39 protein-coding genes and 1 pseudogene are annotated in these 47168 nt (G+C 48.2%); 37 read left to right on the top strand and 3 right to left on the bottom strand.

Translation table 11 applies throughout. The features are described from left to right. Positions 1-305: 305 nt before the first annotated feature. The 9 genes from AC6ESO_RS29640 to AC6ESO_RS29680 all read left to right on the top strand — a co-directional run bounded on the left by AC6ESO_RS29640 (position 306) and on the right by AC6ESO_RS29680 (position 11337). Complete coding sequence (locus tag AC6ESO_RS29640) at positions 306-632, top strand: Mpo1-like protein (RefSeq protein ID WP_494818625.1); 327 nt, start codon at positions 306-308, stop codon at positions 630-632. Between the two features lie 17 nt (positions 633-649). Further along, positions 650-1897: an MFS transporter gene (locus AC6ESO_RS29645; protein WP_497094479.1), complete on the top strand. Its 1248-nt coding sequence runs from the start codon at positions 650-652 to the stop codon at positions 1895-1897. Between the two features lie 187 nt (positions 1898-2084). After that, positions 2085-3893, top strand: coding sequence for an extracellular solute-binding protein (locus tag AC6ESO_RS29650; protein WP_497094480.1), 1809 nt, complete (start codon positions 2085-2087; stop codon positions 3891-3893). Between the two features lie 91 nt (positions 3894-3984). Next, the gene (locus AC6ESO_RS29655) at positions 3985-4881 is read left to right on the top strand and encodes an ABC transporter permease (protein ID WP_497094481.1); all 897 of its coding nucleotides are present in this window, start codon (positions 3985-3987) and stop codon (positions 4879-4881) included. 12 nt (positions 4882-4893) lie between these two features. After that, the gene (locus AC6ESO_RS29660; RefSeq protein WP_494818629.1) at positions 4894-5772 is read left to right on the top strand and encodes an ABC transporter permease subunit; all 879 of its coding nucleotides are present in this window, start codon (positions 4894-4896) and stop codon (positions 5770-5772) included. Positions 5773-5821: 49 nt separating this feature from the next. Next, a complete protein-coding gene (locus AC6ESO_RS29665; RefSeq protein ID WP_497094482.1) occupies positions 5822-7585 on the top strand; it encodes a sensor histidine kinase family protein in 1764 nt (587 codons plus the stop codon). A gap of 1 nt (position 7586) precedes the next feature. After that, entirely contained in the window at positions 7587-9209 is a 1623-nt protein-coding gene (locus AC6ESO_RS29670; protein WP_497094483.1) for a response regulator transcription factor, read from the top strand. A 108-nt stretch (positions 9210-9317) separates the two neighbouring features. Then, on the top strand, positions 9318-10274 hold the full coding sequence (locus tag AC6ESO_RS29675; protein WP_497094484.1) for a 3'-5' exoribonuclease YhaM family protein: 957 nt from the start codon (positions 9318-9320) through the stop codon (positions 10272-10274). A gap of 76 nt (positions 10275-10350) precedes the next feature. Then, entirely contained in the window at positions 10351-11337 is a 987-nt protein-coding gene (locus AC6ESO_RS29680; protein ID WP_497094485.1) for a Gfo/Idh/MocA family protein, read from the top strand. 60 nt (positions 11338-11397) lie between these two features. On the opposite strand, the gene AC6ESO_RS29685 is transcribed toward AC6ESO_RS29680, so the two are convergent. Further along, the gene (locus AC6ESO_RS29685; protein WP_497094486.1) at positions 11398-12270 is read right to left on the bottom strand and encodes a helix-turn-helix domain-containing protein; all 873 of its coding nucleotides are present in this window, start codon (positions 12268-12270) and stop codon (positions 11398-11400) included. A gap of 156 nt (positions 12271-12426) precedes the next feature. Here AC6ESO_RS29685 and AC6ESO_RS29690 point away from each other — a divergent pair, with 156 nt between their 5' ends. From AC6ESO_RS29690 to AC6ESO_RS29725, 8 genes and pseudogenes are all read left to right on the top strand, one after another. Then, positions 12427-12753 (top strand): UxaA family hydrolase, encoded by a 327-nt coding sequence (locus AC6ESO_RS29690; protein ID WP_494818635.1) that lies wholly within the window; start codon positions 12427-12429, stop codon positions 12751-12753. Beyond that, positions 12750-13913, top strand: a complete 1164-nt coding sequence (locus tag AC6ESO_RS29695; RefSeq protein ID WP_497094487.1) for a UxaA family hydrolase — start codon at positions 12750-12752, stop codon at positions 13911-13913. Before AC6ESO_RS29690 ends, AC6ESO_RS29695 begins: the two co-directional genes overlap by 4 nt. 32 nt (positions 13914-13945) lie before the next feature. Further along, the gene (locus tag AC6ESO_RS29700) at positions 13946-15043 is read left to right on the top strand and encodes a Gfo/Idh/MocA family protein (protein WP_497094514.1); all 1098 of its coding nucleotides are present in this window, start codon (positions 13946-13948) and stop codon (positions 15041-15043) included. Between the two features lie 232 nt (positions 15044-15275). Then, positions 15276-15473 (top strand): annotated as a pseudogene (locus tag AC6ESO_RS29705) (RNA polymerase subunit sigma-70); the annotation flags it as partial. A gap of 52 nt (positions 15474-15525) precedes the next feature. Continuing rightward, complete coding sequence (gene sigK, locus AC6ESO_RS29710) at positions 15526-16227, top strand: RNA polymerase sporulation sigma factor SigK (protein ID WP_497094488.1); 702 nt, start codon at positions 15526-15528, stop codon at positions 16225-16227. A gap of 84 nt (positions 16228-16311) precedes the next feature. Continuing rightward, a complete protein-coding gene (locus AC6ESO_RS29715; protein ID WP_497094489.1) occupies positions 16312-17136 on the top strand; it encodes a helix-turn-helix domain-containing protein in 825 nt (274 codons plus the stop codon). A gap of 113 nt (positions 17137-17249) precedes the next feature. Beyond that, positions 17250-18017 carry a phytanoyl-CoA dioxygenase family protein gene (locus AC6ESO_RS29720; protein ID WP_497094490.1) on the top strand — a complete coding sequence of 256 codons (768 nt, stop codon included), beginning with the start codon at positions 17250-17252 and terminating at the stop codon, positions 18015-18017. A 59-nt stretch (positions 18018-18076) separates the two neighbouring features. Next, on the top strand, positions 18077-18925 hold the full coding sequence (locus AC6ESO_RS29725; protein ID WP_497094491.1) for a helix-turn-helix domain-containing protein: 849 nt from the start codon (positions 18077-18079) through the stop codon (positions 18923-18925). A gap of 80 nt (positions 18926-19005) precedes the next feature. On the opposite strand, the gene AC6ESO_RS29730 is transcribed toward AC6ESO_RS29725, so the two are convergent. Then, the gene (locus tag AC6ESO_RS29730; protein ID WP_497094492.1) at positions 19006-20211 is read right to left on the bottom strand and encodes an ROK family protein; all 1206 of its coding nucleotides are present in this window, start codon (positions 20209-20211) and stop codon (positions 19006-19008) included. Between the two features lie 345 nt (positions 20212-20556). Here AC6ESO_RS29730 and AC6ESO_RS29735 point away from each other — a divergent pair, with 345 nt between their 5' ends. From AC6ESO_RS29735 to AC6ESO_RS29830, 20 genes are all read left to right on the top strand, one after another. Next, entirely contained in the window at positions 20557-21378 is an 822-nt protein-coding gene (locus AC6ESO_RS29735; RefSeq protein ID WP_497094493.1) for an alpha/beta hydrolase family protein, read from the top strand. A 34-nt stretch (positions 21379-21412) separates the two neighbouring features. Then, positions 21413-23218 carry an MBL fold metallo-hydrolase gene (locus AC6ESO_RS29740; RefSeq protein ID WP_497094494.1) on the top strand — a complete coding sequence of 602 codons (1806 nt, stop codon included), beginning with the start codon at positions 21413-21415 and terminating at the stop codon, positions 23216-23218. 35 nt (positions 23219-23253) lie between these two features. Continuing rightward, positions 23254-24057, top strand: a complete 804-nt coding sequence (locus tag AC6ESO_RS29745; protein WP_497094495.1) for a sugar phosphate isomerase/epimerase family protein — start codon at positions 23254-23256, stop codon at positions 24055-24057. 27 nt (positions 24058-24084) lie between these two features. Then, complete coding sequence (locus AC6ESO_RS29750; RefSeq protein ID WP_497094496.1) at positions 24085-25062, top strand: Gfo/Idh/MocA family protein; 978 nt, start codon at positions 24085-24087, stop codon at positions 25060-25062. Positions 25063-25122: 60 nt separating this feature from the next. Further along, on the top strand, positions 25123-26310 hold the full coding sequence (locus AC6ESO_RS29755) for an amidohydrolase family protein (RefSeq protein ID WP_497094497.1): 1188 nt from the start codon (positions 25123-25125) through the stop codon (positions 26308-26310). Between the two features lie 27 nt (positions 26311-26337). Next, positions 26338-26766 carry an RbsD/FucU family protein gene (locus tag AC6ESO_RS29760; RefSeq protein WP_497094498.1) on the top strand — a complete coding sequence of 143 codons (429 nt, stop codon included), beginning with the start codon at positions 26338-26340 and terminating at the stop codon, positions 26764-26766. A 23-nt stretch (positions 26767-26789) separates the two neighbouring features. After that, entirely contained in the window at positions 26790-27839 is a 1050-nt protein-coding gene (locus AC6ESO_RS29765) for an aldo/keto reductase (protein WP_497094499.1), read from the top strand. Between the two features lie 21 nt (positions 27840-27860). Then, complete coding sequence (gene dgoD, locus AC6ESO_RS29770; protein ID WP_497094500.1) at positions 27861-29009, top strand: galactonate dehydratase; 1149 nt, start codon at positions 27861-27863, stop codon at positions 29007-29009. A gap of 45 nt (positions 29010-29054) precedes the next feature. Beyond that, positions 29055-30395 (top strand): hypothetical protein, encoded by a 1341-nt coding sequence (locus AC6ESO_RS29775; protein ID WP_497094501.1) that lies wholly within the window; start codon positions 29055-29057, stop codon positions 30393-30395. Positions 30396-30424: 29 nt separating this feature from the next. Then, positions 30425-31339 carry a carbon-nitrogen hydrolase family protein gene (locus AC6ESO_RS29780; RefSeq protein ID WP_497094502.1) on the top strand — a complete coding sequence of 305 codons (915 nt, stop codon included), beginning with the start codon at positions 30425-30427 and terminating at the stop codon, positions 31337-31339. Between the two features lie 277 nt (positions 31340-31616). Further along, positions 31617-34520, top strand: a complete 2904-nt coding sequence (locus tag AC6ESO_RS29785; RefSeq protein WP_497094503.1) for an extracellular solute-binding protein — start codon at positions 31617-31619, stop codon at positions 34518-34520. Positions 34521-34544: 24 nt separating this feature from the next. Then, on the top strand, positions 34545-35510 hold the full coding sequence (locus AC6ESO_RS29790) for a carbohydrate ABC transporter permease (protein ID WP_497094504.1): 966 nt from the start codon (positions 34545-34547) through the stop codon (positions 35508-35510). A 2-nt stretch (positions 35511-35512) separates the two neighbouring features. Continuing rightward, a complete protein-coding gene (locus AC6ESO_RS29795; RefSeq protein ID WP_497094505.1) occupies positions 35513-36364 on the top strand; it encodes a carbohydrate ABC transporter permease in 852 nt (283 codons plus the stop codon). Between the two features lie 28 nt (positions 36365-36392). Then, positions 36393-37976, top strand: coding sequence for an NHL repeat-containing protein (locus tag AC6ESO_RS29800; protein ID WP_497094506.1), 1584 nt, complete (start codon positions 36393-36395; stop codon positions 37974-37976). Between the two features lie 29 nt (positions 37977-38005). After that, positions 38006-38623, top strand: a complete 618-nt coding sequence (locus tag AC6ESO_RS29805) for a YIP1 family protein (protein ID WP_497094507.1) — start codon at positions 38006-38008, stop codon at positions 38621-38623. Between the two features lie 16 nt (positions 38624-38639). After that, positions 38640-41231: a DUF5696 domain-containing protein gene (locus AC6ESO_RS29810; protein WP_497094508.1), complete on the top strand. Its 2592-nt coding sequence runs from the start codon at positions 38640-38642 to the stop codon at positions 41229-41231. Positions 41232-41257: 26 nt separating this feature from the next. Beyond that, positions 41258-42187, top strand: a complete 930-nt coding sequence (locus tag AC6ESO_RS29815) for a carbohydrate ABC transporter permease (protein ID WP_497094509.1) — start codon at positions 41258-41260, stop codon at positions 42185-42187. Beyond that, the gene (locus tag AC6ESO_RS29820; RefSeq protein ID WP_497094510.1) at positions 42177-43175 is read left to right on the top strand and encodes a carbohydrate ABC transporter permease; all 999 of its coding nucleotides are present in this window, start codon (positions 42177-42179) and stop codon (positions 43173-43175) included. The genes AC6ESO_RS29815 and AC6ESO_RS29820 overlap by 11 nt, the downstream gene beginning before the upstream one ends. Positions 43176-43195: 20 nt before the next feature. Next, positions 43196-45850, top strand: coding sequence for an FG-GAP repeat domain-containing protein (locus AC6ESO_RS29825; protein ID WP_497094511.1), 2655 nt, complete (start codon positions 43196-43198; stop codon positions 45848-45850). 5 nt (positions 45851-45855) lie between these two features. After that, the gene (locus AC6ESO_RS29830; protein ID WP_497094512.1) at positions 45856-46842 is read left to right on the top strand and encodes a Gfo/Idh/MocA family protein; all 987 of its coding nucleotides are present in this window, start codon (positions 45856-45858) and stop codon (positions 46840-46842) included. Between the two features lie 89 nt (positions 46843-46931). Here the strand turns inward: AC6ESO_RS29830 and AC6ESO_RS29835 are convergent. Next, a partial coding sequence (locus AC6ESO_RS29835; protein WP_497094513.1) for a transposase occupies positions 46932-47168 on the bottom strand: 237 nt, incomplete at its 5' end.

Genomic DNA, 47168 nt, shown 5'->3' on the forward strand with positions numbered 1-47168 from the left:
GATCAGGTTGATAGGTTCGAGGTGGAAGTGCAGCAATGCATGCAGCTGACGAATACTAATCGGTCGAGGGCTTATCCTACGAACATTCGCTCGGATGTTCAACTTCGGACAAGATCAGCTAAATAAGACCTTCGCAAAGGTTCGTATCCAGTTTTCAAGGCGCAACGCGCCATACATAACAAACCGATTCTATTCCATAGGATCGGTTTTTTTGTTGTGCGAAAACAAAGGATATGGTACCTTGATCTTCGAATACATTACATCAACTGTGCGAGAACGCTTACATCTAATTGGGGGATAACATGATGCGATCTTTTCAGAGCTACGAGGAATTTTGGCCGTTCTACCTGTCACAGCATCGGAAAGCAACTACGCGGGCTTGGCATTTTGTAGGCACGACATGCGTACTCCTATGCGTGGCTGCAAGCTTTATTTTCCAGTGGTGGATGTTCCTGCTTGCACCTGTTATTGCATATGGGCTGGCATGGTTCAGCCATTTCTTTATCGAGGGGAATAAGCCGGCTACGTTCGGACATCCCGTGTGGTCGTTGCGGGCAGATTTTCGAATGTATGGCTACATGCTGGTCGGCAAGTTGGGACAAGAACTAAAAAAAAATGGTTTGAATAACTAGGCAATTAGATCAAGGGGATGCCGCTAGTGTGGAGAAGAATTCAAGGGAATGCGAGGAACTGCTTGCTCTATGAGCCGCTGTTTCTGATCCCATTTAACATGTACATGACCTATGCCTCGATCTATATGCTTGAGCTTGGGGTAAGCGAAACACAGATTGGACTCATCACATCGATCGGGATGGCCATGCAAATCTTCACTTCTTTGATCAGTGGTCACTTGACTGACAAAATGGGCAGACGCCGCGCGCTGCTCGTCTATGATGTGATCAGTTGGAGCGTCGCGACTTTGATCTGGGCGGTATCACAAAATTTCTGGTTCTTCCTGGTGGCTGCGGTGGTGAACAGTTTCCAGCGTGTGCCGACGACCGCTTGGTACTGTCTGCTCGTGGAGGATACCGATCCCAAGGATCGTTCGATCGTGTTTACCATACTTATGTTCATCGGCGTTATCGGAGGGTTGTTCGCGCCGCTTGGCGGCTTGTTCGTTAGTCAATTCACATTGGTGCCGGCGATGCGCATTATGTATGTGATAGCTTTTGTAGGGATGACTATCATGATGATTGTCCGTCATTTAACTACACATGAAACCGCAATCGGAATCAAGAAGATGGAAGAAAGCTCGACAGTCAGCCTTTCGGATACGGTTACCGAATACAAAGATGTCCTGAAGATGATCGCAGCGAACAAAGCGTTAATGATTATATTCGGTGTGTACATCCTATTCAATTTTCAAATGACGCTGCGAAATACGTACTTGTCTGTCTATTGGGTGGATGCCCTGCATATCAATGACTCGGTCATCTCGATCTTTCCGGCGATTTCATCGGCTGCTATGATCCTATTCCTGATGGTGGTTACCCCAAGACTCAAGGAGCGCCTCGCCAATCAGTATATGATTGTGGGTTTCTTGATTTCGGCAATATCATTCGTCATGCTGCTGACAACAGGGCCCGAGAACATTCCGGCAACGATCATTAGTACGGTTCTGATGGCTATCGGGGGATTACTGGCTAGTCCTTACTTAGAGTCCTCCATACAGAATGCGATCGATGACCACAACAGAGCGAAGGTTTTCTCCATTCTTGGCGTGCTTATTCTGATTTTCACGTTTCCTGCGGGAATACTTGGCGGTTGGACTTATACGATCAATGCGAAGTTTCCGCTTGTGTTTATCGTCGCGGCGTTTCTAGTAAGTGTGTTTATGATGGTTCTGTATGCCAGAAGAACCGCGCGAACCGCTATTCACAACTCAATCTCCGGTTGATTATATTTGTTAATAAAAGGGAAACCATGCTGCTGATGAACAATCAGAGCATGGTTTTTTATGTTTTCGCAGGGGGAGCGTCAATGTACAATTTGCGACATGAAGTAAAGAATGGAATATATAAACATCAAATGCTCGCCTCTATAATAAGCCTTGTAAGCACCACTACAAAGTAAAGGGGTAGAACATGAAACGGTATGCAAAGCTAGCAAAAGGCGTCACGCTCTCGCTCGTCCTTGGCATGCTTCCAACGCTTGCTGCATGTTCCGACAACAACAGCAATCAAGAAGCATCGAACACCTCAGCAACGACGACGAACAACCAAGCTGCAAACAATGGTGCGGCAGCAACCGATGAGAAGCCGGCGGCTGATATTTGGAACCAGAAATTCGATCCTCCGATTACGATTACAACTGCGGTTGTAGATGATGGCGCTTCCAGGGGCAATGCCTTTAAGCCCGGTGAGTCCATGGAGGATAACGTTCATACCCGCTGGATGAAAGAAAACATGGGGATCGACATTAAGTTTGATTTTATCGTAACGAAACCGGAAGACTATGATACCAAAATCCGCTTGCTGCTCTCCAGCAACGGCAAGCTCCCGGATGTATTCTCGGCCCCGGGCGACTCGGTTCAGAATCTGATTTCCGCAGACCGGGTAATGCCGCTGGATGAAGCGATAGAGAAATATGCGCATCCGGAATACAAGAAAATTCTTGAGAAATACAACTATGCATTAGGTGGCGTAAAACGTGACGGCAAGCTTTATGGTCTCCCAAGCTTCTTCATGGGGGATGAAGGTACCGTCATGTGGATTCGTAAAGATTGGCTGGATACATTAGGCCTGCAGCCGCCTAAAACGATCGCTGAACTTGAAAACGTTCTCAAGCAATTCACCGAGAACGATCCGGACGGCAACGGCAAAGCGGATACCTTCGGATTGGCGGTGCCTTTGAAAGAGGGTCCATGGACGTGGATGGGGCAAACGGACGCGATTGTAGGCGCATTTACGAAACAAATGATCAATACGTACGATGTCACCAGCTACTGGAACTTAGGCGATGACGGCAAGCTGAGCTACGGTGCGATTCATCCGGATGCGAAGAAGTACCTGGAAACGATGAGAGACTGGATGAGCAAAGGCTACATGGATAAAGAAGCAGGGATCAAAGATCCAATGAAAGCTTCCGAGATGGCTGCCAGCGGCAAAGCAGGCGTTATGTTCGGACCTTTCTGGATGGGTGACTGGCCGCTTAGCGACGTAACGAAGCTGAATCCTAAAGCAGATTTCGAGCCTTTCGAGCTTCCGGCTGGTGCGGATGGTTTGGTAGGACGTGCCGAGAAATCGATCACCGGCGGCTTCACGATGTTCAACAAAGACTTCAAAAATATCGAAGCTTGGTTTGCTTACTTCAACAAAATCTTCGCTAAAAACCTGGAGCAAGAAGGCGATCCGTACTTCGATCCACGCTTCAAGGACGGTTATCACGAAGGTTACGATTATGTGAATATGGACGGTAAAATCATTAAAGGTAATTACAAGGACGCAGGCGTACCGGAAGACAAATGGCCGCTTAAAGACGGCAGCCGCATGGATATGCGTTTCATGATCGCAAGCATCATAGGCGGGACAACAACGATTCCGTTCTCCAATGACGCACCGATCAAGAAATTCCTGGCTGATCCGAATGCGGAGCCGCTGACAACACGAGAGTTTGACGTGAAGCAGATGGCGAAGAAACAGATCGTTGCAGCAGGTGTCCGGATGAACCAAGGTATCGAAGAAGGTAAAAACTATTTCACCGGTCCAATGACGGATACGATGAAATCCAAGGGCGAGCTGCTGAAGAAACTCGCTACGGAGAGCTACCTGAAAATCATTTACGGCGAGAAACCGCTCGAATTCTTCGACGAGTTCGCAAAGCAATGGTTGGATAATGGCGGCGAGAAGATTACCGAAGAAGTGAATGAATGGTACGCAGATAGTATCAAATAACGAGCATGGAAGTACCGAGTATAAAACGGGGGAGAGGCTGCTGCAAGCTGTCGCCGATCCCCCGTTTTTCTATGGAAAGGAAGGATGCAGTGTGGCGTCATATTGGAGGAAGACATGGCCGTTTCATATTCTGGTGTTGCCTGCGTTAGTGTTATGCATCATTTTTAATTACATTCCGCTATTCGGCGTCATCATTGCCTTTGAAGACTATCAGCCATGGCTTGGCGTTACCAAGTCGGCGTGGGTGGGACTGGAGCATTTCCGCACCTTGTTTGAATACCCGGACAGTAAACAGGTCATTTGGAACACGCTCATCATTGCATCATTTAAACTTGTCATTAACTTGTTCATACCGATAATATTTGCGCTGCTGCTGAACGAAGTGGCCAAAACATACTTCAAACGCATTCTACAGACGCTTGTTTATTTGCCACACTTCTTATCTTGGGTAATTCTTGGCGGGATCATGATCGATATCCTGTCCACCGATGGCGGGATCGTGAATAGGCTGATCGAAGCGTTTGGCGGCAAGAGTATCTTCTTCCTAGGCAATGGCCAATGGTTCCGTTTTACGGTTATAGTAAGCGACGTGTGGAAGGAATTTGGTTTCTCGGCGATTATCTTCCTGGCTACGCTCGTCGGCATCAATCCGGCGTTATATGAAGCGGCAGAGATTGACGGGGCCAGCCGTTGGCAGCAAGTCATTTACATATCCATACCACTCATTCTGCCTATCGTTATCGTAGTAGCAACGTTATCTCTTGGTCGTATTTTGGATGCAGGGTTCGACCAAATCTTGAATCTCTATAATCCGCTAGTATTCTCGCATGGGGATATTATCGATACGTTTGTATATCGAGTGGGTTTAAATAATGGACAGTTCAGCTTTGGTACGGCCGTAGGGCTATTTAAGTCGGTAATCGGCTTCATCTTGATTGTTGTCAGCTATAGATTGGCTTACAAGCTAGCCAACTACCGAATCTTCTAAAGGAGGCCCGTAATGAAATTTCGCTCCCGAGGTTACGCTGCATTTGCGATATCCAATAATATTTTGCTAAGTTTGCTCGGCATTCTCTGCATTCTTCCATTGATCCACGTATTTGCGGTGTCCTTCAGCTCGCGTGCTGCAGCTACGGCGAACATCGTCAATTTCTGGCCGATCGGCTTTACGTTAGACGCATATGCCAAGACGTTAGCGAATGAGAAGTTTCTGCTTGCGATGTGGATCGGCGCAGAACGTACGATACTAGGGACGGTCATATCCATGGCTGTTATTACGATGGCTTCCTACAGTTTGTCGAAAACAAGCCTTCGCTTCCCCGGGCGTCAAGTATATACGTGGATCTTCGTCTTCACGATGTTATTCTCCGGTGGGTTAATTCCTTCATATATCGTCATCAGCAAGCTTCACCTTCTAGATAGCATCTGGTCACTGGTGTTGCCCGGTGCGGTGAGCGTGTGGAATATGATCCTCATGCTCAACTTCTTCCGAACCATTCCGCAGGACTTAGAAGAAGCGGCTTATATCGATGGTGCCGGTCATTTGCGCGTATTATGGAGCGTTTATCTACCGGTATCGATGCCTTCTATCGCCACTTTGTCGCTGTTCACGATGGTATCGCATTGGAACTCTTGGTTTGATGGCATTATTTACATGTCCAAGCCGGACGGCTATCCATTAGCCTCGTATCTGCATTCCATGATTGTCAGCGATAACTTATCCAGAATCGGCGTATCAACGGAATCGATTGCCAACTTCTCTAACCGGACGGTCAAAGCGGCGCAAATCTTTATCGGTGCCTTACCGATTCTGATGGTGTATCCGTTCCTGCAGAAATATTTTGTTAAAGGGATCGTGCTCGGTTCCGTAAAATCCTAATCTAGTCGTTATGCAGCTCGAAGAGGAACGGATTCGGATGGTGACCCAGATGAGATTCAGACGTGTCGTAGGCGGCAGAATTAATATTTTCAGCAAGATCATGATCGTCATTGTGCTCCTGCTTGTACCGATCGTGATGATGTACAACTCCTCTAACAAAATAAGCACGGGCGTAGTGGAACGAGAGCTGCTTCAGGTTAACCTGAATCGGCTCCGTTTCTTTGTCGATCAAATGGATACAGAGGTAGACCGGCTGTGGAGAGCAGCGTTCGTCATTGCAAGAGAACCGGATGTGGTTCAGTTGCAGTTTCGTTCTTCAAACACGGGGGCGTATTCGAGACTTGAAGCGAAGAAACTGCTGCAGGAGAAGCTCGATATGCAATCGACCACCTTGGCCTGGACCAATAAATTGACTGTTTTCTCACCACCGTCCGGGATAGCGGTATCGACCAATTGGATGGAAGAGTACAACGAAGCTTATTTCGAGAACGCGGTTCAAGATCATTGGGATTACCGGCTAATTGAAACGGAACGAGGGGAAGAGAAGGCATTCGTACGCCATTTGATACTGCCCTTTACGCCGCTCGGCAAACCTGAAAATCCGAATTTATATGTGGAAGTAACCTTCTCAACGGAGAATCTAGTGAACATGCTGGAGCGGTTCATGCAGGGCAGCGGCGGGAAGCCCTTCTTGTATCACCCGGCATTCGAGACGATTCAGACGCATGACTCGGATAAGCAGCTGATCGGAGAAATGACTCGTCAATTCGCTATCCTGAAACGGAACACACGAAATAAAGAGGGCTCTGTCAAGGTAACGTTTCATGATGAACCGTATCTGGTTAACTATGCTGCATCCGCCGCTTTGGGCTGGTACTTAGTTGATTTTGTGCCCATGAAGAAGGTACTGCAGCCGATTAATCAAAGCAAACGTATTTTCTATGGAGCAGGACTGCTGCTTCTGGTGCTTGGCGTTGCAGCAGCGGCACTGCTATATCGGAACGTTCAGCGGCCGATCTATGAACTAATCCGTGCGGTTAAGTCGCTGCGCCGCGGTGAATACGGGCATCGCATCGAACGTGAGCCGCAGAATGAATTTCATTATTTGATCGAACAGTTTAACTTGATGTCAGACGATATTCAAACCCTGATCGATAAGGTTTATATCGAGGAGCTGCGTGCGAAGGAATCCTCACTTAAACATTTGCAAGCGCAAATCAATCCGCATTTCTTATACAATAATTTTGCCTATATCCAAAGTATGGCGCAGCTGGACCGCACGAAAGCCATTATCGCTTTCACACAGCATCTAAGCCAGTATTACCGCTATACGACGAAGACGGAGCAGCAGCTCACCTTCCTGTCGGAAGAGATGGACCTGCTTCGCAATTACTTGGAAATTCACCGGATGCAGTCGGAACGGCTTCGCTACGATGAACATATTGAGGAAGGCCTGATGCAGCTGCTGCTTCCGCGGTTGCTCCTGCAGCCGCTTGTGGAGAATGCGATCGTGCATGGCATGGGTGGAAGAAAAGGAGAATGCCTGATTATCATTTCCGGCTACCGCACGGAGAACGGCTGCGAGCTTGCGGTCGAAGATAACGGAATCGGCATGAAGCAGGAGGCGCTGGATGCTCTCCGAAGCTCGCTGCCGCAATCCAGTGCTATTCAGAGTCTTGGCTTATGGAATGTGCACCAGCGGCTGAGGCATTATTTTGGACCTTTATCCGGCTTGCATATCGATCACTCTACGTTAGGCGGACTACGTGCACGGCTGGTCATTATCAAAGAGGGAGGCGATTCCCATATTTGACATGCTGATTGTCGACGATATCCCATCTCAGGTGGACAGCATCGCGGCGACGATACCGAAGGAGGCGCTCGGTATTGCGCGTATTCATAAGGCTTTCTCAGGGGAAGAGGCACTCGCGATATTCAGGGAGCATGCGATTCAGCTTGTCATTACAGATATTCGCATGCCGGAGATGAGCGGCGTTGAATTGATTCAAGAGATTAGAAGGACGAATCAGAAAGTGAAATTAATCGTCCTCTCCGGGTATGCGGACTTCGAATACGCGCAAAGTGTCGTGCCGTACAACACTTCCGGCTACCTTATGAAGCCGGTAAACCCTGAGCAGCTTCGCTCTATGCTGGAGAAACTCGTTGAAGAGATTGCGGATGAGCTGAAAGCGCACAAGCAGCAGCAGCGCAATGTATATGCCTACCGAGAAAACTTACCGACACTACGGAGTGAGCTGCTGGGCCGACTATTATGTGATGGACGCGTTTCCGATACGGAGCTTGAAAGGAAGCTATCCTTGCTCGAGCTGCCTTTCTCCTCTCAACAAGATACCGGTATGTTCGCCGTGCGACTGGAAGGGCGCATGCAGGATTATAAAAGAATGGATCGGGCACTCATTGAATATGCGGTCATGAATATGGCGGAGGAAGTGTTTCATGACGCGTTCCATCTATGGTTCTGTTTGGATCAGAATGAATATCTTGTCTTTATCGCCTCGCCAATTGGAGGCAGGGACGGCACATTTACGGGAATTGACCGCTCTGCACTCGATTGCCGGGCAGCCAAGCTGAAGAAGAAAGCGGAATCGCTGCTGAACAACAGCTTGTCCGTTGCGGTGGCCGTGAACGGGACCTCCTTTCCGGTGGGCTTGCCAAAGCAATACCGAATGATCGTGAACGGAATTCGAACGATCGAAGAGGCTAGTCGGCAAAGCGTGTTTCTGCGGGTGGACGATCAGCCGGAGCCGCTTGCAATCGGGAATATGACCACCTTGTATAAGCCCCCGTTGCTGCTGCATTTGCTCGATACCGGGAATTGGGACGGGGCGGATAAGAAGCTGAGCGATATTTTCAATGAATTAAAGAGTGTTCATTATCCGCCTGAGTATGCGAACGAAGCGTATTTTACGATTGCAGGAGCCTACCAGTATATGGCGCATAAGAAGGGCAAGCTGCTAAGCGAGCTTGGCGGCTCTACCTTTGGCCTTATGCCTGCGGCCCCTTCCTTAGCGCAGCTGGAGAGGTGGGCATACTTCCTCTTTAGAAGTATTCGGGAGCTGTTTGGCGATCCATCCGAGAAGCAGAAGGTTAGCCTGATCGATAAGGTACATAAATACGTGGAACAGAATATGAATGGCAGTCTGTCGCTTCAGACGGTTGCGGCTCATATCGGTTTACATCCGGCTTATCTGTCGCGTGCTTATCGTGCAGAAACCGGCAATAATCTAAGCGATTATATTCTCAAATATCGGATGGAGCTCGCCACCTACATGCTGCGCAGCAGCGATAAGAAAATCTACGAAATTGCGCAGACGCTCGGTTATCAGGCTGTTCCGCATTTTATCAAGCTGTTTAAGGCACATTCCAATATGACACCGCAGGAGTATCGGGAGCGGGCGATACTGCCATCCGGTTAATGCAATGGGGTCGTTTTCCTATGAAATTGTGCGCTAATAAAAGGATTTTGCCGTGGCCTTCCCGAAGTTCTAGGAGTTAGGTTGTCGAATAGGTGGAGGGAAATGTGCATGACAATTGTCAGAGATTTACGAGATGGTGAAGAATTTGTCGGTTACTATCTCATTAAAGAGAGCGAAGTGAAACAAACCAATACGACGCCTCCTAAGGATTTTATGAATATCGTGCTTTCGGATGCCAGCGGTCATGTGGCCGGGAAGCTGTGGGATGCGACACCGTCCGATAAAGAAAACCTAGTTCCGCTTACCCTTGTGAAGGTGCAAGGGATGGCTCAGCTTTACAGAGAGAAGCTGCAGGTTAAGATCGTTCGTATTCGCAAGACGACCGAAGCGGATAACGTTCAGTTAACGGATTTCGTTAGATCGGCGCCGGTTCAGCCCGAGGTACTGCTTGCAGGGATCCATAAGGCCAAGGACAGCATCACGGACACCGAGATGCGCGCCGTTGTGGACTATTGCTTGGACAAAGTCGGGGATAAGCTGCTTCACGCGCCTGCGGCAAAGTCCCATCATCATGCGTACTATGCAGGACTCGTGTATCATATCTCAAGGATGCTGGAGCTGGGTGAGTTCATCTGCAAACAGCGGCCGTTCCTGAATGCAGACTTACTAAAAGCCGGCATTATCCTTCACGATATCGCAAAGCCTGTGGAGATGGTTTCTGAGCTTGGCATTGTGTCAGACTATAGCAATTCGGGTAAACTGATTGGGCATATCTCGCAAGCGTCGCTGTGGGTAGCCGAAGCTGCGATGCGCCTCGGCATCGATCCGGATTCGGAACGTATTATGGCTTTGCAGCATCTTGTGCTCTCCCATCATAATCTGGGCGAATGGGGAAGTCCGGTGCAGCCGCAGCTGGCAGAAGCGCTGGCACTGCATCATATTGATTCCATCGATGCGAAGCTGCAAATGATCGAGGATGCTTTCGACACTACGGGCAGCCACGAGGCATGGACGCCGCAAATTCGCGGTTTGGAGAATAAAGCTTTCTATCGGCTAACCTTCTAAAAGCTACTTCTGAAGGATGGCGGCAGCCGGTTCTTCTTGCTACAATAGAAATTATCACCATTGTCGGAGGATTGCTATGATTAGATTTGGCGTTATCGGAACAAATTGGATTACGGATTCTTTTATCGAAGCAGCTAGACAAGCGGAAGGGTTGAGTCTTACCGCAGTCTATTCCAGAACCGAGGAGCGGGCGGAGGCGTACGCAGCCAAGCATAACATTCCGTTCACATTCACGGATGCTGCTGAGATGGCAGCGAGCAGCGAGCTGGATGCCGTATATATCGCCTCGCCAACATCGCTCCATGCCAAGCTGGCTATCTTGTTTATGAGTAAAGGGAAGCATGTGCTGTGCGAGAAACCGGCAGCTTCGAATACGCGCGAGCTGCAGCAGATCGTGGATGCGGCAAAGCAGTATGACGTCGTTTTCATGGAAGCGATGAAGAGCACGCAGCTGCCTGGTTTCTCGGCGATCATGGAGCATCTGCCGAAGCTAGGGAAGGTTCGGCGGTATTTTGCAAGCTACTGCCAGTATTCTTCGCGATACGATGCCTATAAAGCAGGACAAGTATTGAATGCTTTCAAACCGGAATACTCCAACGGAGCACTGATGGATTTGGGTGTTTATTGCATCTATCCGCTTGTTGTTCTGTTCGGCCAGCCGGATGAGATTCGGGCGAGCGGTTATTTGCTGGAATCAGGGGTGGATGGACAAGGCAGTCTGATCGCCAAGTACCCGGACATGGAAGCCTCCATTATGTATTCCAAAATCAGCAATTCCTCGCTGCTAGCGGAAATCCAAGGTGAGGAAGCAACGATGACGATCGACAGCATTAATTTGCCGATCAACATCCGGATCCATTACCGGGATGGACGGGTTGAGGATGTGTCGAAACCGGTTGACCGCCATACGATGAGCTATGAAGTAGAGGCCTTTATCCACTTGATTCAAAACGGAGAAAGGGAGTCCAAGCTCAATTCGCATGCGAATTCCTTAGCCGTGATGAACATCCTTGATGAGGCACGGCGTCAGCAAGGCTTGGTATTTCCCGCTGATCTGAACTAGTTCAAGAAGCTGCAGCTGCATGAGTCTATCACTCATGCGGCTGCAGCTTTTTTATTGCCATTATGTGTTTCGATCATCCACGCGTTTGTAATGTGCCGGGGTACTGCCGGCCACTTTCTTGAACATGCGGTAGAAATGGGGCAGGCTCTCAAAGCCGCACATATTCGCGATTTCGGCAACCGTATAATCGGTGTCGCCGAGCAGCTCCTTAGCGTGCATGATCCGTTTGGCGATGACATACTCCGTTACGTTTAGTCCTGTCATCTGCTTGAACATTCTGGAGAAATAGGAAGGGCTGACAGCTGCACGCGCCGCGAGAGAGGACAAGCTTAAGCTCTCAACCAGATGCGCATCAATATAATTCAACGCGGTTTGGAGCCATAATGGTCTTGAGCCGCCCTGCTGCTGCTTAGGCTGTCCGGGATTCATTTTGCGATTCGTATGGAGAAGTACGGTTTGCAGCAGCAGGAGCACCGCTTGACTATAGCCGGGTTGACGCAGTAGAAGCTCTTCGTTCATCTCGTCGATGATGGATTCGATCCGAGTGCGTTCGGCGGGGAGCAGCTCAACGCGGTAATTGCGACCTGTCTTGGCTATGTCGAAACAGCGCAAGAAAGAGTACGTATCCTTCGCAATTGCGGTCGTTTGCACATATTGTCCGCTGAAGAACATAGCCGATGACGTGATCGGTTCATCCGAATGCGGGAGCGTACGATGTATCGTATTACCGGGGATAAGATAGAGATCACCGGCTTGCATTTCATAGAAGGTATGATTGATAAAGAACGAGCCGGCACCGCTGTGGACATAAATCATCTCATACCAGTCATGCAGATGGTCCGGCAGCTCTGATTGCAGGTTCTTTGTACTACGCAGAACTAGCTCAATTGGCAGCGAAGTGTCGGGATCAAAATGTTTGCGAAGCGGGTTCATCGACTTGCCACCTCCAAGATGTGCTCCTAGTACAAAAAAAGGTATATTTACAGCGAAATTGATTATTTATATTCTGTTTCTTTGTTTCTATAATTGAACTATATCGAAGCTGAAGAAGAATGTCTATCATGGAGTCAACCGGAAGGTGGAGCTAACGTGGAACACCGTATTGAAACAGGCGCAGACGCGTTGTACATGGACGAGCGCGATCATGTAGCAACAGCGCTTCGCGATATGAAAGCAGGAGATTCGATCCATTACCGCAATGCAGCCGGGCTGCAATTGATAACGCTTGCAGAGGATATCCCTTTTGGCCATAAAGTGGCGATCGCGGACATTGCATCCGGACAGGATGTTCGCAAATACGGAGAAGTGATTGGACGGGCCGTCAAACCGATTACGCTTGGCTGCCATGTGCACGTACACAATATTGAAGGCATCCGCGGCCGCGGAGATCTGGGAACGAAGGAGGCAGCGCAATGAGTAAGACATTCATGGCGTACGAACGCCCAAATGGAGATATCGGAATTCGCAATCATCTCCTGATCATCCCGACAGTTATTTGCTCGAATCAAGTGTGCAGCCGGATTATGCAAATGGTACCCGGTGCCGTTGCTATTCCGCATCAGCACGGATGCAGTCAGATCGGCGCAGATAAAGAGCGTACGTTCGAGGTGCTTGCCGGTACAGGCAAAAATCCTAACGTTGGCGCAGTTATCATCATCAGCTTAGGCTGCGAGGTTGTAGACCCCATCGCATTGGCTGAAGATATTCGCAAAACAGGCAAGCCAGTCGAGGTGTTCGACATTCAATCGGTCGGCGGCTCGGTCAAGGCGATTTCATATGGCACGGAATTGGCGAAACGGATGATGGCTGAGCTGGAGAAGGAAGAGAAGGTGCCGGTTCCGCTTAGCAAGCTTAAAGTAGCGGTGAAATGCGGCGGCTCTGACGCGACTTCCGGTCTTGCTTCTAATCCGGCACTCGGTGCTGCGGCGGATTCGCTAATCGCTGAGGGCGGTTCCATCGTAATTGGGGAAACGACGGAGATCATCGGCGCGGAGCATTTGCTCGCTGAGCGCTGCGTGACGGAGGAGCTGTCCGACCGACTCTATTATATCGTGAGCCGTTTTGATAAAGAGGTTGAACGGATGGGTGCAGACATGCGCGGCGGTAATCCGAGCCCAGGGAACATTGCAGGCGGATTGTCTACGATTGAGGAGAAATCGCTCGGTTGTATTAGCAAATGCGGTAAAGCACCGATTAAAGGTATTATTGAATATGCGGAGTATATTCCTGAGAACGGGCTTTATTTTATGGATTCGCCGGGTAACGATATTGAATGCGTATCGGGTATGGCCGCTGGCGGCGTTCATATCGTATGCTTCACAACAGGTCGCGGCACGCCAACAGGAGCTGCCGTCGTACCGGTTATTAAGATTACAGGGAATAAGATGATGTTCCAGCGGATGGAAGATAACATGGATATTGACGTCAGCGATATGTTGGACGGAACAGCTAGCCTTGAACAAGCGGGCGAGCGGATTTGGCAGGAAATTGTTGAAGTTGCGGAAGGCAAATGGACGAAAGCGGAAGTGCTGGGCCATCAAGAGTTCAGTATTAACCGGATCGGACCAAGCTTGTAAAATCGATCGGAGGTGCTTGAGGCGTGAGCGCGATGAAAGAGAATTGGCTGGATTTAGAGTATCGCCCGGCGCTGCCTGCCAATAAAGAAATGGGCATCGGCATTGTCGGTGCAGGTGAAATTGTGGATGCCTGCCATCTGCCGGCCTATCAAATGGGCGGTCTTCGCGTTGTCGGCATTTATGACGTGAATCGGGAGCGGGCGGAGAAGCTTGCGGCTAAATACGGCATTCCGAAAGTCTATAAGGAGCTCGATGAGCTGCTTGCAGACCCGGATGTACGTATAGCGGATCTTGCTATCCCTGCGAAGATTCAGCCGGAGATCGCGGAACGGGCAGCAGCGGCGGGTAAGCATATCCTCTGCCAGAAACCGTTGGCGGAATCCTACCCTGAGGCTGCGCGCATCCAACAAGCATGCGAGCGTTATGGGGTAAAAGGAGCCGTCAACCAGCAGATGCGGTGGTCGCCAAGCATTCGAGCCAGCCATACGATCATTCGGCGCGGATGGCTAGGGGAGCTGCTGCAGGCTTCGATTCAAGTGAATGTGAAGCAGGATTTTGCCAACTGGGGCTGGCTGCGCGAAATGCCGACTTTGGAATTCATGTACCACAGTATCCATTACATGGATGCCATTCGCTTCCTGTTCGGCACACCGGAGTATGTGTATGCCGACGGAGCGCGTTTCCCGGGTCAACGTACGATCGGGGAAACACGCACGCTGCTCCATATCAAGTTTGCGGGCGAAGCACGCGGTATCATTCATGATAATCACAACCATATCGCTGACGAAGACGATTGGTATGCGACTTATCGCTTCGAAGGCACTGAGGGGATCATCAAGGGCACGAACGGATCGCTGTACAACTATCCGGTTGGCCGTGAAGACACGCTCAGCTACTTTACGAAAGCGATCCATGAGGATTACTGGTTCACGCCGAAGCTGCATGGCAAATGGTTCCCGCATGCGTTCATGGGGACGATGGGCGAGCTGATGCGTGCCGTGGAAGAAGAGCGCGAGGCGGAGAACAGCGTTGCGGATAATTTGAAGACGATGCAGATGGTGTTCGGTGCGTATTTGTCCATGAAAGAGAACCGTCCTGTGACGCTGCAAGAGATCGCGGATACCTTGTAAGTTATAAGGAGGGCCTTGTCATGTGTGAGATGACAAGGCTTTTTTTGTTGTGGATTACTAGGGGATTGGAACTGGCAACCTAGGTGCACCGACGATGGAATAAAAACCGTACAGGCACGTATAGGCCGCCGCCTACATACACTGTAGAACAGTCTTCACTGTCGGTAATGGGAGAGCTACTCTTGTCGTTGTCCTCCTGTTAGAGGCGAAATTGTATGGAGGTGGCTTTTCGATGCCCGGATTGTTTGCGGCGATCGCATTGTTTATCAAACAGCTGTCGCTCCTTGTTTCTTACGTCAAGAACAACGCTTTTCCCCAGCCGCTGCATGAAGAAGATGAGCTCAAGCACCTTCAGCTCATGGCAGAGGGAAATCAAGTTTCGCGCAATCTGCTCATTGAGCATAACCTCCGATTGGTTGCCCACATCGTCAACACGTTGTGAACACAACCCGATGTAGAATCCATGCGGAGGTGTATGAAGGATGCCGGGATTATTTGCAGCTGTAGCTTTGTTTATTAAGCAGCTATCTCTTCTCGTTTCTTATGTCAAGAACAACGCTTTTCCTCAGCCGTTACATGAAGAGGAAGAAGCAAAGCATATCCAGTTATTAGCGATGGGTAATCAAAATTCACGTAACTTGCTCATTGAGCACAATTTGCGTTTAGTCGCACATGTCGTGAAGAAGTTTGATAATACGAAGGAAGATACGGAAGATTTAATTTCCATCGGCACGATCGGACTAATTAAAGCCATTGAATCCTACTCACCTGATAAGGGAACGAAGCTTGCCACATTTGCCGCAAGATGTATTGAAAATGAAATTCTCATGCACTTACGTTCTAAGAAAAAATCCAGTAAAGATGTTTCGCTGCAAGATCCGATTGGCACGGATAAAGAAGGGAATGAAATATCTCTCATCGATATTCTTGGGAGCGAGCCTGATGATATTGTTGATAAAGTCCAATTGAAAATTGAGAAATCGAAGATATACAGAAATTTGGAAATTCTAGACCAACGAGAAAAAGAGGTCATAGTTGCGAGATTCGGATTAGAGACCGGCGGTGAAGAAAGAACGCAGCGGGAAATCGCTAAGGAGCTTGGAATTTCACGGTCGTATGTATCGCGTATAGAGAAGCGGGCTTTGATGAAATTGTATCATGAGTTTTATAAGGTAAAGCGTTAAAGGAGAACGTCTTGCTATGGAGAATAATAATACGTGATAAATGCTATTTCCCGTATAGTTATTCTTCATAGGGAGGTGTGCGATATGCCCAATACAACATTACATAATCTCGAATACGGAATCGATATTTATGAGAATAAACATTCCGAAGGTAACCTGATTAACGAGCACCACCATCATTTTCACCAGATGATATATGTCTTAGAGGGTCACGGAACCATCTTGTTAAGCGGCAAATCATACGCGCTCAAACGAGACTGCGGCGCCCTCATTACGCCATATACGAATCATTCCATTATTTCGGACTCCAAATTAACGGTGCTTGTACTCGCTTTCAGTCAAGATATGTTGGATTCTTCAAGCACGAATGAGTTGCTCCGACAATTTTTCAATCGATCAAAATTTATTGCTCCTCTGCCAGTTGGCAGAAGGGAGCTTCAACACTTGCTGCGTAAAATGATATACGAGCAAACGCAAGGCAGTGCATTCAATTACTTAGCCATGAAAATCTATCTCTCGGAAATATTGCTTATACTTGCTAGGCAGGAATCCTCATACCAGGTGACAGATGCAAACGATGTGCGAGCTGAAAAACTGCGCAACTATATCGATAACCATTATTTTGAAATATCGGATTCCAATGATCTTTCGTCCAAGCTAGGACTTGGTGTTCGGCATATGAATAATATTTTTAAAGAACGTTATAAGATTACGCCTGTGCATTATCTTGCAGAAGTCCGGATCGAGTTGTCGAAGAAGATGCTCGTCGAAACGGAAAAAGAGATTTCTTCGATATGCTTTGAAGTCGGTTTCGAGAACCTGTCCACATTCTATCGCACTTTTAAGAATCATACGTGGGTTTCACCCAATATTTATCGGAGAATACATACGGATCCCGGGATTGAGTAAGGTGGCATGAAGTTCGGATTTGACAATAGGAAGTTTCTTTTCGCCATAGTGGTGCTCCAGTTACTTAAGATATGCTGAGCAAGAAGTATCTATTAATAAGGAGCTGTTGAACGATGGTGACTGAAGCACAATTGCATCAATTCGAGGAAGATGGTTATTTTATTCTGAATGATCTGTTTACAGCAACCGAGATGGATGATCTCAAGAGCCAAATTGACCGAATCGTCCTTGCGGACGAAGTGGCGATGCTTAACTCTGGCAAATTGGATAGCGGCATCAATCGCGTCAAAGAAATTACATTTACGCCGCACCTGGTGAAAAAGGACGAGTTGTTCCAACAATTTTGCGCGGATGATCGTTTCGTAGATATAGCGATGCAAATTCTCGGACCGGATATTGCCCTCTATTGGGACCAAGCCGTATATAAGCGGCCGGAGACGCTCAAAGATTTCCCGTGGCATCAAGATAACGGCTATGGAAATGTGTTGTCCGAACAGTATTTGACATGTTGGCTCGCGCTTGAAGATGCGATCATTGAAAATGGCTGCATATGGGTTATGAAAGGATCTCACAAGCAAGGGATTGTGGAGCATAAGAATACGCCGATCGGCTGGCAGTGCTACTTCGGCGATGATCCGGGCACACCGGTGCCGTTGAAAAAGGGCAGCATGGTTGTATTTTCGTCACTGCTATTCCACCGAAGCGGTCCAAATGTGAGCGATGGCATTCGTAAAGGGTATATTTTGCAATATTTCCCGACACACACGAAAAACGTGAAGACCGGAAAAACATTCAAGAAAATGATTGTCGCCAAAGATGGCAAAGCACATCTTGATGTATCGCTGTTGAATGCACCAGAGATTGATGCTGACGCAGTGTAAGTGCCATTTGGCTTAGCACAACACCTATACGAATTCGCGCAACGAGAGGAGGATGATTCATGCGTACCAGTCTTAGCGTACGAGAGAAATTCGATTTCTCTCTCTACCATGTGGAGCGGGCAGTCTATGAGAAGTTCCGCCTCGACATGATCAAGCCTTATTGGACGGTGTCCTTTGTCCTTGAGGGTCAGGTAGAGTCGAGAACCGAAGGTAACGTCTCTATTGCTGGCTCTGGCGACGTAATGATTTATCCTCCTCATGTTCCGTTCAGTGAGACTGCAACAGGAAAAGGCATTCATTTGTGGATGCTGATCGACATGAAGGACATGACTCAACTACAGTTTTTTCATCGTTTTCCGGTTGCGCAAGTCGTTAAACTTCTCGATGAGACTGCTTACGCTCGCGTATTTGATGATCTACTGGGCGTTTGGAATGGGGAGTACTCACCGCTGCGGGATTACAGAGCGTTTAGTTTGACGTTGCAATTGCTCGAATATATCGTATCGAGTTGGATCGCGGCGGGAAGCCCTGGGCGTCCGGGAGTCAATTCTGCGGAAGGGGATCGATTCCTTCAAGTGGTGAAGTATATGGAGGACCATCTCGGTGATAAAATTACGAGTACGGTGCTTGCGAGGATTTTGCATCTGCATCCCGGTTACTTTAATCGCGCCTTCAAGAAGCTGTTTGGCGTCTCCTCGATGCAGATGCTGAGGTCAATGAGACTGCGCAAAGCCGCGCAAATGCTTGAGGAGTCCGATTATACGCTTGAGTTTATCTCCGAGCAATGCGGGCTTGGGGATGCTGCTTATATCAGCAAGACATTCAAGGAAAGCTTCGGTCGAACGCCGGGACAATATCGTCAGAGCAACCGACATATGAAGGCTAGTTTTATCTCTTCATCTGATTGAAACATAAGAATAGTCTCGTAACCGCCGGTATGGACGGTCACGAGACTATTGTAATTTCTCACTTCATATGGCATTGTACCCTACGAATTAAATAGAGAGTACTCCAGATTCTGATCGAGTGCAAAATTCGCAGCGCCTAACGCTCCGCCCATTTCGTTGATTTGCCCTTTCCTAACCACGACATTGGCAGATAGCGGATTCATCGACCGTTGATGCATGACTTTTGTTGCGATTTTGACATAAAAATCACAATTGATAGGAATAGGGCCGCCGAGAATGATCGCTTCCGGATTTAATAGATTGACCAGATTCGCCATGGCGATTCCCAGATTGGTTGCGGCTTTCTCTACAACTTCCATGCACAGCTCGTCCCCAGCGTCAGCGCCTTTGCATATCATGTCAGAATTAATATGCTGCAGGTCAAAAGTAGACGAGGTATAAATGCTGGATGTTCTCCCTGACCTTAACAGCATGCGGATTTCTTGCTCCATAACGGGTCCTGTTGCTAACTGCTGCAAGCAACCATGGTTGCCGCAAGGGCATAATGGGCCGTTCGGATCAATTGTCACATGCCCCAAATCACCAGCTCCGCCTATTGCGCCGAATAAAAGTTCCCGGTTATTGAATATTCCGGCGGAAATTCCCGTGCCGACCCCGATATACACCAGATGGGCAAACTCCTTACCTGCACCGAAGCGGCATTCTGCCAACCCTCTAGCACGATGTCGATTCAGAACGATAGTAGGCCAATTGAATTGTTCTTGGATCATTTTCACAATTTCGATATTGTACCAGCCTAAATCGTAAGCCCCTTTAATGACGCCTCGATTGATATCCACCAACCCAGGCAACCCTAATCCGAGTAACTCAATGGGGTTCGCATCAATCTGTTTCAAAAAATCGCTCAAGTGATCAATTAACGTTTGGATCGTGATGATGGGGGAGTTTCCATTGACCGGAATAATCGCCTTATGGACGACGGTTCCAAGCAAGTCGAAAGCCCCTAAAGTCCATAAATTATTGCTGAAATCGGCGCCGACAATAATTTTGGAATTTGGCGTAAGTTCAAGAATGGTAGCTGGTCTACCGCCAGTCGAATACTTGGACTCGGTTTCTTGAACTAGCCCGGACTCAATTAATTCTGCAATTGAAATGGAGATTGTGGCTCTGCTTAAGTTAGTCAACTTGGCCAAATCGATTCTGGCGACGGATCCGTTAATGCGAAGAGTTTGAATGATGCTTGTCTTCGTGCCTTTTTGATCTTTTCCCACGTTAGCTCTGGCCATCTACCAATCGGCTCCCTGATTAAAAAGTTTACAAAAGTATGCGTTATATTAAATTATATCAGAGTTTATGCGTATTGCAACAATAGTGTTGTAGATGTCGATCGTATAAAACTCTATTCCGAAATGCAGTTTTTTTAGCTGGTAGATCAGAAGAAAGGGAAGAACATGTCAAAGTGTAGCTAATATTACCATTTTGTGTATGAGGTCAGCGCGATATCATTCTACTGCCGCTTAACAATAATTTTAATCTTGACATAAGTGGGAAGTCGATAGTATGATTTTTCCATAAGTGAGATGAATCTTATCGTAACAATTGAACTAAATTCGTTGGAGGTGAATGTTGCTATGATTCAGGAACAGTTGATCGAACGAACGTATACTTATAAGGTTGTTGAAAGCGTTAACATTCAAGCGGATGTATTCCGAAAGTCGGATGAACAGATTCGTCCCGTTATTGTATGGATCCATGGTGGCTGCTTAATGGGGGGGAGTAGAACAAATCTCGGAAAGCATGAATTAATGAAGTATGTGGAGGAAGGTTATGCGGTTGTTTCGATTGACTATCGCCTTTCCCCGCAAGTGATGTTGAAGTCTATTATTGAAGATTTGCAAGACGCTTTTCGGTGGGTACGTGAGCAAGGGCCAACGTTGTTCCAAATTGATCCCGAGCGCCTCGCAGTCATCGGAAGTTCAGCTGGCGGTTATTTGACCTTGATGGCCGGATTTTGCGTAGATCCCAACCCAGTTGCGCTGGTGTCCTTCTTCGGTTATGGCGATGTCGCAGGGAAATGGTATGCGGAGCCGGATGATCATTATTGTCAGCAGCCGCCTGCTTCACGTGAGGAGAATCTATATCTCTACTGTCGGCAAAACGGGCTTTGGCCGAATATTGTCGCCGGGCATGATCCGAAAACGGAGCCGCGCGCATTTGATCCCTATTGCCCGGTCCGCAATGTAACGGAAGCATATCCGCCAACCTTGCTGCTGCATGGCGATAACGACACGGATGTACCGCATGAGCAATCCGTTATTATGGCAGAAGAGTTCGAACGAGTCGGCGTAGCGTATGAGTTTGTCTCGTATCCGGGAGCCGGTCATGGCTTGGGAGCAAATTATAGCGATGCAGTCGACAAGACGGTTGCTTTTCTAAGAAAATATCTACAATAATGGTTCATTTTCATCGCGAAAGGAAATGAAGCCCTTGTCAATTCAACAGATAACCGAAAATATTTTCTGTTATAAGGACACCTGCAATGTATATATCATTCGAAATGGCGATCAAGCGACGTTAATCGATTTCGGTTCAGGAACTATACTCGATCATCTGAAATCGATAGGCGTGTCGGTTGTTACAGATGTCCTGATGACCCACCATCACCGCGATCAAGGCCAGGGGCTGTCTCGTGCTGCGCAAGCGGGAATTCGCATTTGGGTACCACATACCGAGCAGGAATGGTTTCAAAATGTTGATGAGAGATGGCAAGCCAGGGAAGTGTACAACAATTATAATGTTCGCCAGGATCGTTTCTCCTTGCTGGAATCCGTGCCGGTATGGAAGACATTGACCGACTACGCGGTCCATACTTTCGGCGGAATGAAACTAACAGTTATTCCAACGCCGGGACACACGCTTGGTGCGGTATCCTTCCTCGTACAAGAGAATGATCGGCACATTGCTTTTACCGGCGATCTTATTTATGCGCCTGGGAAAGTATGGTCGATGTCGGCAACGCAGTGGACGTATCACGGCGATGAAGGGATCGTGGCGGGCTATCTCTCTTTGCTGGATCTGAAAGACCGTGCACCGGATCTACTCCTTCCTTCTCATGGCTCGCCGATGGATTCACCTGAATCTGCAATTGATCAGCTGCTGGAGCGATTTGATCGGCTCCTGAAATTTCGCAATTCCAATCGTGATTTTCTGCAATTGCGCGAGCAACCCTTCGAAATCATTACCCCTCATTTACTAATGAATAAGACATCGGTTTCAAATTCTTTCGTACTGCTGTCGGACAGTGGCAAGGCGCTGCTGATCGATTATGGCTATGATTTCAGAGTCGGCTGCTGCGCTGCCGGTTACGACAGGTCCGCTCGCCGACCTTGGCTGTATAACATAGCAAAATTGAAAAAACAATTCGGTGTGTCAAATATCGATGTCGTATTACCTACTCATTTCCATGATGACCATGTCGCTGGTTTCAACCTGCTGCGGGATGTAGAAGGCACAAGCGTGTGGGCGGCGGACAATTTCGCGGATATCCTGGAAGATCCGGCACGCTACGATTTGCCTTGTATTTGGTTTGATCGAATCCCTGTTGACCGGGTTGTTCCGCTGGGCAAACCGTTCACTTGGGAAGAATATGAGTTTACGCTATATGAGCAGGCCGGACACGCACTTAATGCGGTTGCGATTTCATTCGAAGCGGACGGCAAACGGGTCGTTGCAATTGGAGACCAGCAGGCTAATTCGGGCGATATATGGAACTACGTCTATAAGAATCGTTTTCGCGCAAGCGATTATACGGCAAGCGGAAATCTATACCTGCAGCTTCAGCCCGAATTGATCATTTCCGGACACTGGCCTCCTCTATGGGTTGAACCTGGCTACTTGGAGCTGCTTCGCGATAATGGCGAGATGCTAGAGCAATTGCACAATGAGCTGCTTCCAGTGGAAACGATCGATGTGGGAGCGGATGGTTCTTGTGCAAGAATATATCCCTATCAACAAACTGTTAAGGCCGGAGAGCAGATTGTGCTCGAAGTCGAAGTGGAGAATCCGCTGCACCATATGGCAACGATGCAAATTAAACTGGTTTTCCCGTCGGCGTGGCAGATGGAATTACAGGCTGCAGATGTCGAGCTTCAACCAAAAGAAACATATAAGGCCATGTTTACTGTGAATCTCTCTGATCTTTCGAGGCAATATCGAGCTAGGATTGGCGTAGATGTAACGGTTGACGATGTGCAGCTTGGTCAGCATGCGGAAGCTCTAATAACAATCGTCTAGCGAGTTCGTGATAACAAAAGGAGGTATTTGGGAATATGTCGAATTCAAATATACAATTATCCGTTTTTACAAAACCATGGAAAACGCAGTCGGTAGCCGAAATCGCGGAAAACATTAGCGGGCTTGGCTTCGATGGAATTGAATTCCCACTCCGAGACGGCTACCAGGTAGAGCCGAAAGATGCGGACAGAGGGTTGCCGAAGCTGGTCGGCGAGCTGGCGAAATACAATCTGTCTGTATTCAGCGTCGCGAGTACGCCGGATGAGCGTGTGTTCGCTGCATGCGCGGAAGCTTCCGTCCCCATGATCCGGATTATGACCAGCATCACGTTCGAAGAAGGCTACATGGCTTCCGAGCGCAGGGAACGACAATATCTCGAATCGCTGCTGCCTCTGTGCCAGAAGTATAACATCCAGATCGGCGTGCAACAGCATTACGGCAGCAGCGTCATTGACGCAATGGGGCTGCTCCATCTGCTTGAAGGCATTGATTCTCGGTACATAAAAGCGATATGGGATTCCGCTCATGACGGATTAACCGGTCTGGCGCCCGAGCATGGTCTGGATATCGTCTGGTCGCAGTTAGGCATGGTCAACCTGAAGAACGCTTACTATCAAAGGGTGAATGGTCCGGAAGCGGAACAGGCTAAATTCGAGCGCCATTTCACGCTGGGTCGCCACGGCATGTCTCCATGGCCGCGAGTCATCGCCTATCTGCAGAAACGGAATTATAACGGCGTGATCACGATGACGGCTGAATATACGGATGAACATAAAGTCGACGAATATATCGCGATAGATGTCGCGCAAGTGAGAGCCTTGCTTGGTCGAGAGGGATAATTCAGAAGATAAACAGGAGGAATCAAGATGGGGAAAATCAATAGTTCAACAGTAAGAGTGGCAGTTATTGGCGCTGGCTGGATGGCGAATAGTGTGCATTACCCGTCGCTGGCCTCTCTGGCTGATGTCGAAATTGCGGGCATTTGCGATCTCAATACCGATGCGCTGACGAGAACAGCGAATAAGTACGAGATTGCAAATCGATATACGGACTACAAGAAGATGATCGCTGAAGTACAGCCAGACGCTGTTTATGCGATTGGTCAGCCTCATATTATGTATGACATTTGGATGTGGGTATTGGAACAAGGCTTAAATCTGTATATCGAGAAGCCGTTAGGGATCACGATCCATCAAGCGATGTCGCTTGCGTATACGGCGGAGAAAAACAAGTGCATTACCCAGGTCAGCCTTCAAAGACGCAGTTCCACGATGGTTTCACAGCTGCGGGACGAATGCTTGAAGCGCGGGCCGATTACGCATGCAGGTTGTAAGTTTTACAAGTCGGATATTACGCCGTTCCTCTCGGCGCGCGACCGGATGATGGATGACACCGTGCATTCAATCGATACGGTTCGTTGGATGTGCGGAGGAAACGTCGTGGCGATAGAGAGCGAAACGAAACGAATCGGCGTTCCGGATATCAATTTTATATCGGCAACGTTACATTTCGATAATGGTTCAAGCGGCTATTTGATTAATAGCTGGTCGAGCGGCCGCAGAATATTTGCCGTTGAAATGCACGCGCCTAATATTTGTGTAGAAGCAGAGCATGAAACAAGAGGTTTCTTGTATGCGGACGGTGATACGAAGGGGATCGAGTACGATGCCAAGAAGGTGGCAGGCAGCGACGAGTTGTTCATCTATGGCGGTTTCCAGAATAAACACCGCGAGTTTATCGATAGTTTGAAGAATGGGACGTTGCCATCATCGCATTTCGGCGATGCGATTAAAACGATGGAGGTCGCCGAGAAGATTCTGGCGCAAAGCTTGCTTCGCGTTTAAGTTATTGAGTTGGCGACAGGCCATAGGATGATCGAGAGAATCAAGGAGGTATAACCTAACATGTCGGACACGCTGCAATCGATTCGTGAGTTCATCAACCAAACGGATATCATCAGTACCCATGAACATCATCAGGAGGATGCTTTCCACAAGTCGCTGGATTTAGACAAGCTCCTATCGACCGCCTACATCGCGTGGCATGGACTTCCTCGGGACAAAACAGCGCAGGAACGGCAAAGCTGGCTGGAGCGCGTTCGCTATAATTCGTATTTTGTCTGGCTGGAGAAGGCGATTCAGCAAATATACGGCACGGGTCAGATCACGGAGGCGAATTGGGCGTACATTTCCGGCCGCATCCAAGAGACGCATCAACAACAGGATAGTCATATTCGGCTGCTGCGCGAGCATGGCCGCTACATCCGGTTTCTGGAGGACTGCTTCTGGGATACCGGAATCGATTTGGGGCATCCGGAGATCGTCTCCGCTGTCTACCGTATCGATCAATGGATGACCGCCTATACGCCGGAGCTCGTCCAAGAGCAAATTTCCCCGAACTTGGCGGGTAAAGTGAATACGCTGAGCGGGTTTGAGGATGCGCTTAGGGATGAACTTCGCGCAAGAAGGCCGGGGATCGTGGCCTTGAAGAATGCAATCGCTTATCAACGCACGATCAGCTTCCTGCCTGTTACGCGTGAAGAGATTCTGGGGATTTATGGGAAGTCGCCAGAGCTGCTTACAGAGCAAGAGAAGCTCAAGTTTGGCGATTATGTCATGTCACTGACTGCCCCGCTTTGCGCCGAACTGGATTTGCCGATCCAGCTTCATACCGGACTTGCGCAATTGTCAGGCTCAAGCCCGATCCTATTGGAGCCGTTCGTTGCACGAAACCCTAAAACTAGATTCGTATTCTTCCATGGCGGGTTCCCGTGGGTCAAGGAAACTGCAGGCATTGCGCATAACTACAGAAATGTCGTGCTGGATATCAATTGGTTGCCGCTAATTTCGACGACGAGCGCGGTCGAGGCGTTGCATACCTATATTGAGGTACTGTTCGATTCCGGCCATATCACTTGGGGCGGAGATTGCCAGACCTCCGAGGAATCGATAGGCGCCGCCATGGCATTCCGTCATGTTTTGACCAAAGTACTGTCCGAGAAAGTGAGAGACGGATATTTCGATGAACGGCGCGCGATGTCCTTTGCAGAGAAAATCATGTATCGGAACGCGCAAAACATCTATAACTTGTAATCGGGCCTTGATGGGAGGAGGGATAGCATGTTATTCGGCATACCGTCGATTATTTCACCGGAGTTGTTGAAAATTCTGATGGAGATGGGACATGGGGATGAGCTTGTATTGGCGGATGGCAATTTCCCGGCTGTCACATGTGCGCAGCGTTTAGTTCGTGCAGATGGGCATCGCATTATTGATTTGCTGGAAGCTGTGCTGCCGCTGTTTCCCCTTGATTACGCTGTCAAGCAGCCTTATGCAGTCATGTCCTTGCTTCCGGAGCAAGAAACTCCGGTTGTTTGGCAAACGTACGGGGATACGATTGAACGGTTGTCAGGCAACTTTGCCGGCATGGAATATGTAGATCGATTTGATTTCTATGAGAGGGCGAAGAAAGCATTTGCCATCGTCATTACAAGCGATACCGCCTACAAAGGGAATCTGATCTTGAAAAAGGGTGTTGTTCGGCCTTAATTTCTTGCTTCCGGAGGTGAAATATGGAGAAAAGAAAACTTGGCAACTCGGAGCTTGCGCTTAGCGTACTTGGACTTGGGTGCTGGCAGTTCGGCGGCGGAACCTATTGGGGGCCGCAAGATCAACAGGATGTCGATGCCGTCGTTCACCGGGCGCTTGACAGCGGCATCAATTACTTTGATACGGCTGAAGTATACAATGACGGAGAAAGTGAAATTTCACTAGGCCGTGCATTGAAAGGCAGACGGGAACAAGCGATCATTGGGAGCAAAATCAGCACATCGAATATGTATCCGAATGTACTGGTGCAGCATTGCGACAACAGCTTGAAGCGATTACAGACCGATTATATTGACCTGTATATGCTGCATTGGCCGATTTCCGGTCATGCCGTTGCTCACTTTACTAAGGATCAAGATCGGATTGCAAAGCCGCCGGATTTGCATGAAGGGTTTCAGGCGTTGTTTGATCTACAGAAGCAAGGGAAGATTCGCCATATCGGCATCAGCAATCATGGGATCAAACAGATGGAAGAAGTCAAACAGACCGGGGTTCCGGTTATCGCCAATGAAATGGCTTATAATTTATTTTCCAGAGCGATTGAAGAAAGCATTCTTCCGTATTGCGTGGAGAATGAGATCGGGGTCATTAGTTATATGCCGCTCTTACAGGGGCTGCTGTCCGGCAAATATCATTCGATCGAAGAGATGAAGCCCATGCAAACACGCTCCAGGCATTTTCATCACAGTCGCGGCCAAGGGACGCGTCACGGTGAGGAAGGTGCAGAACGGGAAATCGTGTACGCTTTGCAAGAAATTCGCCGGATCGCGGATGAACTGAATATTCATACTATCGAGTTGTCCCTAGCCTGGGTGATCGCCAATAAAGGAATCGTGACATCCATTGTCGGCTCGCGCAATGTCGAACAATTGGAGATGAACATCCAGGGGGCGTATTATCAACTACCCAAAGAGATAATAGATCGGCTTAACCGAATCACGGAGCCTGTATTGAAGACACTGGGAACGAATCCGGATTACTATGAAAACCGTAACAACAGCCGAATTTGTTAATTTGAGGAGTGACGGTCTACTATGAAAATCAAAAGCTATAGTCTTTATCAAGTGCCGCCTCGCTGGTTGTTTCTGAAAATTGAGACGGATGATGGCTTGTATGGATGGGGAGAACCAATCGTTGAAGGGCGCGCCTCGACGGTAGCCGTTGCGGTAAAGGAATTGATGGAAGTATTAATCGGTAAGGATCCGCTCCGTATTGAGGATCATTGGAATATGATGTACCGATCCGGGTTTTACCGCGGGGGTCCCGTTCTGATGAGCGCAATTGCCGGGATTGATCAGGCGCTGTGGGATATCAAGGGGAAATATTTCAATGCGCCAATCTATCAACTATTGGGAGGGGCATGCCGCGATAAGATCCGTGTGTATTCTTGGGTTGGCGGTGACCGTCCAAGCGATGTGGGGGCTTCGGCCAAAGAGGCGCTTGAAAAAGGCTTTACAGCAGTCAAGATGAACGGGACCGAAGAATTACAGTACATTGATTCTTATGTCAAGATTGATCGAGCTGTGGAGCGTATTGCCGCCCTTCGGGAAGCGGTCGGTAATCAATTGGAAGTCGGAATCGACTTTCACGGCCGGGTTCATAAGGCGATGGCGAAAGTACTCGCCAAAGAACTGGAGCCGTATCGCCCGATGTTTCTTGAGGAGCCGGTATTATCGGAGAACAATGAAGCATTGCGGGAACTCTCCAGGCATACGCACATACCGCTTGCGACCGGAGAAAGAATGTTCTCCCGCTGGGATTTCAAATCTTTGCTGGCAGACGGATGTGTGGACATCATTCAACCGGATCTATCGCATGCGGGAGGAATCACGGAGTGCAAAAAAATCGCATCTATGGCGGAAGCTTACGATGTTGCGGTTGCCTTTCATTGTCCGCTCGGTCCGATCGCACTCGCTGCGTGCTTGCAAGTGGATGCTACCGCGCACAATGCCTTTATCCAAGAACAAAGCTTGGGCATCCATTATAACAAGGGGAACGATCTGCTGGACTACATGCAGGATCGGACTGTCTTTGACTATAAGGATGGATTTGTAACGATTCCGCAAGGTCCTGGCTTAGGAATAGAGATCAACGAGGACTATGTCAAAAAACAAGCTGAGATCGGCCATGATTGGCATAATCCAATTTGGCGACATGAGGACGGTTCAATCGCAGAATGGTAATGTGACGCTGCCATGATGAAACAGTTAAGAAGGGATGATCCGTTAATGTCAACAGAACCGAAGATCCAAGTGGAATTTCTGGGAAATATCGGACACACTTCTACATTAGCTTTTACATCTAAAACGATTACGAATATTCCTGTTCTAACGCTTAACATCGAGAATGTGCGAACGGGAACCTTCGACAAAAGCATTTCTTATTATTGCGTGTCCCAAAAGTGTGAAGTATGGGAAACGGATGCAGGAATGGATATTGAAGTTGAAGGTTTGCTCTGTCTCGAACCAAAGTTAATGCCGGGACCCAACATTCCCTTCACACTGCATATGCGGGTCGTCCCCGAGCAGTACAGGATTACGATTGAGAGCAGGTTAGAGATCTCGTCCGAGGAAGCTCTGTTCTCATTTGAACCTTGTTTACAGTCATCTTCTTTTTCCATTGAGAATCACCCGGCATTTGAAATGGCGAGAAAATCGTTCGGGTTTTTCAAAGGAAAAGGGTTCAGATGGCTGTCGGACGTGGAAAGAAATCGTGCTGAGTATCAGAATGAACCCTACAAAGAAGGCCCGTGGATACAACGATTTACAACGGAGGCGTTCACCAAACAAGGTGAAACCGCTTTGCTGGCTCCGGTTGGCTGGGTGTCGGATGATAATTCGCATATCATTGCCACTGCAAGCGATAATCCTTATGAGCTGGGAATCCGCTGGGGTCCATGTTTGCACAGCAATATCGCAGCGGACGGTCCGAATGCCAAGTCATTAACGGCCAAAACAGTCGTGTATATTATGCCTGCTGATTTGCCATTGCTGACGAGCATGTTTCAGGAAGATTTCCCTTATGCCGAGGATCATGTAGTATCAACCCGGCCTGCGATTTGGGCTACGGACAAAGGCATACTGCTTGATGGTCTGGAAAATGCGATGAATAGCGGCTGGCTTGTAGAAGGAAGCACGTTGGAGCGTTATAGAAGCGAAGGAAACTGGACGAACGGTAATTTACATATGTTTCTGTATCCGGAAGGTGTGACAGAAGGCTCGGGTTCGACTTTGTGGACGATTCCACAGGGGCAGGGGGAGGCGGAGGCGATTGTGATCCGACCTTTGAACAACTACCTGCACGATAATCCTGCCTTGACGCATATTGCCTTGGATGTCATGGACCGTGGGAAGGATGTCGTCGTTGAAGTGTCACTGAAGAACGGCGATACCTACAGCTTCCGTGAAATCTATCAATTACGCTGGATGTCGACCAGACGAATTGTAATACCACTGGATTGCAATGGTGAATCCAAGGCAGATCAAGTCTCCCTGGAAATCAAAGTTGCCAAAACGAATAATCCTTGTAAAATTGTGCTGGATAACCTTCGCGGATTTATAAGCAAATAATCCAATTTTATTATAATGAGGCGATTCATATGGACAATGAGAAGATGGGAAGACCGGTAGAGATCGTTAGTATTAGCTTTCGCAATCGACCGCTTATCGAAATCAGTGCAATCGTAGAGCAAGAGGCTGCTAAAGGATGCGACTTGATTGTATTGCCGGAAACGTGGAGAGGGAACGATGCGGAGCAGATCGACAGTGAAGCGGTCTTGACGATGCGCGCCTTGGCTAAGCGATACAATACCTATATTATCCATCCCATGTTTCGGCTAATCGATGAGAATAAGCAGGCGAATTCTGCCATTCTTATCGACCGAGAAGGGGAGATCGTTTGCATTTATGACAAGGTCTATCCATTCTGGAATGAGTTCGATTTGACTCCGCCGGTTGCAAGCGGTGTGGAAGCGCCTGTCTATCAAACGGACTTTGGAACAATTGGTATGGCCATCTGTTTTGATGCCAATTTCCCCGAAGTATGGAAGCGATTGGCCCAACAAGGTGCGGAACTTGTATTATGGCCAAGTGCCTATTCGGCTGGAACCTCTCTGCAGGCACATGCAATCAATCATCAATTCTATATTGTGACATCGACCCTGTTAAGCGATTGTATTGTCTATGATATTACCGGCAAGGAAATCCATTATTCAAAGAATCCCGGAGAAATTAATATCAGTCGAATTACACTCGACCTGGATCGCCGGATCTTTCATGAGAACTTTAATATCGATAAGAGAGATGCGCTCTTAAAGGATTATGCGGGGCGAATTGAGCAGGATTGCTTGATGGAACGGGAACAATGGTTTACGCTGCGTTGTCTTGATCCGGACGTCTCCGTGCAACAATTGGCACAACAATATGGATTGGAAGAGTTGCGGGCATATAAAGAAAGAAGTATGAATGGTATCGATCGTATGAGAGGATTCCGTTTCGTCAGCAAAACCATATAAGTATCGCACGACGCCGTATCTTGGCATCTAAATTTAAATATTGTCAGATTAATCAATTGAATGAGGACCCCATTGCCGCGCTGTTATGTTGATATTCCAGCGGCTGTGGGGTTTTATTCGTATACAAAAAGAGAGAGTGGCAGCGAGAAATTCACCCAGTTAATGTAAGCGTCGAATCTCATTAAATTTAAATATTGACATAAGTATCGGATCTACTTATGATTAAATTATTAAGATAAGCCGTATGTAATTCTAATTTAAGAAGGGAACGAACATCATGAAGGTGAAAACGTTTGCTTCTGTTTTTGTTTTTGTGCTGATATTTTCGTTGACGGCTCCTACTTCTCTTGTATTTTCATCCACGAATAACTTGCCCCGTTCTGACGAAAATATCATTTCAGGTATATCATCCAGCACGGATTACGAGGAATATCTTGCTTCCTTTAGCTCCAATGAGAAGTCGAGTGAATCCTTAACTCCGATCACCGTTGATGTCATGCATTATTCATCAGCCGCTAATGTCGAGCCGGTTGGAAACTTTCTGGGTCGCAGCGGGCTGCTGACCAAAGACAATTCCACGGTGGAATATGAGATTACCGCGCCTCATGCGGGGCTGTACACCATGTACATAGAATATTCTTCGACAGAGCAAGGAAGTTCCGACCCGGAGCGGGCATTGCTCGTCAATGGCAGTGTGCCTTACAACGCGGCTGGAGACTTATCGTTTCCGCGTTTATGGAAGAGCAAAACAAATATTAAGCAAGATCCTCGTGGCAATGACATTCGCCCCTTTCAAATCACCTACCCACAATGGCAAACATTATTTATGCAAGATGCTCGGGGTTTCAATATGAAGCCGCTGGAATTTTATTTAAATGAAGGCAAGAACACAATTGCTCTGCATGCATTGCGAGAAGAAATGATCATCGGTTCCTTGACTTTGCAAGCGCCGGAACCCTATCCCGCTTACGATCAGGCTTTGAAAGGCTGGCAGCAGCAAGGGTATTCGCCTTCGGATACCAAGATCCAGTTCATCGAAGGTGAGTCGGCCATCGCGACCAATGATCCTACGCTTTATCCGATCAGCGATCGTTCATCACCGAAGGTTTCGCCTTATCGAGGCTCGAAAATAGCTATAAACGCAATTGGAGGAAACAACTGGAAGAAGCCAAATCAACAAATCAGTTGGACTGTTCACATCGATGAGGCTGGACTTTATCAACTTGCCTTGAAGGGCAAACAAAACTTGTCCCCAGGGCGAATCTCATACCGGAGGCTGCTCATTGACGGGAAAGTGCCATTCTCCGAAGTGGAAGTCATTCCGTTCAAGTATTCAACGAAGTGGAAGAACTATTTGTTTGGCGATGATCACGGCGATCCATTCTGGTTTGGGCTTGAACCCGGCGAGCATACCATTACCTTGGAGCCCGTACTCGGCGGATTAGGCGAGATCGTACACCAAATTGAAGAATCAGTTGCCAGCCTGAATGACGCTTATCGGCAAATTATCGCCATAACAGGCTCTACGCCTGATGCCTATCGCGATTATGCGTTGGACGAATATTTACCGGGGATCATGGTTGTGTTTGAGCGCGAGGCGAAGACGCTTAGCAAGTTGTCACAAAGTCTATCCGCGTTGACAGGCTCAAGAAGCAGTGAATCGGCTTTAATTAAGAATTCATCTGCCCAGTTAGAGTCCTTTGTACGCAAGCCTGAGACCATTGCCAAACGGTTGAGCAGCTTCAAATCCAATCTGGCAGGTATGGCAACCTTGATTCTTACGCTAGGCGAACAGCCGTTGACGATTGATTACATTATGGCAGGTCGACTAGAGGGGGAAATGCCTAAGGCTGAAGCGAATATATTCGCACGGATGTCACATGAAGTGCGCATTTTTGTATCATCCTTCTTCGAGGATTATGATGCCATCGGTACGGTATCTACTGAGCAGCAAGATTCGATTGACCTTTGGATGGTGACAGGACGCGATCAGGCGCAGGTAGTGAAGCAAATGATCGAACAGTCCTTTACGCCGCAGACGGGAATTCAGGTTAATTTGAAGCTGGTGCAAAGCGGCAATCTACTTCCTTCCGTTCTGTCTGGCATTAATCCGGATGTGGCTATTCAAGTAGGGATGGCTGATCCGGTCAACTATGCCATGCGCGGTGCTTTGATGGATTTATCAAAGTTTAAAGATTTCGACGAAGTGAAAGGCCGCTTCCTTGACAGTGCCGTAGTTCCCTATCAGCTAGCAGATGGCGTGTACGGACTTCCTGAGACACAATCGTTCCTGCTGATGTTCTATCGTCGAGATATTCTGGAAAGTCTCGGCGTAGCGCCTCCGCAAACCTGGGATGAGATGGTCCATGTGCTGTCGGTGCTGCAGGAAAACAATCTAGAGATCGGACTTCCATTTTCAAATGTGGAAACGAGCGGATACGGCACTTTGAATGGGGGCATGGAGACGTTTATGACGTTTCTCTTGCAAAAAGGCGGTGCCTTGTACAGAGACGGAGGGCGTGTATCTAACCTTGACTCGGAAGTAGCGATTAAAGCTTTCGATCAGTGGTCCTCCTTTTACTCGAACTACAAAATTCCGCTCGTGTTTGACTTTGCGAACCGGTTTCGCCTGGGAGAAATGCCGCTTGCGATTCAAGATTACACGGCGTATAACATGCTGTCGGTATTTGCGCCCGAGATCAAAGGTTTATGGGGCTTCACGGTCGTTCCGGGGACAAAGCAAGCCGATGGATCCATTAATAGAGCCGTTCCGTTTGTCGGAACCTCGTCGATTATGTTCAAGAAAGACAATGACCATCCAGAGGATTCGTGGGAGTTTCTGAAATGGTGGACATCAGCCAATGTGCAGGAGCTTTATGGACGAGAAATGGAGAATTTGCAAGGGGCTGCCGCTAGATATCCTACAGCGAATGTCGAGGCGCTGAGCCGACTTCCATGGACTACTAGCGAATATAAGGTAATTCGTACGCAAATGGATGAGGTCGTAGGGACTCCGGAGGTTCCGGGCGGATATTTCACGCCGCGTCACATCGATAATGCATTTCGTTCGACAGTGATGACACAGCCGCCGAAGAGCCCGCGGGATGCTATTCTGGACTATATTAAATATATCAATGAGGAATTGGAAATTAAGCAGCGAGAATTCGTCAATCGAAAATAAGAGGCTTGCAAGGAGGTGACTGGCATGTCTTCTACATCTATCGTGAAATCAACTTCGCCAATAAAGATCAGAAAGGTGAGTAAGATAAGATCGAAATTGCAGACGCTCATTAGCGAGATTGGAAAAGCAAAAGTATCCTACCTATTGTTGGCTCCTTATGCCCTGATCTTCACGACCTTTACGATCATTCCGGTCATTACGGCGATCGTGCTGTCGTTTACAGACTTTAACCTGCTGGAAATGCCTCAATTTATTGGCTTCCAAAATTATATCAGGCTGTTTGTGTCGGATGATGTATTCCTGATTGCCGTTAGGAATACGTTATTCTTCGCAGCAATCACTGGGCCGATCGGATTTCTCGCATCGTTCATTGTCGCCTGGTTGTTGAACGATCTGCCGCGCTGGATCCGGGCAACGCTAGTTGTCGTGTTCTACTCGCCGAGCATTACAGGGCAGGTTTACTTCATCTGGAAGGTGTTATTCTCAGGTGATGCCAATGGGTATGTAAACGGTATTTTGTTGAAACTCGGGATGTTGAACGAACCGATACAGTGGCTGCAAAATCCGAAAACGATGATGACGGTCGTGATCATCGCTGTACTTTGGATGAGCCTTGGCGCCGGCTTCCTGTCGTTCTTAGCCGGATTTAAAGGCGTTGACAATGCGCTCTATGAGGCAGGGCGCATGGACGGCATTCAGAACCGCGTCCAGGAACTTTGGTTCATCACGTTGCCTTCCATGAAACCGATGCTGATGTTCGGATCGATCATGGCCATTACCAACTCGTTCATGGCATGCGATGTCATTAATGATCTTGTGGGCTTTCCCAGTACGGATTATGCGGCGCACACCGTTGTTGCGCATTTAATGGACGCTGGCACAATCCGTTTCGAGATGGGCTATGCCTCTTCCATTGCGACAGTGCTGTTTGTCTCAATGCTTTGGATTAATAGAACCGTTCAAAGAATGCTAAGCAAGGTGGGGCAGTAACTATGGCCAATAAATTGGGTGTGCGCTCGCTGTACGGAAACGTCATCAGTATGCTGTTTTTAGGATTTCTAGGCGCATTTATGCTGCTTCCCCTGATCTATGCTGTAAGCAATGCTTTCAAGCCTTTGGACGAATTGTTTTTGTTCCCGCCGACCTTCTTTGTACGCAAGCCGACGGGACAGAACTTTTCTATGCTGTGGATGATCATGTCGAATTCATGGGTGCCATTCTCCAGATATTTGTTTAACTCACTCTTCTACACCATAGTCGGTACGATCGGACACGTCCTGTTCGCGACAACGGCTGCATATGTACTGGCCAAACATGAATTCCCCGGCCGCAAGCTGTTCTTCTCCATCATCATTGCATCCTTGATGTTCACACCTCAGGTTACTAACATCCCAAACTATCTCGTTATGACATTCCTTCATTGGGTCGATTCACCGCTTTCTATCATTATTCCGGCTTTCGGGTATTCACTGGGTTTGTTCCTGATGAAGCAATTTATCGAGCAGATGGTACCGGACCCTATCATTGAATCAGCGAGAATCGAAGGGGCCTCGGAGCTCAGAATTGTCTTTACCATTGTCATGCCGATGGTGAAGCCGGCATGGCTGACCCTGACCATCCTTTCTGTGCAGGGACTGTGGAGCAACCCTGCCAGCGCATTCATTATTTCCGAGCAATTCAAAACGTTGCCCTATGCGCTGTCTCAAATCTTGCAAGGCGGCTTTGCCCGAATGGGTGTCGGCGCAGCGGTATCCGTATTTATTATGGTGGTACCGATCACCTTGTTCATTATCATGCAAAGCAGAATCGTAGATACGATGGCTGCATCAGGGATTAAGGAATGATGATTGCATAATGAAAGGGGGGAGTCCGATGAAAAAAAAGGTCTTGCTTCTATTATTAGCTGTGTTATGTCTGCCGCTTCATGCGATGGCATACAGCCCCAATCAGACCTACACCTACAATATCTATGGGGAGCCTCTAGCGTTGCGAGATGCCTATCAGGTGGACAATATCGTTGATGGCACCAAATTAGGAATTACGTCGTTCAACAATATTAACAGCCTATATGTCAAAGACAATCAATTATTTATTTGTGATTCCGGCAACAACCGCATCGTCGTGATGAATGCTTCTTTGAAGCTGGAACGTGTGATTGAAGGATTTGTACGAGACGGTAAAGAGGAGAAGTTCAACTTTCCGACCGATATCGCAACCGCTTCGAACGGTGATTTGTACATCGTGGATTCTAGAAACAATCGCATTGTCATCCTCTCGAAGGATGGGACATTCATCAAGGTAATCGACCACGTTACCTCCGAAATGCTCGGCGCAAACTATCAGTTTACCCCTACGAAAATTGTCTTGAACAGTACGGATAATATTTTTGTCGTTGCCAAGGGTGTCAATTTCGGGATTATGCACATCGACCTTAACGGCGATGTCAAAAGCTTTCTAGGCGCAGCAAAGGTCGGTTTTGACCTCATGCTCTATTTGAAAAAACAGATCTTGACGAAGGAGCAAGCCAAACAGCTCAGCCGGATCGTGCCGACCGAATATAACAACATCTTCGTCGACAAGAACAACTTTGTTTATGGAACGATCAACGTTGTTGATCCATTAGTCTTGTACAACAGCATCAATAGTCGATTGCTGACAGTTGGGGGCGTTCAGGTGAATAACTTGAACGAATCGATCTCAGCCAAACTTCTGAGATGGATCTCGCCTTCGGCATCTCAATCGGGGCAAGATGACGTGGTGAAGAAGCTCAACCTGAAGGGCGACGATATTCTGCGAAGGTCGGGATATTATCCCGTTGCAGGAGACTTGGACTTCAAAGTGAAGGCTGCCACCCGGGATGCGAAGGCCGGGCCGTCCAGCTTTGTCGATATTGTGGTGGATGATAACGGGATATTCAGCGTATTGGACCAGAATCGCAATCGGATTTTCACCTATGACGACAACGGAGTGCTGCTGTATGCCTTTGGCGGGACGGGCCGCAATGAAGGATTGTTCGACAAGGTCAGTTCCATCGAGAGGCTGGGCGATTCTCTTCTCGTGGCCGACTCGTTAAGGAACGTGGTCGTCGCATATCGGCCAACCGAATTCGCTCAAAGTATCGAACAAGGTATCAAAGCATATCGAGATGGGCTTTATGAGAAGTCTGTGGAGAGTTGGAAGAAGAGCCTCAGCCTTTCGTCGAATTTTGAGATAGGCTATATCGGCGTGGGCAGAGCGTTGCTTCGGCTTGGCGAATACAAAGAAGCGATGCACTACTTCAAAATAGGCGAATATCGCGAAGGTTATAACCAAGCTTATGAGCATTACCGGGAGTCGATTCTGCGGGATGTAATTGGTTACGCGATCGTCGCTCTCGTGCTGCTCAGTTTCCTCCGTTTCCTGTGGCGGCGGCAGAGAAAAAGCCGTCTGCAGATGATCAAGAATAATGCAGGATAGCGGAGACTCTTCTGGGGGAGGTGCGATGAATGATCAAAGAAATTCGTTATATCAAGCATGTCTTGTTTCACCCGTTTGACGGGTTTTACGACTTGAAGCACGAGCAGCGCGGCTCAATCAGAGTCGCCGTACTCATTATGGCGATGATGCTTGTTCTTACGATCTTGCAGCGCCAGTTGACGGGTTTTATCTTCAATGTCAATCGGATGGAATCGCTCAATATCATGACCGAAGTGTTGAATGTCGTCGTCCCATTCGTGCTGTTCTGTGTGGCTAACTGGGCGGTTACCACCTTGCTGGATGGAGAAGGCGGCTTTAAAGACATCGTCATCCATGTTGCTTATGCGTATGTGCCGGCCGTCATCCTGGGATTCCTATTTCTGATCGCTTCCAACGTCCTGACACTGCGGGAGATTGCATTCTTGCGTTATATCAACATGTTTTCGGCGCTTTGGGTCGGATTTATGTTGTTCATAGGCACATTGGTCACACATCAGTACACGATTCGACGAACGATACTCGTATTTCTGCTCGTCGTTCTGTCCATGGGCATCATGTTGTTTACGTTTATATTATTCTTCACGCTGATTGACCGATTCGTTTCTTTTATCAGCACGATTATGCAGGAGATCAGTCTTCGTCAATAGGAAGGAGAGGTGTTCCGTGCACAAGAGAATCACCGCTTTTTTGCTTGTGATTATGCTGGTCTTGTCGGTATTGACCGCCTGCGGTATTCCGAATGATTACAATCATGATCGTAATCTCGACCGATCTTCTGCCACTCCTTTGACGCTCGAGGGCAACGATTTCGTCAAGGTGGCGGAGAACGACAATTTGGAGCTGTTGTTGAATCCGGATAATTCGGAAGCGGCGGTCAAGGATAAGAAAACCGGCCGGATGTGGTATACGAATCCCCCGGCGAAGTCGGGAGATGCCATTGCCACAGGTGTCAATTCCTCCGAACTGGCATCGCAATTCATCATTCAATATGCGGATAAGGCGAACCACATCAGTACAGCGAACAATTACGAGCTGTCCGTTGCCAATAAACAATTCAAGTTCTATAAGACCGATCACGGGGTCAAGGTGGATTACTTGCTGCAACCCAAAGGCGAAGTAACCTATATGCCGCGGGCTGTCACCCAGGATGACTATGAGAAAATCATTTTGGCCAAATTCCCCAAAGCCAAAGACAAGAACTCGCTCAAGAATGCCTATAACAAGGTAGTCATGGCCAAAGAGAGTGCCAAGCGCAGAGAGGATATCATTGCGCAGTATCCGCTCGCTGCCAATATGGACGTCATTTATATGCTGTTCGGCTCGGTCTCCAACACAGGGCTTACGCGCATCAGCAAATTGTTCGAAGAAGCCGGATTTACGCTTGAGGACAAGCAGGCATTCGAAGCAAAAATGGGCATGATCGAAACGGAAGCCGTGAAGTGGTTCACGATCAGCGTTGAATATTCGTTAGACAAGGATAATCTGGTGGTGTCCGTTCCTACTTCGGACATTAGATCGAGCAAGGAATTGATCGTCACCGGCATTACCTTTCTGCCTTTTTTCGGCGCCGGTCAAGCGAAAGAGGACGGATATCTCTTCATCCCGGATGGCAGCGGAGCCATTGTCGACTTCAAGGACAATAAACCTTTCAAGTCTGAATTCAATATGAAGTATTACGGAAACGATAATGCGCTGGATATTTCGTCGCAAACGGTGACCATGCAGAACATGCATCTCCCGGTACTCGGCATCAAAACAGGGGACCAATCATACCTCGGCATTCTGGAAGACGGTGCGGCTCTGGCCTCTTTGCAAATCAATAAAGCCGGACGCATCAATGAATACAATTCTCTCGGACTCTTGTACAGCATACATGAGAACAACACGGTCGGCCTGCAGTCCCTCAGCAGTATAGCCGAGGTGCGGGTGTATCAGAAGACAGCCTATAAGGGAGCATATAAAGTTCGCTACGCTTTCTTCGTCGGTGATAACGCCAATTATTCCGGGATGGCCAGCTATTATCGTCATTATTTGCAACAATCAGGCAAGCTGAACCAATCAAACGAATTAAACAAGTTGAAAGACTTACATACCTACCCGTTTTATTTCAATCTGGTCGGATCGGTTAACAAGAAATCGTCATTCCTGGGCTTTCCTCGCGATACGGAAATCGGACTGACCACGTTTGATCAGGCAGGTGATATTCTACAGCAATTAGCGGAGAAGGGCGTTAAGGACCGGGTAGTCAAGTATACCGGATGGATGAAAGGCGGGATCAGCAATACGGATCCCGATTATGTCAATCCATCAAGCACATTAGGCGGCAAGAAGGGGCTAAACCGCTTCCTGACAACGACTGCTGAACAGAACATCGGCGTTTATTTCGACTGGAACGGTTCCTATCGGAATACCATTCGCAACTCATGGTTTGATTCTTTCCGAGAGTCCCGGGATGCGGCGCAATATATTACGCAGAAGACGGCATACAAGCGCACCTTCTCCATCAGCACCGGCAATGTAAACCGGAAAGAATCGTGGTACATCTATAATCCGGAATATAAAAAGAAGCTCTCCGATCAATTCAATGCTTCGTTGCAGAAGAACAACAAGATAAATGGCATTGCGCTGGAATACGAAGGGTTAGATTTAAATTCGGATTTCTTTGATGAAAATCAGTATGACAGAACCATGAGCCAACAAAATGATGAAGCGGTCATGCGCGAGTTTGCTGACAACGTTGCACTGATGGCGTCGGGTACAAACAGCTACGCACTGCCTTATGTCAGCTTCATTGAACGCATGCCGGCAACTTCTTCGATGCTGGATTTCTATACGTATGATGTGCCATTCTATCAGTTGGTCGTTCATGGCTTGATTCCATATGCGACGGCTCCGATTAATCAGACACAAGCCACGCCGCAGGTGGAACTGCTCAAGTTGCTAGAAACCGGCAGCATACCTTCCTGGATGTGGGTATACGGAGGCAGCGAAGAGTTGAAAGATTCTAACTTCAACAACTTGTACTCGCTGGATTATCAAATATGGTTCGATGAGGCTGTGCGAATCTATAACGAGGCGCGTGGCGTGCTGGAGCCGCTTGCTGATGTTCAAATGGTGAATCATGAACGATTGCTGGATGATGTATACAAGGTCACATATGCGAATAACACCAGCATTTATATCAATTATCGCCCGTCGGAAGTGACAGTCGATTCAATGAACCTGCCGGCGCAATCATATAAAGTTATCCATTAGGAATCGCAAGAGAGGCGGTTATCGCGATGAAATTCTGGAAATTCGCATCATTTGCCCGTATTCCGATCTCGACGAAGAACAGCATTGCCGGTTACTTGTTTATTTTGCCCTTCCTGCTCGGCTTCGTCTGGTTCTTTATGAAGCCGATCGTCGAGTCGTTAATCTACAGCTTCAGCTCTTTTCAGAATACGGCCACAGGGTTTAAAACTTCATGGATCGGATGGAGCAACTATCAATATATTTTTCTGAAAGATGCCACCTTCGCCCCCGAGCTGTTGCAGACGGTCTTGAAAATCTTACTGGATTTTCCTCTGATCCTGATCATCAGCTTCTTAGCTGCTAGTTTACTGAACCAGAAGTTCAGAGGCCGCGCGTTTGCGCGTGCGGTTTTTTTCCTTCCGGTTATCATCACCTCCGGCGTATTGCTTAACTTCGAACAGAACAGCATGATCTTGTTGACCAAATCGGCTGTTGACCCTAACCTGATCGCGGATGCCGGCGGAGGCAACTTTTTCTCGTACAATCTCTATAATTTCCTCACGAGTTCCAAACTTGATATGACTTTGGTGGATTATGTTCTAGAAGCCGTCAATGAAATCTACACGCTCATTACGCTTTCCGGCGTACAAATTTTGATTTTTCTATCCGCCTTGCAGACGATTCCTCCTTCGCTCAAGGAAGCCGCTCATATTGACGGTGCGACAGGCTGGGAATTTTTCTGGAAAATTACATTCCCTATGGTTAGCCCGTTTATCGTCGTTAATCTCGTCTATACCATCGTGGACAGCTTTACCAGGCCGACGAACAAGATCATCATAACCATCAATAAAAATATGTTTGAAAAAGCGAATTTCGGCATTAGTTCTGCGATGGGCTGGTCTTACTTTGTCGTCATTCTTGTGCTGATGGGCATCGTTACGGCCATCATGTCTAGAGGTGTCTACTATGAAAACTAACGGGATCACGCTGAGGTTCAGAAAAAAAAGAGATAAGTGGCAAGCGAACGGATGGCTGAAAGTATTGGGCCAGTTTGCTGTGAAGCTGATTCATTATGTCGTCGTGTTCGGCATCTGCTTTATCATATTGCAGCCTGTCATCCAAAAAATATCCAATGCGTTCATGGCCAAAGAAGACATTCTCGACATTACGGTCATCTATCTGCCGAAACATATCAGCACCTTCTTCATTTCATCAAGTTACATCAAATTGGAATATTGGACTACATTCTTCAACACGTTCGCATTGGCCGGAATCGTGGCGCTCCTGCAAGTGGTGGCTTCTTCGTTAGTTGCTTATGGCTTTGCCCGTTTCAAGTTTCCCGGGCGCTCGCTGCTGTTCGGAGTGTTGATCTTTACAATGGTCGTGCCGCCGATGGTCATTCTGATTCCGCAATATATAACGTTTCAGAACTTTGATGTATTTGGCATTATTGGCATGTTCAAACCCGGAGGCATCAATCTGCTGAACAGTTTCTGGCCATTCATATTGACCTCCATGACGGTGATGGGCTATAAGAACGGTTTATACGTCTATATTTTGCGCCAACATTACAGAGGGCTTCCCAAAGAACTTGAGGAAGCGGCCTATATTGACGGATGTACCCGCTTTGGCACATACCTGCGAATTATTTTACCTAGTTCCTATGCCATGATGATGACTTGTTTCCTGTATTCTTTTGTCTGGCAATGGACGGACGGGTATTACGTTTCCTTCTATACACCGGGATTCGTGACGTTCTCCAAAGAGTTGACTACGGTCGTATTTGAAGTTACTCGGGTCATCATGAATGAACTCGGCCTTAGCGATCAGGTGCTGCCGCCGCTTGGTTATTCCGTAGCCATCGGCAATACGGCTTCCTTGCTGGTCATTCTGCCGCTGCTCGTCCTGTTCATCTTTGCCCAGCGATTCTTCGTGGAGAGCATCGAGCATTCCGGAATCAAATAATAGAGGAGGGTTTCGCTACTATGAACGACAGATCGATGGAGGATCAATGGCAAACGCTCAAGGGGAATAATCGAAGAAACTCCAACAGTCCACTGCCCGGCAACATTACGAATCCCAGAGTGGTCATGGAAACGCAATTCGGCAACTTCAAAGGCTATTTCGAAGTTACCGAAGACACCGCCGTGGACCGTCAAATGATGCAAGCTCCCGAAATGATGGATGCTAGTTATCATGAGATCGAGAGCCGCTATGAATTCAACGGGCTTAACTATGCTGTGAACGGGCGAATCCTGCATCGGCACGACAATATGAATTATCGCCTGTTTCATCTTTATTCACCGGATGAGTTGAACCTGGTCTATGTGACGGACAGCATGGAATTGCATAACAGCATCAATTCGCTGGTCGTGTGCCGGGTATTGAATGAACAGCTGGAAACCGAGATTCTGTGGCAAGTTGAATTACCCTATTATCATGAGAGACCTCATATCGTCATCGACGATATGAATGGCGACGGTGTGCCTGAGATCGTGGTGGAAGGCTGGGAGGGCATCACGGTCTATGATATCAGGTCAAGGGAACCGATCATGGATTTCCCGCAGTCTCTGCTGCATAGATCTCGCAAGCGCGGCTATGTATTGACGCGCGATTTGAATGGCGACGGATTGCCAGAGGTCATGATCTTGTCCTGTTACCCCTGGGACGTGAACGTGATCAACAACGATGGCGTCAATCTGAGCAAGAATTGGTTTAAAATTTACGACGATCATATCGAATCTGCCCAGGTCATCACGGCGTATACTCGAACACCTGTATGCGACTGCAACGATGACGGCCAAGACGAGATGATCTTCAACATCTGGAATGAACACGGTGACGGTCAATGGCATGTGAAAATATTGGATGCGCTCACAGGCCAGGAAGTCATGGACATTCCCAATGCATATCTACATGACATGGTTGATATCGACCAAGACGGCAAGTTGGAGCTGTTTCTGTCCGAGCCGGCTGGGATCGATGTACCGGAGTATTCCAGAATATCCCTGTGTCACTTGGACGGTAGAGTAATCTACACTTCAGAGAAATCCAAGTGGGGTTATAACTTTGACAGCTTTCACAATGAACAGATGGCGGTGCATCCGGGCCAGGAATCGCAGCAGGGATTGAAATATATCGTAACCGGTCAGATCGGCGATGAGGTTTGCTTCTATGTCTATCAGGATACGGGAATGAACACAACCATTACAAGGCACACGGTGTCAGGAGCCGTCAGAAGCTTTCAAATCCAATATTCCCGGGGGAATCAAGTCAGTCTGATCAAATCGCAGCGCAACGGCCAACTCTTGCTATGTTGGGAAACCAAGTATCAGAATCCGGAAAACTTCAAAATATCGGGCATTCAATTGGAGCCGCTCTGCTGGGGAGTACCGACAAATCAACAAGTCAAGCTGCCGATTATTGCGAGAATGAACGGGGAAAGCAACAGTATCATCGTGTCCAACAGTGTTGGTCAGGTCGTCAATTACGAAGCAGTGAACGGCACCCTGCATGAGCGCTGGTTCACGGACGGCTTCGGCGCGGCCGAGCAGTATAAGAGCCATATTGATTTCGGCGTCGTGGCGGACGATTTCTTGGGCAATGGACAAAATCAGGTGGCGGTGCGCATCAACGGTAAGGGCGGCGGGATCAAGCTGGTCGACGCGAGTGGATTGGATCTGTGGAAGACTGAATTCCCATTGATTCCTTCCGGTTCGCCCAGCGGATTTCGCGGCATTCTGGGCTTCTATACTTCTGCCAATGCGAATGGCCGCAAAGTGCTGGTCGTGTCCGGACAACGCAATGTACAACACACTGGCATCACCTACGGTTTGGATGGCAAGAGCGGCAACCAGCTCTGGTCGCATGATGCGATCCGCAAAGGCAAGTTCAACGAATCGGGCGCTGGATCATTCTATCTCACGGCGTGGGATATGGACGGCGACGGCGTAGATGAAGTGCTGACAGGTTACGGGAACAATGTGTGGGCAGCGAAAAGCGATACCGGTGAAATGCTGTTTCAAAACTTCATGCGCGGATTTTGGGTGGACCGGTGGATCAAAGATTATCGAGCCGGCTGGGTTTCCAGCATTTCCCCGATGCCTCTATCGTGTGAAGGACATTCATCCACGTTCTTCTTCGGCAATGCGGGGGATTCTCACGGCACTGCCAATGTCGAATTGAACAATGAGAACGATATGGAAGATCGCTGCGAGCTTGTATGGGGCAACGAACAAAGAACGTACACAGACCGGACGCATCAATGCGAATTCCACTACCAGGGCAGGAAGCTCATTGTAGAACCGGCCTATCTGAACGGGGCTTCCACGATTCACGCGCTGGACCCGCTGACTGGGGAAGAAGTGGGCGTGTTTTATTCGGTAAAGAGTCCGGAGCTGGCGGTGCCTGTCGCTTGCGATATTGACGGCGATGGAGAACAGGAGATTGTATATACTTCAGGGTCCGCGCTTGAAGCTATTCGGTTTACCGGTGAGGAGTGGAAGGTGGCATGGAGAATGGAGTTTCCTACCTTGTTGTCTTGGCCGGCTTTCGGTGACGTGGACGGCGACGGTTATGGTGAGATTGTCGTAACGGGTACTAATGGTTTCTTATATGTTGTAGATCAGGAAGGAGCATAACAAGCATGAAGATGTGTTTAATCGGCTGCGGAGGGATGTCATCAACGAATCACGGCCCATCCTATCTTCGTTATCGAGAGAATAACCCATCATTCGTGATGGCTGCCTGCAGCGACCTGGACCCGGTTAAATTGGAGGCATATCGAGCAAAATTCGGTTTCGAGCGCGCCTACACCGATTATCGACAAATGATTGAAACCGAACAACCGGACGCGGTATGCGTCATAGTGACTGAAGCAGCTTCTGCAACAGTAGGGAACGCCGTATTGGAATACGGCGTTCCTATGTTTATTGAGAAGCCGCCCGGCAAGACCAGCCGGGAGACGTTGCGCTTGGTCGAAGCGGCACAGAAGCATAATGTGCCGCATTTGGTTGCGTTCAATCGCAGATTCATTCCGCTGATGAAAGTGTGCCGGGCATGGTTGGATGAGTTGGGAGGGGCGGTATATTATGCGCATTATGAGTTTTTTCGCCATGGGCGCAATGACGAGGATTTCTCCGATACGTCCATCCACGCGATCGATGCGGTTCGTTATCTAACAGGCGGCGATTATGAGCATGTGAGATTCAATTATCAGGACATTCCCGGCAAGCGCCCCAGCAACGTATATATGGATGCCACAATGACGAACGGTGCCATCGCGCATATTCACGTATGCCCCAATGCCGGTGTCGTAATCGAACGCGCAACCCTTCATATTGGAGACTCGACGATCATACTGCATTTGCCTATATGGAACGACAGCTACGACATTCCGGGATCGATCGTCATGATCCGCAAAGGCGAAGTCGTGCGTTCAATGACAGGCGATCAGGTATGTGACAGCTCGGAAGTTTATTTGACCAATGGATTTTATGAAGAAAACAAGGTGTTCTTTGACGCTGTGCAAACCGGCGCCTCAATGCCGAGCAGCCTGAAGGAAGCCTATCAGACGATGCTTGTGAAAGAAGCCTATGCCCAGAAGGCTGCGACCTGGTCATCCATTATTTAATTGTTTCTGTGCACGAGCAACAAAGAAGCCCTTTCGTCTCCAAGAGGAGTTTGGTCAAGACCCCATTTAGTGGACAGATAGAAAAAGCCCTACCCAATAAGCTGTCTCCGGTATTGTTCCGGAGACAGCTTATTTAATTTTCTTTGCGGACGATGGTTGTTGTAAAAATAGATATATTCTTCAATTCTGTTTTGTGCTTCCTCAATGGATCGGACATCATAAGGATAGAGTGCTTCCGTCTTCAAATGAGAGAAGAAGCTCTCCATTGAGGCATTGTCGTAACAATTGCCTCGGCTAGACATGCTGATTTGGGCGCCAACCTTTGG

The sequence above is a fragment of the Paenibacillus rhizoryzae genome, assembly GCF_059686995.1.

What these genes read in the sequence shown, in the direction of transcription:
- AC6ESO_RS29780 (WP_497094502.1), top strand. Translation starts at nt 30,425, where the DNA reads ATGGACAATGAGAAGATGGGAAGACCGGTAGAGATCGTTAGTATTAGC.
- AC6ESO_RS29645 (WP_497094479.1), top strand. Translation starts at nt 650, where the DNA reads ATGCCGCTAGTGTGGAGAAGAATTCAAGGGAATGCGAGGAACTGCTTG.
- sigK (WP_497094488.1), top strand. Translation starts at nt 15,526, where the DNA reads ATGCCGGGATTATTTGCAGCTGTAGCTTTGTTTATTAAGCAGCTATCT.
- AC6ESO_RS29760 (WP_497094498.1), top strand. Translation starts at nt 26,338, where the DNA reads ATGTTATTCGGCATACCGTCGATTATTTCACCGGAGTTGTTGAAAATT.
- AC6ESO_RS29735 (WP_497094493.1), top strand. Translation starts at nt 20,557, where the DNA reads ATGATTCAGGAACAGTTGATCGAACGAACGTATACTTATAAGGTTGTT.
- dgoD (WP_497094500.1), top strand. Translation starts at nt 27,861, where the DNA reads ATGAAAATCAAAAGCTATAGTCTTTATCAAGTGCCGCCTCGCTGGTTG.
- AC6ESO_RS29750 (WP_497094496.1), top strand. Translation starts at nt 24,085, where the DNA reads ATGGGGAAAATCAATAGTTCAACAGTAAGAGTGGCAGTTATTGGCGCT.
- AC6ESO_RS29765 (WP_497094499.1), top strand. Translation starts at nt 26,790, where the DNA reads ATGGAGAAAAGAAAACTTGGCAACTCGGAGCTTGCGCTTAGCGTACTT.
- AC6ESO_RS29670 (WP_497094483.1), top strand. Translation starts at nt 7,587, where the DNA reads ATGCTGATTGTCGACGATATCCCATCTCAGGTGGACAGCATCGCGGCG.
- AC6ESO_RS29785 (WP_497094503.1), top strand. Translation starts at nt 31,617, where the DNA reads ATGAAGGTGAAAACGTTTGCTTCTGTTTTTGTTTTTGTGCTGATATTT.
- AC6ESO_RS29730 (WP_497094492.1), bottom strand. Translation starts at nt 20,211, where the DNA reads ATGGCCAGAGCTAACGTGGGAAAAGATCAAAAAGGCACGAAGACAAGC.
- AC6ESO_RS29695 (WP_497094487.1), top strand. Translation starts at nt 12,750, where the DNA reads ATGAGTAAGACATTCATGGCGTACGAACGCCCAAATGGAGATATCGGA.
- AC6ESO_RS29700 (WP_497094514.1), top strand. Translation starts at nt 13,946, where the DNA reads ATGAAAGAGAATTGGCTGGATTTAGAGTATCGCCCGGCGCTGCCTGCC.
- AC6ESO_RS29675 (WP_497094484.1), top strand. Translation starts at nt 9,318, where the DNA reads ATGACAATTGTCAGAGATTTACGAGATGGTGAAGAATTTGTCGGTTAC.
- AC6ESO_RS29795 (WP_497094505.1), top strand. Translation starts at nt 35,513, where the DNA reads ATGGCCAATAAATTGGGTGTGCGCTCGCTGTACGGAAACGTCATCAGT.
- AC6ESO_RS29790 (WP_497094504.1), top strand. Translation starts at nt 34,545, where the DNA reads ATGTCTTCTACATCTATCGTGAAATCAACTTCGCCAATAAAGATCAGA.
- AC6ESO_RS29800 (WP_497094506.1), top strand. Translation starts at nt 36,393, where the DNA reads ATGAAAAAAAAGGTCTTGCTTCTATTATTAGCTGTGTTATGTCTGCCG.
- AC6ESO_RS29815 (WP_497094509.1), top strand. Translation starts at nt 41,258, where the DNA reads ATGAAATTCTGGAAATTCGCATCATTTGCCCGTATTCCGATCTCGACG.
- AC6ESO_RS29725 (WP_497094491.1), top strand. Translation starts at nt 18,077, where the DNA reads ATGCGTACCAGTCTTAGCGTACGAGAGAAATTCGATTTCTCTCTCTAC.
- AC6ESO_RS29680 (WP_497094485.1), top strand. Translation starts at nt 10,351, where the DNA reads ATGATTAGATTTGGCGTTATCGGAACAAATTGGATTACGGATTCTTTT.
- AC6ESO_RS29805 (WP_497094507.1), top strand. Translation starts at nt 38,006, where the DNA reads ATGATCAAAGAAATTCGTTATATCAAGCATGTCTTGTTTCACCCGTTT.
- AC6ESO_RS29755 (WP_497094497.1), top strand. Translation starts at nt 25,123, where the DNA reads ATGTCGGACACGCTGCAATCGATTCGTGAGTTCATCAACCAAACGGAT.
- AC6ESO_RS29640 (WP_494818625.1), top strand. Translation starts at nt 306, where the DNA reads ATGCGATCTTTTCAGAGCTACGAGGAATTTTGGCCGTTCTACCTGTCA.
- AC6ESO_RS29825 (WP_497094511.1), top strand. Translation starts at nt 43,196, where the DNA reads ATGAACGACAGATCGATGGAGGATCAATGGCAAACGCTCAAGGGGAAT.
- AC6ESO_RS29720 (WP_497094490.1), top strand. Translation starts at nt 17,250, where the DNA reads ATGGTGACTGAAGCACAATTGCATCAATTCGAGGAAGATGGTTATTTT.
- AC6ESO_RS29660 (WP_494818629.1), top strand. Translation starts at nt 4,894, where the DNA reads ATGAAATTTCGCTCCCGAGGTTACGCTGCATTTGCGATATCCAATAAT.
- AC6ESO_RS29665 (WP_497094482.1), top strand. Translation starts at nt 5,822, where the DNA reads ATGAGATTCAGACGTGTCGTAGGCGGCAGAATTAATATTTTCAGCAAG.
- AC6ESO_RS29830 (WP_497094512.1), top strand. Translation starts at nt 45,856, where the DNA reads ATGAAGATGTGTTTAATCGGCTGCGGAGGGATGTCATCAACGAATCAC.
- AC6ESO_RS29820 (WP_497094510.1), top strand. Translation starts at nt 42,177, where the DNA reads ATGAAAACTAACGGGATCACGCTGAGGTTCAGAAAAAAAAGAGATAAG.
- AC6ESO_RS29745 (WP_497094495.1), top strand. Translation starts at nt 23,254, where the DNA reads ATGTCGAATTCAAATATACAATTATCCGTTTTTACAAAACCATGGAAA.
- AC6ESO_RS29685 (WP_497094486.1), bottom strand. Translation starts at nt 12,270, where the DNA reads ATGAACCCGCTTCGCAAACATTTTGATCCCGACACTTCGCTGCCAATT.
- AC6ESO_RS29775 (WP_497094501.1), top strand. Translation starts at nt 29,055, where the DNA reads ATGTCAACAGAACCGAAGATCCAAGTGGAATTTCTGGGAAATATCGGA.
- AC6ESO_RS29715 (WP_497094489.1), top strand. Translation starts at nt 16,312, where the DNA reads ATGCCCAATACAACATTACATAATCTCGAATACGGAATCGATATTTAT.
- AC6ESO_RS29650 (WP_497094480.1), top strand. Translation starts at nt 2,085, where the DNA reads ATGAAACGGTATGCAAAGCTAGCAAAAGGCGTCACGCTCTCGCTCGTC.